Below are 53,941 nucleotides of genomic sequence, written 5' to 3' on the forward strand. Positions count from 1 at the left end.
CTTGTACGGTGGTGTGAGAGGACGGAGGCCGTGAGGCCTCCTCCTACTCGATTTATTTATATGCGCTGCGGACTACTTCGAGTGAAATTGCTCGCAAGCGATCATGGTGTTCTCGATTAGGCTCGCAACCGTCATTGGGCCAACACCACCCGGCACAGGTGTGATGAAGCTTGCGCTTTCTTTCGCTACGTCGTATTCAACGTCGCCCACTAGTTTGCCAGATTCTAAACGGTTGATACCAACATCGACCACAACAGCGCCTTTCTTAATCCAAGCGCCAGGAATGAAGTTAGGCTTACCAACGGCAACTACAACAACGTCTGCTTGACGCACGTGACCTTCAAGGTCTTTGGTGAAGCGGTGACATGTTGTCGTTGTACAACCTGCTAGAAGAAGTTCTAGCGTCATTGGGCGACCTACAATGTTTGATGCGCCAACCACAACCGCGTGTTTACCACGTAAGTCGATGTTGTAACGGTCAAGCAGCGTGATGATGCCTTTTGGCGTGCAAGAGCGAAGCTTAGGCATGCGCTGAGCCAAACGGCCGACATTGTAGGGGTGGAAGCCATCAACGTCTTTTTCTGGCGTGATACGCTCAAGAACGTGAGTGCTATCAATGCCTGCTGGTAGAGGCAGTTGAACAAGAATACCGTCGATCTCTGGATCGTCGTTCAGTTGGTCTACAAGTGTTAACAATTCGTCTTCTGTCGCAGTGGCTGGCAAGTCGTAAGATTTAGATACGAAGCCAACTTCTTCACACGCTTTACGCTTACTTCCAACGTAAACCTGAGAAGCAGGGTCTTCACCCACTAAAACAACCGCTAGGCCCGGAGCGCGTAATCCAGCTTCAGTACGAGCTTTTACACGTGCAGCAACTTCGGAGCGAACCGTTTGAGAAATTAGCTTTCCATCAATATTTTGAGCAGTCATGAATTTCCTTAGTATTGATATTCAAGTTAGTGGCTGATGTTTTTGGCGCATTATTCCAGAAAATCTTTTTGATTACCATCAAGCAAACGTTTGCTTTGCTCTATTTTCCAACACTTATATGTTTGTTGACCTTTTTTTACCCACTTAGATCAGAATGTTACATAAAGCCGTTGCTTTACTGATTCGAATTCGTATAATTCGTTCCTGTAGCGCGCCCTTAGCTCAGCTGGATAGAGCACCTCCCTTCTAAGGAGGTGGTCGAAGGTTCGAATCCTTCAGGGCGTGCCATTATTTAAAGAAACCCGATAACTCTCCGAGTTGTCGGGTTTTTTGCATTTTACATATCATAAAACACTTCTTTTCAAGCGCGACTCATTTTCTTCTGTTATTCGTTTCATTCGGCTTATGTAATAGAAAGTTAAAATTGTTCGTTTTTTGGGGTTTACATCATTTGGTAATAAAGCCACTATGAATTCACGAAGAATAGACAAGTAAAGCTATTAGCCAGTCGGTTTAGGAATCAAACCTTCTGCTCAATAGCTGATTTAGAGGAAGCAATGGCAGGAAACAGTATCGGACAACACTTTCGAGTGACCACATTCGGAGAGAGTCACGGTATCGCACTAGGATGTATCGTAGATGGGTGCCCACCAGGATTAGAAATTACCGAAGCAGACCTTCAAAGAGATTTGGATCGTCGTCGCCCTGGTACTTCTCGCTATACAACGGCTCGTCGTGAAGCGGATGAAGTGAAAATCTTATCAGGTGTATTTGAAGGCCAAACTACGGGTACTTCTATTGGTCTATTGATTGAAAATACAGACCAACGCTCTAAAGACTATTCCGAAATTAAAGACAAGTTCCGCCCTGGCCACGCTGACTATACGTACCATCAAAAGTACGGTGTGCGTGATTACCGAGGTGGTGGTCGTTCTTCAGCTCGTGAAACTGCAATGCGTGTTGCTGCAGGTGCAATTGCGAAGAAATACCTAAAACAAGAATTTGGTGTTGAAATCCAAGCTTACCTTTCTCAAATGGGTGATATCTCAATTGATAAAGTGGATTGGAACGAGATTGAAAACAACGCTTTCTTCTGTCCAGATGCCGACAAAGTACCAGAATTTGATCAACTGATTCGTGACTTGCTAAAAGAAGGCAACTCGATCGGTGCGAAGATTCAAGTGGTTGCGACTAAAGTGCCAGTAGGCCTTGGTGAGCCAATCTTTGATCGTCTAGATGCTGACATCGCGCACGCTCTAATGAGCATTAACGCTGTGAAAGGTGTTGAGATTGGTGATGGCTTCGATGTTGTTAATCAACGCGGTAGTGAACACCGTGACCCATTAACTCCAGAAGGTTTCAGCAGCAATCATGCTGGCGGTATCTTAGGTGGTATCTCTACTGGTCAAGATATTGTGGCAAGCATTGCGCTTAAACCAACATCAAGCATCACTGTACCTGGTGACACAATCACGAAAGATGGTGAAGCAACGCAGCTAATCACGAAAGGTCGTCACGATCCATGTGTTGGCATCCGTGCGGTACCTATTGCAGAAGCAATGCTGGCTATCGTGCTGCTTGACCACTTGCTACGTCATCGTGGTCAAAACTTTGGTGTGACAACTGAAACACCACAAATCTAATTCTGCTTCTTTTTATTTAGAATAGAATTGGTAGAAACAAAAAAGGGTTGCTTCGTAATGAAGTAACCCTTTTTCACATTAGCAGGATTATTCGTCCGGTTAGCGACTATCGTCATTAAAGACAGCTAGCAGCTTAAGGCTCTTAATCCATTAATGCACTGAACTTTCAGGATCAAGCTGGAACGAAGGTAAACGCCACTTGAATCGCACGGCCGCCATGCGCAGCAAGTAACCAACTACAAGCGTCACAATTGTCGCCGTTACGTCGTTGATGCCAAGCTCAAGCAAACCTAGGTATAAACCTGAAGCGACAAGTGCGACAGACGCGTATAGCTCTTCATGCAACACTAACGGTGTTTGACGACAGATAAGATCGCGCAGCAAACCACCAAACACGCCAGTTACCAAGGCAGACACCATGCAGATCATTGGGTGAAGACCCATAGTCATCGCTACCTTAGTGCCAATGATACTGAACACGATAAGCCCTAGAGCATCTAAACGAATGAACAAGCCCTTTAGCTTGATTACCCATTTAGCCAGTCCTGTTGTGATAACACCGGCGATACAGGTGATCGCTAGATACTGCGGGTTTTCAACCCAACCTAAAGGGTAATGACCGAGTAAGATATCGCGTACTGTACCGCCGCCAATTGCCGTTGCACTCGCAACCAACATTACACCAAACCAATCCATTTTTTGTTTGCCAGCACTGAGAGCGCCGGTCATGGCTTCTGCCGTGATGCCAATGATATACAAAACACTTAGTAGCATTGCTGTAGCTCTATAATATAGGTCTATAAATTGGAGTCTTATAGGCCATAGGGATATAAAAATGAAGCGCGAGTGTAGTAGTAAAAATGCTGATTGACGAATGAATATTTGTACCGTGAATGGCCTTTTCAGATTAGCTAAACTAATCATTCACCTCAAAGTAGTGTAATCTGGGATCAGCAATCGATTGTCACGGTAAAGTATTGGGGGCAACCCAATGCCATTGCTCGTGATAGGGCTTTACCGAGCGCTGAAAAAAACGCAAAATGTCCCCGTTCTTTTCACTTAAATTTGATTTTATGACGCACCAATACCCAGACATCATCGATATTTTCAATCAAACCTTTTTCGATAGCTACAATACCAAGCTCGAACTGGGTGCAGACGAGCCTATTTACCTGCCAGCCGATGAACAGATTTCTCATCACCGTATCGTATTTGCTCGTGGCTTTTACGCCTCTGCACTCCATGAGATCGCACACTGGTGCGTTGCTGGGCCTGAGCGTCGTTTACTGGAAGATTTTGGCTATTGGTATGAACCTGACGGTCGAACGGAATCGGTTCAAGCTGAGTTTGAAAAAGTAGAAATTCGCCCACAAGCGTATGAATGGATCATTGCGATGAGCGCAGGCTTTCCTTTTAATGTCAGCTGTGACAATCTACACGGCGATTTTGAGCCAGATCGTTTGGCCTTTATGAATAAAGTACATAGCGAAGTTATGGGTATCTTTGAAGTAGGGTTTCCGCCTCGCGTGAAAATGCTCTCTGAAGCATTACGCAGCTTCTACGATGTAGAACCTTTATGTGCTAGCCAATTTATTGTGAAATAAGAGAATATTATGATTATCGAATTTGAAGAAAAACTACTTGAAGTAATTGATGCTCGCATTGAAAACGCATCAGACGATGAACTGTTTGCTGGTGGTTACTTACGTGGTCATATTTCTCTTTCAGTGGCTTCATGTGAAGAAGAAGGCATTGAAGATGTGGCTGAAGTAAAAGCTCGTATTGAACAGAGCCTAGACGACGCTCGCTCTGAACTAACACCAGCAGACCGCACTATCGTTAATGACCTTTGGGTTGAGCTACAAAACCAAGCTTAATCTCGATGTATTAATACTATCCGCTCAGTCCCTTCCTTTCCCATTTTGCTGAGCGAACTGGTTTATTTGAGACTCGTTCGAAATTTTTGAATGAGTCCGTTCATTTCTTGTGATGGTTACATTTTCTTACTACGTTATTCTAATCCCACTTAACGGAATTACAGAAAGGTCACATCATGAAAGTTATCGCATTTGGCGCAAGCACAAGTTCTACCTCAATCAACAAAACACTAGCAACTTACGCAGCAAACTTGATTGAAGGTGCTGAAGTAAAAGTCCTAGACATCAACGATTACAATGTTCCTATGTTCAGTGAAGACACTGAAAAAGAGATTGGCCAAGCGGAAGGTGCTCAAGCATTCCTACGCGACCTAGCTGAAGCTGATGCGTTTGTTATCTCGTTCGCAGAACACAATGGTCACTACCCAGCAGCGTATAAAAACCTATTTGACTGGGCGACACGTATTGAGCGTTCAGTGTTTGGCGAGAAGCCGGCGGTTTACCTAGCGACTTCACCGGGCCCAGGCGGTGCACAAACGGTACTTGGCGCAGCAACAGGTTCAGCGCCATACTTTGGCGGAAACGTAAAAGCGTCAGTTTCAGTACCAAGCTTCTACGATAACTTTGATTTTGAGTCTGGTTCTATCAGCAACGAAGAGATTGCTCAGCAGATCAAAGATGCGGTTGCTAAGCTGTAAATACAGCTTCGTTTAGAACATCAGTTTAGAGCAACACGAATAACAAAAAGCCCGAGCGACACAATGAACTCGGGCTTTTTAGCTTTTAACTTATTAGTTTCAGATATTCAGAAATTTCAGATGTTCAAAATAGCTGAACTAGAAACTACGGCTTTGATTTAGAATGCTTGTCAGCAACCCATCCAGCCGTTAATGCCTTACCTTTACGCAGTCTGCGTACCCACATTCGACTTGGGTGAATCGCCTCAAGCACATCAACAGGCAAGGGCAGCGGATCGCCACAGATCTGTGATGCTAATACTTCAGCCAATAATGGTGCAGAGCTCAAACCACGTGAACCCAGTCCGATAAAGCAATAAAGGTTAGGGAAGCTTGTTACCGTTTCTACATCCTCAACCGAGTCACGCTGCGGGTTGAAGTTGTGGAGATCTTGGTACTGCTCCTTAATGGCTTCAAAGTCACCAACGTTTCCGACAAACGGAAGGTGGTCACGGCTTACGCTTCGGATACCTTGGCGCGCTAAGTTGTCACTGGTATCGACATCTTTTGTCCATGCTTGGTCTGGTAGTGACCCATGTAGGCGCTCGCCATTGTGCTGCTGAACCTCAATATCAAATTCTTGGTCGATATTGGTTTTGTCGTAGTTCGCACCAATACAGTGATGACCATTGTTGGGGTTCTGTGGCGTCAAATAGCCATCAAAGCACAACACGGTTTTTAGCTGGCTGAGATTTTCCGTGGTCGGAATATGGCTCACTTGGCCTTTAACCGGAGTCAGTGGTACTGGCTGAGTTTGTTCAAACTGAGTGAACTTGTGTCCGTTTGCGACAACTACTTGGTCGTGCTTGGTTTGAATCTCACCTTGAGGTGTATCCATCGTCAGTATCCATTGTTGTTCAGCTTCGAGCCACTCAAGTTGCGTTACTTGATGTTGATAGTGTGCGCTCACTTGGTTGCTCTCTTCTAGCTTGCCAATCAAGCCTTGAGTCAGTTGAAGAGGGCTTAACCAACCACCCAGCGGAAAGTAAACACTCTCTTTATCGACGGGTAAGCCAATCTTTTCGTTGGCTTGCTCTGGCGATAAACGCTGAATCAGGTCGGTGTGGAAGTTGCCTTCCAACATGCGGTTGAGCTTTTTAGTGGAGCCTTGATCCCACATCAAGATGTTCACGCCACACCAACTGTGATCAAATTGAATAGACTGAGCCGCTTGATTAATAAATTGACGAGCAAACAGTAATCCCGGGCCAAACACGCGAGACACGTTCGAGGTCGCTTCGCTTAATAGCGGGTAAATCGCACCTTGGTTGTTACCTGAGGCATTGCCCGCAGCTTGTGGATGTTCACAATAGAGGGTGATGTTTTTACCACGACGGCTTAGCGTTTTGGCTAATGCAGCACTGGCGACACCACCACCAATGATCGCAATGTCTTGGGATTCAGTGTGTTGAGCGAGGCCATACCAAGGTTTGATGTTGGTGTGAGCGTGCTTTTCGCCAAGTCGGCCGGCGATCATTTCTCGCTTAGTACCAAAGCCTTTGACCTTTTTCATTTCAAAGCCAGCTTCAATTAAGCCACGGCGAACAAAGCCAGCAGCGGTGAAGGTGGCGCAGCTACAATCTTGCTTAGCGAGCTTAGCCATGCCGTTGAATAGGTTTTGATTCCACATCTCTGGGTTCTTGCTCGGAGCAAAACCGTCTAAGAACCAAGCATCAACCAAACCTTCACGCGGGGTTGGTACGTTGGGCATGCAATCTTTAATATCGCCAAACCACAAATCAAGCGTGATTGCACCGTCGCCCAGCACAATGCGGTGACATTCAGGTAGAGCAATAGGGTAGTGTTCTTGGAGTTGCGTCGCATACTCGGCTAATTCTGGCCACGATTGGTGTGCTTTGATGAGATCCTCTTTATTTAAAGGATATTTTTCAAAACTGATGAAATGTAACTCTTTGGTCATCGCTTGTGGGTTATCTTTAAGAAAAGCATCGAACCATTGCCAAACTGCAAGAAAGTTCAAACCTGTGCCAAAGCCGGTTTCAGCAATCACAAAGCGGCGTTGTTCATGTTCAAGCCAACGCTCTGGAAGGTGGTTTTGCTTTAAAAAGACGTAGCGAGTTTCTTCTAAACCGTTAACATTGGAGAAGTAAACGTCGTCAAATTGGTCTGAAACTGGCGTGCCAGACTCATTCCATTCCAGTTCTGCATTAGTAATTGAAGTCATAAAATCTATCATTTTGTGATTTGAAGCGATATGTTGGTAGGGATTGTACGAATTTCTAGGAAAGCTGACCACTTTTGTTAGGCTTCTTAGTTATCATCTAGCTGAATTTAGAATTATAGGAATGTCACATGAAACGAGTCGTAATCACCGGTATGGGTATTGTTTCAAGTATCGGTAACAACGTCGAAGAAGTTTTAGCATCACTGAAAGAGGGTAAATCTGGTATTACCGCTTCAGAGCAGTTCAAGGAAAATGGCTTGCGCTCTCAAGTATGGGGTAACCTAAAAATGAACCCTGCTGACCATATCGATCGCAAAAAAATGCGCTTTATGGGTGATGCAGCGGCATTCGCTTATCTTTCAATGGAGCAAGCAATTGCTGATTCTGGCTTAACTGAAGATCAAGTATCTAATGACCGCACGGGTATCGTTGCGGGTTCAGGTGGTGCTTCATCTCTAAACCAAGTAAACGCGGTAGACATCATCCGTGAGAAAGGCGTGAAGCGCGTTGGTCCATACATGGTTCCACGTACAATGGCTTCTACGGTTTCTGCTTGTCTAGCAACTCCTTTCAAAATCCGTGGTGTGAACTACTCTATGAGCTCTGCATGTGCGACATCTGCACACTGTATTGGTCACGCAATGGAGCTTATCCAACTTGGTAAGCAAGACGTTGTATTCGCTGGTGGCGGTGAAGAACTGGATTGGTCTCTGACTATGATGTTCGACGCAATGGGCGCACTTTCTACTAAGTACAACGACACGCCAGAGCTGGCTTCTCGTACCTACGATGCAGACCGTGATGGTTTCGTTATCTCTGGTGGCGGCGGCATGTTAGTTATCGAAGAGCTTGAGCACGCTGTTGCTCGTGGCGCAAAAATCTACGGTGAAATCGTAGGCTACGGCGCAACTTCAGATGGCTACGACATGGTTGCTCCTTCTGGTGAAGGTGCGGTTCGTTGTATGAAGATGGCGATGCAAAACGTTGATGGCGTTGATTACGTGAACACTCACGGTACTTCAACTCCAGTTGGCGACGTTAAAGAGCTAGGCGCTATCCAAGAAGTTTTCTCTCAAGGCAATGGAGGTGGCAACAGCCCAGCAATTTCTGCAACTAAAGCGATGACAGGTCACGCTCTAGGTGCTGCTGGCGTACACGAAGCTATTTACTCAACGCTAATGCTAGATAACGGCTTTATCGCTCCAAGCATTAACGTTTCGAACCTAGACGAAGCTGCTGCTGGCCTAGACATCGTAACTGAAGCTCGTGATCAAGAGCTAACTACAGTTATGTCTAACAGTTTTGGTTTCGGCGGTACGAACGCAACGCTAGTAATCAAAAAGTACCAAGCTTAACTTAAGCTTGAGTTACAGAGACAAGGTTAATCGTTAAAGGGTTGCGCTAGTGCCGATTCAACACGCACAGGTCACCCAGTAATAATGACCATCAGAACAAAGTTTTTAGACGCAGGTTGGTAAACGTGTTTTTTTAACATAGTTTTTAAATCTGGGTTTAGAGATTGAAAGGTTTCCAGAGCTTGACCAGTACTGACTTTGGTTAGTACTGGTTGAACAGACGCAAGACTCTGTCTCCTGGAGAGCGAGATAGGATCCTTTTGTTCTGGATGTTTGCCCGATTGTTTATTCAATCGGGCATTTTTCGTTTTAGCCGTTTGATCTTGGGTGTTCACTCTGGTTTCGGTTCTTGTCTGCCAAGGTTAGGTGATTCAGCCCTTTATTTATAATGTATTCCAATTGCTACTCGACACCGTGTGTGGAATTTTGCACAATCATTTCAATTCACATTTAGGTCGATAGACCCCAACAAAAGTACTCGCCAAATGAAAATCTTAATCGACGAAAATATGCCTTACGCTGAAGCGCTTTTTAGCCAGCTAGGGGAAGTGACAATGAAGTCTGGTCGCACATTAACAGCTGACGACCTAGTTGACGTAGACGCATTGATGATTCGCTCTGTTACCAAGGTAAACGAGTCATTGATCAGCAAAGCCAATAAGCTGAAGTTTGTTGGTACTGCGACGGCTGGCATGGATCACGTTGACCAAGAGTTGATGAAAGAGCGTGGTATTTTCTTTACTGCGGCACCTGGTTGTAACAAGGTGGGTGTTGCTGAGTACGCGTTCAGTGCGATGATGGTGCTTGCGCAGCAACAAGGCTTTTCTGTTTTTGATAAAACGGTTGGTATTATCGGCTGTGGTCAAGTGGGCAGTTACTTAGCGAAGTGCCTTGAAGGTATTGGTATCAAAGTTCTGCTGAACGACCCTCTAAAACAGCAAGAGGGTGATACTCGCGAATTTACTGAGTTAGAGACTTTGCTTGAACAATCAGACGTTATTACATTACACACGCCAATCACTAAGACGGGTGAGTATCCAACGCATCACTTGATCAGTGAGCAAGTGCTGAACAACTTACGTGCTGATCAAATCCTGATTAATGCAGCTCGCGGTCCTGTGGTTGATAACCAAGCGCTAAAAGCTCGCCTGCAAAAAGCCGATGGTTTCACTGCAGTGCTTGATGTGTTTGAGTTTGAACCTGAAGTCGACTTTGAGCTTCTTCCGTTACTCGCTTTTGCAACGCCTCACGTAGCGGGCTACGGTTTAGAAGGTAAAGCGCGTGGTACCACGATGATCTTCAACAGTTATTGTGAATTTTTAGGTACTGAACAGCGTGCGTATGCAAGCGACTTATTGCCGACAGCGCCTGTACCTCAAATGAAATTAGATAGAGCTTGGGATGAAGCAATACTGCACAATTTGACTCAGTTGATCTATGATGTGCGCAAAGACGACGCCTTATTCCGTCGCAATATCGTTACGCCGGGTTCTTTTGACAAGATGCGTAAAGAATATTGGGACCGCAGAGAGTACAGTGCAGTCGAGTTAACGGGCGACGAATCTTGTAATTTAACGCCGTTATCTAAACTCGGTTTTATGGTAAAGCCAACTTTATAAAAGAGAGAAACAATGAGCCAAGAATTTAATATTGCTATTTTAGGTGCGACTGGTGCGGTTGGTGAAACCATTCTTGAAGTACTTAAAGAGCGTAAATTCCCTGTCGGTGAAATGCACTTACTAGCAAGTGAACGTAGTGAAGGCAAAACTTCCCGTTTTAACGGCAAAACAATACAAGTACAAAACGTAGAAGACTTCGATTGGTCTCAAGTACATATTGCGTTTTTCTCTGCAGGTAGCGAGCTTTCAGAGCGTTGGGCTCCAATTGCGGCTGATGAAGGTGTGATTGTCATCGATAACACATCACGCTTCCGTTACGAATACGATGTTCCTCTGGTTGTGCCTGAAGTGAACCCTGAAGCGATTGCTGAGTTCCGTAACCGTAACATCATCGCGAACCCTAACTGCTCGACTATCCAAATGGTAGTAGCGCTAAAACCAATTCACGATGAAGTGGGCCTTGAGCGTATTAACGTTTCAACTTACCAATCTGTGTCTGGTGCAGGTAAGCCAGGTATCGATGAGCTAGCGGGTCAAACGGCTAAGCTTCTTAACGGTATGCCAGCTGAAAACTCAGCGTTCTCACAACAAATCGCTTTCAACTGTATTCCTCAAATCGATGAATTTACAGAGAACGGCTACACGCGTGAAGAGATGAAGATGGTTTGGGAAACTCAAAAAATCTTTGCTGACTCTTCAATCACAGTGAACCCGACTTGTGTCCGCGTACCAGTATTTTACGGTCACGCAGAATCTCTACACATTGAAACTCGCGCACCAATCGGTGCAGAGCAAGTGGTTCAGCTTCTAGAGAACACAGAAGGTGTTGAAGTATTCCAAGCGCTAGACTTCCCAACTCAAGTTCGTGATGCAGGTGGTAAAGACCACGTAATGGTTGGTCGTATTCGTAACGACATCAGCCATCACAGTGGCGTAAACATGTGGGTTGTCGCTGATAACGTTCGTAAAGGCGCAGCAACAAACGCAGTTCAAATCGCTGAAGTTCTGATTCGCGATTACTTCTAAGCTTTATTGCTTTGATAAAAAAGCCTCACTCTTTAGTGGGGCTTTTTTAATCGATTAAAAATATTGTTAGTCAAATTGTGTGAAATTGCTGCGAATATTGTTGCTGCAACACATTTTTTGTTTTCATCTCTATAGTTTTACGTCATTTATCCGATATATTTAATAGATCATCACTTTTCCGAATTTAAGCACCTAGCTGAGCCTTTTATGTTTCAAATTTTCAAGCCGTGGTTAATGCCTTTTGCCTTTATCATTGCGACTCAGATTTCCGTTGTTCGTGCAGATTCCATTCGAGTTGTAGGGCCTAATGGCCAGATACAATCAGCGCCTACGTTTTCAGAACCACTTCAAAGAGCGCAATCAAATAGCGCTGAGCCTTCACGTTTCTATGGTCCAACTCGCGGCTCAGAAACATTGTGGTCTATTGCCTCAAAGTTACGCCCTGATAACTCCGTTTCAGTCCAACAAACTCTGTTGGCTATTTATCGCTTAAACCCACAAGCGTTTGAAAACCAGAATATCCATAGCCTGCTGCCTGCGAGCAATCTACGCGTGCCTTCTTTAGAGCAAGCACGTGCAAGCTCGACGCAGCAAGCTATCAACATCATGAACTCACATCTTGCTAAGCTTGATGCTCCTGCAAGTAAGCCTGTCGCTTCAAAACCCAAAGCGCCGAGTTCTGATGCAAAAAATGTTACTCCTGCTAAGCAAGTAAGCACTACTGAAACTGCTAAAAAGCCATTGTCTCCAACTCAATCATCTCTAGCTCAATCTGCACCAACCCAAGAGATGAACAAGTTAGAGAAGCAGCTAGAGCTTTCAGAAACTGAACTGCTGTCACTTGAAGAGAAAAATCACCAACTTCGTTTGATGTTATCGAATGTTCAATCGGAAGTGGATGAGCTAAAAACAGAGCTCAGTGATGAAGACCGCATTCGTAGCGAAGTGGAAAAGCTGCTTGATGAAGAGCGCAGAAAGAACGCCGAAATTGAAAAGATGGCACCAAGTGTCATGGACGAACTGTTATCGAATGGTTGGTTAGTGGCGGCTCTTGCGATTATTCCAGGTCTGCTCATTGGTTTGATCGTTGTGATGCTGTTAGGCCGTCGTTCTAAAAATGATGAGCAACAGCAGACGACTCAAGAACAACCGCTCCAGCCAGAACCAAGTACCGTTGCACCTATTACATTGGGCGACGAGATGGACGACCTTAACGAGCTGTCTTTAGATGATGACTTGTTTGGTACGGAAGATGACGCCAACAAGCTGTTTGACGATCAAGCGCTAGCCGAAGAGGATGATGTCTTTGCTGGTTTAGATGAATCTGATCTCGATTTCAATCTAGATGGTGAAGACGATGACCCATTTGCTAGCATTGGCGAAAACGGTGATTTAGACACCAACTTCGACGATCTAGATTTAGACAGCAGCAACGGCATTAGTGTTAATGGCGAAGAGAAAGCGCTTGGCCTTGAAGAGATGGAACGTGCGCTAGACAAAACAGCGGAAAGCGCCGTCGATACTGATGATGTCGACTTTGATCTTTCTGATGATAACGCAATGTCTGCTGATGACATTGAAGCTTTACTATCTCAAGAGTCTGAAACTGAAGATCTCGGTTCCAACGAGCTAGACCAATCTTTATTAGATGATCTGTTTGCTCTTGATGACGAAGATGACGACAGCTTCGATATTGATGCTCTGATTTCGGAAGAGCAAAGTGATTCGCCTTCTAGCACTGAAACACCAGCAAGCGATGATTTTGACATCGATGCGCTTATCTCTGAGCAACAAAGTGAGACTAAGCCTGTTGATTTGAGCAATGACGATTTTGATATTGATGCTCTAATCTCTGAACAACAGTCCCCTGAGCCAGCTTCACCGACAGCGAATGATGATATTGATGACATCTTTGCCCAAGTTGCTGCTCAGAACGATCAAGCGAATGACCCTTTCAACCTCGATAGCGACGATGAGATTGCCACTAACCTAAACAGTGGTTTGGCGTCTGATGATGATATCGAAAACATTCTGTCTCAGTTCGATAAGCCCATCGTAAATGAAGAACCTCAAGACAGCGTTGATCTGCTTGATGAGCAACTGGCAGGCGATGACGTAGACCTAAGTAACTCGACAGACCTTCTTGATGAGATGCTAGGGGACGATTCGGATGATGAGTCTGAAAGCGAACCTCTTGGCTTTGATTCTCTGTCTGAGCTTGAAGAGCTTTCTGGTTTATCGACCGATGATGACCTCAACATCGCAGAAGACAGCACGGAAACCTTGGATGAATTAATAGGTGACTCTGACGACGATGATTTCGAACTCGACGCCGAAAGTACCGACTTATTGGATGATTTCCTTGATAGTGAATTGTCAGATGATGAGCTTTTAGCGGATGCATCAAAATCAGAATCTCTAGACCCATTTGATGACTTACTGACAAGTGGCATTGAAGACGAGCTTGAATCTGAAGATAAGACGTTTGATAAAGAGTTAGACGCAGCCTTTGGTTTGGACAACGCCAATGAGGAGCCTGAAAAGGACTCAGACGTTGAGCTTACTCCGTTAACCTCTGAAGGTGAGCCTAAGCAAGATCCGGACATTAGTGAAACACCACAACCTGAAGTCGTTACTGATGAATCGTTAGATTCTGAAATGACTCAAGAAAGTTCTGACATTAAGCCAGAAAATGATGAAGCCTTTAATCGTGATGGTTTTATCGATGATTTGTTCGGTGTCGCACCGGCAACGGATGCTTTGCTTGATGACTCGCTAGAAACAACAGACGAAGCGTTGATTGATGAGTTAATGACTTCTGATGACAATGATTTGTTGCCAGCAATAGAAGAGCCTGTTGAACCATCAATTGACAATACGGTTGAACCAGAGCAAGCGTCTCTTTTAGACAGCGACGAAGTATCAGCGCAAGAAACCGCATCATCGGTTGAAGATGATGAACTGGATATCGACTCGCTGTTATCTGAGAATTCTGATTTTGACAAACCAGATTTTGAAGAGCGAGTTAAAGAAGAAACCGCACCACAAGAACCAGAGCCGAAAGAAGCCGACGTACAAGAGCAAGCTTCGCCATCGTCTTTGAACGATATCTCTGAAGATGAAGAAGAAACGGTTGAAGACTGGTTAGCTGAAGCCATCGACGATGTAGAGTCGCCAGCGAACATTGACTCTGATTTTGACTTTGAACCGAAAATCCAAGGTAGCGATCAGCTTGAAGATGTCGTTGAATCCTTGCCAGAGCCAGAGCCAGAGCCAGAGCCAGAGCCAGAGCCAGAGCCAGAGCCAGAGCCAGTTCGTGCTGCAAACATGCCAGAGATCATTCCAAATGAATTTGGTGTGCCAGAAGACGATGATTGGCTGATTGAAGATGAGGCGTCTGAACCAGAAGCATTAGCGGAAACTGACGTAACACCAGAGCTAGTGACACCTGTCGCTGAACCGAAAGTTGAAGCTACACCACAAGCGGAAGTAGCAGAACAAGCTGAAGTTCTAGGACAAGAAGGCGAAGAAGAATTCTCGTTTGATGACTTCGAATTGCCAGAGTTTAATGAAGAAGATGCACTAGCGGAAGCTGATGCTGAATCAACACCAGAACCAGTAACGCCAGCTATTGATGCTCAACCAAGTGTTGAGCCTCAAACTGAAGCCCAAGTTATAGCTCAGGCGCAAGACGACGAAGAGTTTTCGTTTGATGATTTCGACTTACCAGAGTTTAGTGAAGAAGACGCACTAGCGGAAGCTGATGCTGAATCAACAACAGAGCCAGCAACGCCTGCTATAGACTCTCAATCAAGTGTTGAATCGCAACCTACCGCTGAGCCTCAGTTAGATGCTGCACCACAAGTTGAAACTGCGAAACCAGAAAGCGAAGAAGAATTCTCGCTTGATGACTTCGAACTACCAGAGTTTGGTGAAGACGATGCGTTAGCGGAAGTGGTGAGTGAACCAGATGAAGCACAGTTAGAGCAAGACTTAGCGCCTGACACAGAGAAGTTCGAGTTCGATGACCTTGATCTTCCGGAGTACGATGAAGAAAGCGCAAAAGCAGACTCTGTTTTAGATGATATTGAGCAAAGCAATGCCGAGCCGGTGGCGGAAGCCCAAGGCGTAGAGTTCGATGAGTTTGATTTACCGGAATATGGTGAAGATGAAGCCATCTCTGATGCGTTTGCTGAGAAGCCAACACCACTGACTTCTTTCAGCCCACAAGGCGAAGAGCAAGATGCGTTGCATGATCTGTTCTCAAATCCGCAGAGCTATAGTCAGGCTGATGATTTCTCGAGTGCTGAAGACTCTGAACCGGCTGGTTTTGCACAGCCAGAACAATCACTGAGCGCGGCTTCAGAGCCAAACTCAACGCCTGCAGCGGTTCAAGACGAGCCACTAGAAGGCTTTGATGACTTTGATGAGACAGCATTAGCTGAGTTGCTTTCTGAAGATGTTCAAGACTCTGTCGACAACATGTTCGATAAGCCATTGGACGCAACTTCGATTGATAGCGCAGGGTTAGATATTGACGCCATGCTTGAAGTCGGCGGCGAAGACTGGAAAGGCTTTAACCTAGCGCCAGAACAACAATCGAGCATGCATAATGATGTGCCTGATGACCAACAAGAGATTTGGGCATCGGCTGAACAGCAAGCTGAACCGAAAATCAAAGAAGAGAATTGGGCTGAACAAGACAATCTAACCGAATCAGGCAACAGTCGTGATAAGCAGTACATGACGATTGATGAGCTAATGGCTCAAGTCGAGCAAGAAGGTGAAGAAGTCATTAATCCAGACGATGAAGAGCTTAAACTGGATGTGGGTCTTAACGAATTCCCTGATGTTATCGGTGATATTGGCAATTATGATGTCGACAGCAATGCAGAAGCTGCGGGTAAGCTTGATTTGGCCAAAATCTACATCGAGATGAGTGACTCGCAAGGGGCAATTAAGCTTCTAGAAGAGGCAATCGTTGACGGCAGCGATGATATTCGTCGAGAGGCAAAAAATCTTATCGATACGTTAAACGGTCGATAAATTTACAAATCAGAAAGGGTAGCGTTGGCTACCCTTTATTTTAAGGCGATACAGAGCGCTATCGTTTCATTTGGTTTTTCAACAGCATCGTCTCGGTCGATGCTGATTGTTTATTGAAGTTTTAGCCCCATCCTATTTGGGCTAGCACTGATTTCCGTATATACTTCTCGCCCATTTTCAAAGAGAACAAGAACATGAAAATTGCTTTAGGTATTGAATATAACGGTACCCACTACTTTGGTTGGCAGCGCCAACGAGACGTGAAAAGTGTCCAAGAAGAATTGGAAAAGGCTCTTTCAGTTGTCGCGAATCACCCTGTAGAAGTTATGTGCGCAGGTCGTACAGATGCCGGTGTTCACGGTACGGGACAAGTCGTTCACTTTGAAACTAATGTCGATCGTAAAATGGTGGCATGGACAATGGGCGCGAATGCCAACATGCCAAAAGATATTGCGGTTCGTTGGGCGACAGAAGTGAATGAGGATTTCCATGCTCGTTTCTCGGCTACTGCCCGCCGTTATCGCTACATTATCTTTAACCATGCACTACGCCCAGGCATTTTGAATTCAGGTGTGAGCCATTATCATGGTCATCTTGATGAGAAAAAAATGCATGAAGCGGGTCAGTACTTACTTGGTGAGAATGACTTCACTTCGTTCAGGGCAACACACTGTCAATCTCGTAGCCCATGGAGAAACATGATTCACTTGAACGTGACTCGTCATGGACACTACATTGTGATCGATATTAAAGCGAATGCGTTTGTTCACCACATGGTGAGGAATATTACGGGTAGCCTTATTGCCGTAGGTAAAGGTGAGCAGAAACCAGAGTGGATCCAGTGGCTTTTAGAAGCTAAAGATCGAAAAGTAGCCGGCGCAACTGCAAAAGCGGAAGGTTTGTATCTGGTGGATGTTGATTATCCTGAACATTTTGAGCTACCACGAGAGCCAATTGGTCCTCTATTTTTACCGGATAATTTGAACTAAATGTGAGACTTAGGTTCAAAAATTATTACGGTTTAGTGCGTAAGATAGTCCCAGGAAATAGGTACAACCAGTTTTTTATCTACAGTCGCTGTTTTATGTGCTTTAATTCCCACGCATAATTCCCAAATTTATTTCTTTCGCAATCAAGCGGAAGAATCGAAACAAAAAGGTCTTCCATGAGTTGGCTTGAAAAGATTTTAGAAAAAAGCAACATCGTAACATCTCGTAAAGCGTCTATCCCTGAGGGTGTTTGGACGAAATGTACTTCTTGTGAGCAGGTTCTGTACCATGCTGAACTAGAGCGTAACCTAGAAGTATGTCCAAAATGTGACCATCACATGCGCATGAAAGCACGTCGTCGTCTGGATACATTCCTAGACAAAGGTGAGCGTGTTGAACTAGGTGCTGATCTTGAGCCACAAGACAAGCTGAAGTTTAAAGACTCTAAGCGTTACAAAGAACGTATCTCTGCTGCTCAAAAGAACAGTGGTGAAACAGACGCATTAGTTGCAATGAAAGGCGAACTATTGGGTTTACCTATCGTAGCGTGTGCTTTTGAATTCTCATTCATGGGCGGCTCAATGGGTTCTGTTGTTGGTGCTCGTTTCGTGAAAGCGGTAGATGCTGCTATCGAGAACAACTGTGGTTTAGTGTGTTTCTCTGCAAGTGGTGGTGCTCGTATGCAAGAGGCATTGATGTCTCTAATGCAAATGGCGAAAACCAGTGCTGCGCTTGAGCGTTTATCTGCGAAAGGCCTACCGTTTGTTTCAGTTATGACTGATCCAACAATGGGTGGTGTTTCTGCAAGTTTGGCAATGCTTGGCGATATCAATATTGGTGAACCAAAAGCACTGATCGGTTTTGCTGGACGTCGTGTAATCGAACAAACGGTACGTGAAGACCTTCCTGAAGGTTTCCAACGCAGTGAGTTCCTACTAGACCACGGTGCTATCGACATGATTGTTGACCGTCGTGAGATGCGTCAGCGCGTTGCAAGCCTTGTTGCTAAAATGACCAACCAGCCTTCACCATTAGTAGTTTCTGTGAACGATTCACCGAATGAAGCTACTTATGAAGTACCAGAAGCGCCAGAAAAAGGGTAAAGTACCTTCTAACAAACCAACTTAATTATGGTTATGAGTTAGATGAGTCAACAACCTATTCCTCAAGCCACATCCTCTTTGGAGATGTGGCTTGATTATTTATCAAACATCCACACAAGCGCTATTGATCTTGGATTAGACCGAGTTCAGGCCGTCGCCTCTAAGGCAAACCTCACCAAACCTGCTCAACATGTTATTACTGTTGCCGGAACCAATGGCAAAGGCTCAACATGTGCACTGATGGAAGCGATTCTATTGGACGCTGGTTACTCAGTTGGTGTCTACAGCTCTCCTCACTTAATTCGCTATAACGAACGTGTTCGTATCAACGGCCAAGATCTATCTGATGAAAAGATGGTTCAGTCTTTCGATTTCATTGAGAAAGAGCGTGGCGAAATCAGCCTGAGTTTTTTCGAATATGGCACTTTAGCGGCGTTACGTGCATTTCAAACTGAAGCGGTTGATGTTGTGCTTTTAGAAGTGGGTTTAGGCGGGCGTTTAGACGCGACCAATATCGTTGAGCATGATGTTTCTGTGATTACTAGTTTGGCTGTCGACCATGTTGACTGGCTAGGTGATGACATCAATGTGATTGGTTTTGAGAAAGCGGGCATTTATCGTAGCGGTAAACCCGCTATCTGTGGTCAACCCAAGCCACCGGCAACGGTTGCAGCGCACGCTGATGACATTAAGGCTGAGTTCTACCAAGTCGGTATTCAATACACTTATGATGTTGACGGTGATACGTGGAACTGGCGCAGTGGTGCATTCCAACTAGAATCGCTACCTATTCCAAGCCTGCCGTTACCTAACGCTGCAACAGCGTTGATGGCATTGGGCACATCAGAGCTTAGTATTAGCGACGTGAACGTGGTTAACGGCATGAAGAATGCGCAGCTTCCAGGTCGTATGCAGCAAATTAGCGAACAACCCGTGATTGTGCTTGATGTGGCGCACAACCCGCATTCTGCTGAGTACTTTGCGCAGCAAGTCGCGAAGAAGTATGCAGGCAAAAATTTACACGTTGTAGTCGCCATGCTTCATGACAAAGATATCCCCGCGACATTGGAAGTATTAGCTCCAATAACAACACATTGGTACCCAGCTTCGCTGAACGGCCCACGAGCCGCAACAGCCGCTGAATTGTGTCAAAGCTTACCTGAAGGTGTAGAGCGGTATTCAAACCCTGTTGTAGCGTTTGAAGCGGCTTTAGCTTCTGTTAAAGGTGACGATGTTGTGTTGGTTGTCGGTTCTTTCCATACAGTGGGTGAAGTGTTGGAGCATTGGCAGAAAAAAGGAAACTAAATGGCAAGTAAATTCCAAAGCCGGTTAGTCGGCACCATCATTTTAGTGGCCATTGGCGTGATTGTATTGCCCGATGTGCTGGATGGTAAGAAGCTCCACTACAAAGAAGAGTTTGCAAGCATTCCAATTAAGCCTGAGCTTGATAGTAATGTTGAAGTGTTTGAAGTACTCGATCCCGTTGAAGATCAGATAGCGCTACCGGATTCTCCGGTTGAGCAAGTGGTTGAAAGTGGTCGTACTGATAATTCAAACACGCAAACCGCGTCTTCTTCTAATGATAAAGAAGCAGACAAAGTGGCAGTTGTGGTTAAGCCGATACCTGAAAAAAATGAATACCAAGACAGTGCTTGGATTATTCAATTGATGGCTTTGAAGAATGCTGACAACGCAAAAAACGTTGTTAAGGATCTGCAAAAGCGCGGTTATCAGGCTCACACCAAGCAAGAAAAAACTTTTACGCGAGTAATTATTGGCCCGGATGTCTCTAAATCCAAACTTGAGCGACAAATTAAGGAATTAGAAAAAATTACGGGTTCAAAAGGCCAGTTGCTCAAATTTAAACCGTTAAATCCATAAGAAAACGTTTGCGTCAGCATTTTTTCTGTTAAAATGCGCGCCAACTTAAGATGAAGAATTCATGAATTGGTTAGATTTTGTCATTTTAGGCGTGATCGGCTTCTCTGCCGTGATCAGTTTAGTTCGTGGTTTCGCTAAAGAAGCCTTGTCACTCGTTATTTGGTTTGGAGCATTTTTTATTGCTAGCCAGTACTACGCTAAATTAGCGATGTACTTCACCAATATCGAAGATGAGATGTTTCGAAACGGAACTGCGATAGCAGCATTGTTTGTTGCAACGTTAGTTGTGGGTGCCTTAGTTAACTATGTCATCGGTCAACTAGTTCAGAAAACAGGCCTGTCAGGTACAGACAGAATCCTCGGTGTCGTCTTTGGTGGCTTACGTGGTGTTTTGATTGTTTCTGCAGTGTTGTTTTTCATGGATGCGTTTACTGCATTCCCAAGTTCTGAGTGGTGGAAGAATTCGCAATTGGTTCCAGAATTTAGTCGAATCATTGCGCCGTTCTTCGAGCATTTACAAGCAACATCTAGTTTCTTATCTGGCGCGCTCTAGCGCCAGTTAATGTCGAAAAATCGAGGATTAGGACATGTGTGGTATTGTTGGAATCGTGGGTTCAACACCTGTAAACCAGTCTATTTATGACGCTTTAACGGTATTGCAGCATCGTGGCCAAGATGCCGCTGGTATTTGTACCATAGAAAGCAATCGTTTCCGTCTGCGTAAGGCGAACGGTTTAGTAAAAGATGTTTTTGAAGCAAAACACATGCAGCGCCTACAAGGTGAAGTTGGTATTGGCCATGTTCGTTATCCTACTGCGGGTAGTTCAAGTGCGTCTGAAGCTCAGCCTTTCTACGTAAACTCTCCTTTTGGCATTACGTTGGCGCACAACGGTAACCTGACGAACGCAAACGAAGTTCGTGAGAAGTTGTTCGAAAAAGACCGTCGTCATGTAAACACAACCTCTGACTCTGAAGTTCTACTGAACGTATTAGCTCATGAGATCGATACTGTTAAAGGTAACGTAACTTCAGATGACGTTTTCCGCGCTGTGGCAAATGTGCATCGTACAATTCGTGGTGCTTACGCCGTAACGGCGATGATCATCGGCCACGGCATGATCGCATTCCGTGACCCACATGGTATTCGTCCATTGTGTCTTGGTAAGCGTGAAGTTCAAGGTAAAACAGAGTACATGGTTGCGTCTGAATCGGTAGCACTCGATGCTGTTGGTTTCGACTTCATGCGCGACGTAGCACCAGGTGAAGCTATCTACGCAACGTTTGACGGTGAGCTTTTCACGAAGCAATGTGCAGACAACCCACAACTAAACCCATGTATCTTTGAGTTTGTATACTTTGCACGCCCAGATTCATTCATCGACAAAATCTCGGTTTACAGCGCACGCGTTGAGATGGGTGAGATGCTTGGTATGCGTATTAAAGAAGAGTACGCAGACTTAGACATTGATGTAGTTATTCCAATCCCTGAAACATCAAACGATATTGCGCTACGAATCGCTCAAGCGATCAATAAGCCATACCGTCAAGGTTTCGTGAAAAACCGCTATGTTGGCCGCACATTCATCATGCCAGGTCAGCAACAACGTAAGAAGTCGGTTCGCCGTAAGCTCAACGCAATTCGCTCTGAGTTTAAAGGTAAGAACGTTCTTCTGGTTGACGATTCTATCGTTCGCGGCACAACATCAGAGCAGATCATTGAGATGGCTCGTGATTCTGGCGCAAATAAGGTCTTCATGGTTTCAGCTGCTCCAGAGGTTCGCTTCCCTAACGTTTACGGCATTGATATGCCGAGCGCGACAGAGTTGATTGCTCATGGTCGTGATAACGAAACGATTTGTAAGCAGATTGGCGCAGACGCCTTGATTTTCCAAACGCTACCAGATCTGATTTCTGCAGTGGGCATGGGCAATCAAGACATCTCTCGTTTTGATACTTCTGTATTTAACGGCGAGTATGTAACGGGCGATATCGACCAAGTGTACCTAGATTTCCTAGACTCTTTGCGTAATGACGACTCAAAGGTTCAGCGTGAGATTCAACAAGATCTTGCTAACTTAGAGTTACACAACGAAGGCGCTTAGTTAGAGCGTTTCGTCAGTAATAAAGAGTTTTTGCCAGCAATGCTTCATAATTGCTAGCGATACAGAAAATAAAAAACCAGAGCATCGGCTCTGGTTTTTTGTTTATAGAGAAGGGGATTGACCTTAATGAATGTGGTATGCGATCACAAAATCAATAAACAATCTCACTTTCTCTGGTAGATGGTCTTTGTGGTTATAAAGCATGTAAATATCACGAGGGTTAGCGCTCCAGTCTTCTAAGACTTGCACTAAGCTGCCATCTTCAATGTATTCACGAATCATCACGTCAGGCATCAGGGTGATACCTAGGCCTTCTGAGCACGCTTGTCTTACGACATTAAGCGCATTGGCGTTGAAACGGCCTTTCTCGCTATTCACCACCGTCTCTTCATTCGAATTACTCAGCTGCCACTTAATCAGCGGGTAGCCTTTGAGTAGCGAATGGTTCGCTAGCTCTTCAGCATGGCTTGGAGCTGGGTTCTTCGCTAAGTACTCAGGGCTCGCGATAAGAATATCTTTGACTTCACTGATTTTTCGAGCGATTAGGCTTGAATCACGCTGAGGGCCGACTCGGAAAATTACGTCCCACTCCGTTGGATCCAGCTGATCCGCTTGGTTGTTCATCATCAGCTCAATATTGATATCAGGGTATTGAATCATGAATTCACTGAACATTGGCATCATCATGCGCTTGGTCAGGTTTGAGGGTGCCGTAATACGAATCTTACCGGAAGCGCCTTTGCACACGTCAGTTAACTCTTCTGCAGTAGAAGAGAGACGTTGCAACAGCGGAGAGCATTCATTGAAGAAACGTTCGCCTGCCTCTGTTAAAGAAAGTTTACGCGCGTGTCTATTGAGAAGCCTAAGGTTCAAAGAATCTTCTAAGGCTTGGATGCGTCGTGTGATGGTCGCAACCGGAATCATAGTCTTGCGCGATGTTGCGGTGTAGCTCCCATTTTCAACGACGAGTCGAAAGAGGTTTAAATCATCTAATTTCATAAATCCAGACACATTTGTTTACAATCTCATCTAATTTATACGTAACAGTGAGATCAATGTTTGCGTTACGTCAACTCGTTGCACTATTTACAAGTATTCCAACCCTCGTCACGAATTACCAGTAAAGAGTGCAAATTTGTGTATTTAGCATTTTATTACTAAGTTTTATATTAGTTCTTAGAACAGATAACAATAATAATTCGACTTAGTTTTGTGAGGTTATAGATTATGTACAAAACTCACAGTCAGCCAGTAATGACCTCGGCTCAGGAAGTAATTAACCAAAAATGCGTGATGTTGGTTGATGATGATCCTATTTTTCGCCGTATAACCAGCGCGTACCTAGACAAGGTCGGTTATAAAGTGGTTGAGGCTGAAAATGGACTGGACGCTTTGCAGAAACTTAGAGACTCAGCGCCAGATTTAATTGTGTTTGACTTATCAATGCCAATACTTGATGGCATAGAGCTTGTGGAAGAGCTCAGTTTAGAGTACCCGTCACTGCCTATGATCGTTGTGTCTGGCACTGATGACATGTCTGACGTGGCGAAAGCCTTGCGATTTGGTATTAAAGACTTCTTGGCGAAGCCATTAGAGGATCACCGTCACCTAGGAAGTGCGATTGCGAATACATTGACAGATTCGTTCGATAACATTTCAGACCAACGAGATTTTTCGAGCCAATGGTTCTGTGTGGATGATGGGGGAGAGATCCCTGAAGACCAAGAACTGCATTGGCACCTGAATTACCTTCAAGATAACCCAAGCGCAGCAAAAGACTTACTGCATGCGCTGCTTCCAGAGAAAGATACGCGACAAGGCTCATGGCGTTGCAGTTACCGGTTACTGCAATCAACAGAGATGATGCCACTTGTGTTTGACTATGCGTGGATGATGAACGGGCAGTTTGCTTTTTACCTCGTCGATTCATCGTCGTCTGATAATGGCGGCTCCGCGACAACATTGTTAGTGAGAGCGCTGTTCCACGATTACATAAGAAACAGAAAAGATTTTAATGTTGATCTCAAAGATATTGCTGAAATCTTAGAGAAGGGGATTCGTTGCTCTAAATGCTCCACCCCAGTGAATGCCTTGTTTGGTGTTGCTGACCTTGCCGAGGGAACCATCTCCATTTTGCCTGCGGGTCTAGACGGGCAATGGTCGAATGGTGAATTGAATCAATATATTGCAGCAGGTGAGCGCTTGGGTAAGAACTGCAAGAAGAACTTTATTACGCGGGACCTTCCGATCGAACAGGGCTGCCAACTGTCGTTGAGCCTAATTGGAGCGGCAAGTTTTAGTTTAGACATACACCAAGGGTCTACTGATTAACCCTATATTTCCTCGGTTTTTGTGAATAATTGATTAAGGTATAGTTGCGCAAATGGTGTGGCTATGCCTTTTTTGTTAAATGTCGATTTAGCAAAGCGGGTTTGGTTCGCCGGATACTTACCTTCACTAACAAAAACAAGAAACAATCATGGCAGATAACAAAGACTTTCAAGACCCGTTTAATGTATTCTACTTTTTAGGATTTTTAGCCGCATTTTTAATGATTCCATTGCTACCAGCAACACTTACGTTGATCCGTGTATTCAATGGTTACGCAACATTCTAGTTAAGCTGTCGTCGCCGATTGGTGATAGCTAACTCAAGGAGGCCACAATTAGCGTTCGAGTTTTAAGCCTCAATATTGCTGGTGGACTTTGTATATTTCTCGCAGTTCTAGGGATAGTTTTGCCCGTTCTGCCAACCACTCCTTTTCTCCTTCTTGCCAGCGCATGCTTCATGCGAAGCAATCCGAAAGTTCATAAATGGATGCATGAGCACAAAACGCTGGGTCCTTTGCTGAACAATTGGTATCAACACGGTGCCGTCACCAAACAAGTTAAAACGCGTGGCGTATTCTTTATCTTGTTGAGTTTTGCGTTATCCATCTACTTTGCCCCTATCATTTGGGTCAAGGCTTTCCTAATTTGTGTACTTGTTATTCTTCTCACATGGTTTATGCGACTTCCAACCCATGAGTTGGTTGCTGACAGCAAAGAAAATCACTACCATTAAGCCAGTGTGCCTGCTTGTATAGCGGGCGTTTATTATTTCAGCAATCAGAGTTATGACTCTCGTTGCAATGAATACCAATCGTACCTTTCCTTAATTCCGAGCGTTGATGTTTGATTCGTTAACGAGAGTTTGGAAAGCGGCCTAATGAAGTGCATAAGATTATGAACACAGAAAAAATCTCTCTGATCAAAGCAAGCATCAAAAGCATTCCTGATTACCCTAAAGCGGGTATTTTGTTCCGTGACGTAACAAGCTTGATGGAAGATCCAGTAGCTTACAAAGCGACTATCGACCTGCTAGCGGAAACATACAAGGACATGGGCTTTACTAAGATCGTTGGTACTGAAGCTCGTGGTTTCCTATTTGGTGCGCCTTTGGCACTTGAGCTAGGTGTTGGCTTCATTCCTGTTCGTAAGCCGGGCAAGCTGCCTCGTCAAACTGTGGCACAATCTTATGAGCTTGAGTACGGCACCGACACTCTAGAAATCCATACTGATGCTATCGTTGAAGGCGATAAAGTGTTGATGGTTGATGATTTGCTAGCAACGGGCGGTACGATTGAAGCAACAACAAAGTTGATTCGTCAGCTTGGTGGTGTGGTAGAACACGCTGCATTTGTTATTAACCTTCCAGAAATCGGTGGTGACAAGCGCTTACAAGGCTTAGGTCTAGAAGTGTTTAGCATCTGCGAATTCGACGGTCACTAATCCTTTTCGGAATTATTCATGAGCTATCTTGCGTTAGCGCGAAAATGGCGACCAACCAAATTCAAAGAAGTGGTTGGTCAAGCCCATGTTTTAACAGCATTAGAGAATGCCCTTAGCCAGAACAGGTTGCACCATGCATACCTGTTCAGCGGTACACGAGGTGTCGGTAAAACGACCATCGGCCGTTTGTTTGCTAAAGGGCTCAACTGTGAAACAGGCATTACCTCAACACCTTGTGGTGAATGTGCAACCTGTAAAGAAATCGATGAAGGTCGCTTTGTTGACCTACTTGAGATTGATGCGGCATCACGTACTAAGGTAGAAGATACCCGCGAGCTTCTGGACAATGTTCAGTACAAGCCTGCACGTGGTCGCTTCAAGGTTTACCTAATCGATGAAGTCCACATGCTTTCTAGGCACAGCTTCAATGCGCTTCTAAAGACCTTAGAAGAGCCGCCTGAGTATGTGAAATTCTTGCTCGCAACAACGGATCCACAGAAGCTTCCAGTGACTATCTTGTCGCGTTGTTTGCAGTTCCACCTTAAGCCGATCAGCGTTGATAATATTCACGAGCAGCTCGATCATATTCTTGAACAAGAAGATGTGACGTCTGAGTCTCGTGCGCTTGGAATGATTGCTCATGCTGCTGATGGCAGTATGCGTGATGCACTAAGCCTTACAGACCAAGCTATCGCATTAGGTAACGGCAATGTCGTAACAGATACTGTTGCTCATATGCTTGGGACACTGGATACCGACCAAGCTATCCACTTGCTTGAAGCGATTAGCAGTAAGCAGCCGCAACAAGCGATGGCGTGTATCCAAAGCCTTGCTGAGAACGGTGTTGAGTGGGACGGTTTGCTGAATCAGCTTGCGACTCAACTGCATCGTCTTGCGATGTTCCAAGCTTTGCCATCTACACTAGATAAGGCACAGCCTGACGCTGAGAAGCTTGAACTGTTGAGTAAGGCACTAAGCCCTCAAGACATTCAGCTTTACTACCAGATCGTATTGAAAGGTCGTGAAGACTTACCGTTATCGCCAACTGCTCGTGTTGGTATTGAGATGGTAGTTTTACGCATGTTGGCCTTTAGACCTGCTGAACAAGCGGTTGCTACTGCAATCTCGACTCAGTCGGCAAGCCCAGCGCCAGTTCCAGCAGCTCAAGCTCAGAACGTTGCTCAGTCAGTGAGTCAACCTGCGCCAATGGCAGCTCCGAGACAGCCTCAGATGCAACAACAGGCGCCTCAACAGCAAGCTATGCAGCAGCAACCGGTGCAACAGGCTCCGCAGCAGAATCCAGCACAGTATTCAGATTCGCAAGGTTACGCTGATCATTCAGGTAACCAAGGTTATCCAGAACAGGATTACCCGCATAGCCAGTATGACGCGCCTCCTGCTTATGATGAGCGTCCAAGCTACGGTGCAGATCAGCCTCAGCAGCAACAAACGAATTATCAAAACCAGAGCCCGGTTCAACAGCCAAGCGTTGCACCTTCTGCTCCGCAAGAGCAGCCGGCGCGTGCAACTTCGCCTGTGAGTGGTTTACGCCACCAATTACGTTCTCAACGTAGAGGCAGCGCGGCAACAGAAAACAAAGGCTCGGCGCCAAAAAAGGCTAAAGCGACACCAGCTAAAACTTCAGTTCTTGATCGAGTTGCTCAGCAACACGGTGGTTCTGAGCGGGTGTCGCCAGCTTCTTTATCAGCCTCTTCGACAGAAAATGTGACCAACGATAATGAACCTTATCGCTGGAAACCGTCTAAACCTGTAGTGAAAGAGGTGAGCAAAGAGCTTACACCTACTCAGATCAAGCGTGCGTTAGAGCATATTAAGACACCAGAAATGGTCGACAAATTGCTTCAAGAGTCGATTGCTCAAGATGAATGGTCCGCCACGATTCAAAAGCTAGAGACAGCCAAGCTTGTTGAACAGTTAGCATTGAACTCAGTGTTTGCTAAAAACGACACATCAATCACTTTAACGTTAAGAGCGAGCCAAGCTCACTTGAATACGGACCGTGCACAGAGTGAATTATTGCAGTCTCTCAATACTGTGCTTGGAGAAGAGTGTCATTTGAGTGTTGAAATCGGTGATGGTGGAGAAACGCCGCTAGAATTACGAGAAAGGTTGTACCAAGGTAAGTTGAAAGACGCGTTTACCGCTTTAGAAAACGATGCCAACGTACAGTTCATTGAAAGACGTTTTGCCGCTGAACTCGACAGAGACAGCGTTCGTCCTATCTAGAACGTTTTCTTGTTTAGTGACCGGCATATCATCCCAGATAAGCAAACCTGAGAACTGAACATCGAGGGGTTGAATCACACTGTTTTAACCCCCATTTAAGCTCGTATAGCTTAATTAATTTTAATAAACCAATTAGACCAGAGAGTATTAACATGTTTGGTAAAGGCGGTATGGGCAACATGATGAAGCAAGCCCAGCAAATGCAAGAGCGCATGCAAAAGCTTCAAGAAGAAATCGCAAATATGGAAGTTACAGGTGAGTCAGGTGCTGGCCTTGTAAAAGTAACGATCACTGGTAGCCACAGCGTTCGCCGTGTTGATATCGATGAAAGCCTAATGGAAGACGATAAAGAGATGCTTGAAGATCTTATCGCTGCTGCTTTCAACGATGCGGCTCGTCGCGTTGAAGAAACTCAAAAAGAGAAAATGGCTAGCGTAACTGGCGGAATGCAACTTCCACCAGGTATGAAGATGCCTTTCTAAGTAACTTATTCTTAAAGGTTAATTCAGGTGGTGGTTTGTGTTGAACAGGCTATTACTTGAACATTAGAACGGTTAAATATGCGTACCAGTCATATGCTGGAGCATTTGATGGAGGCCTTACGTTGTCTACCTGGGGTTGGCCCCAAGTCGGCGCAGCGTATGGCCTTTCATTTGTTACAGCGCGATAGAAAAGGCGGCCTACAATTGGCTGAAGCTCTTAGCCAAGCAATGACCGAAATTGGTCACTGTAATGAGTGCCGTACTTTTACTGAAGAAGATACTTGCCACATTTGTACCAATCCTAAACGTCAGGAAAATGGTCAAATCTGTGTAGTAGAAAGCCCTGCAGACATTGCAGCAATAGAAGCGACTGGCCAATATTCAGGCCGTTACTTTGTATTGATGGGCCACCTTTCACCACTTGATGGTATTGGTCCAAGTGACATCGGTCTCGATGTTTTGGACTACCGCCTGCGTCGTGGTGATATCTCTGAAGTAATCCTAGCGACTAACCCAACAGTTGAAGGGGAAGCGACAGCGCACTACATTGCTGAGCTATGTAATGCCCATGAAGTGAACGCTAGCCGTATCGCTCATGGTGTTCCCGTTGGTGGTGAGCTAGAGCTGGTGGATGGCACCACGCTTTCGCACTCCTTACTCGGTCGTCATAAGATCTAAAAAAGCCGCTTGGTGAAGCATCACTAAGCGGCTTTTTCTTTTATTGCTTTAGACGTTTTTCAGCGCTTAATCTGAACCTCTCACCGCTTTGTATATCATCGCGCCAATCACGGCACCAATAATCGGTGCAACCCAGAATAGCCACAATTGCGAAACGGCCCAATCACCGACAAATACAGCCACGCCGGTACTTCGAGCAGGGTTCACAGAGGTGTTGGTTACAGGAATACTGATAAGGTGAATCAAGGTCAAACAGAGACCAATCGCAATGGGTGCAAACCCAGCAGGCGCTTTTGAATCAGTTGCGCCCATGATCACGAATAGGAATACCATGGTCATGACCACTTCACAGACCAGTGCAGCGGTAAGTGAATAGCCGCCCGGTGAGTGTTCACCGTAACCATTTGAAGCAAAGCCAGATACCGCAGCGTCAAAGCCTGCTTGGCCTGAAGCAATCACGAATAACACCCCCCCCGCGATAATACCGCCAATGACCTGGGCAATAATATAAGGTGCGACGTCTTTGGCATCAAAGCGACCACCGCTCCAAAGACCTATTGTAACAGCAGGGTTGAGATGACAGCCGGATATATGGCCAATAGCAAAAGCCATGGTGAGTACGGTTAAACCAAACGCGAGGGAAACCCCGAGTAAGCCGATACCTACATCGGGAAAAGCAGCGGCTAAGACGGCACTACCACAACCACCCAACACCAACCAAAATGTACCGAACATTTCTGCGATATACTTATTCATAACTATCCTTATTAATCTTTACCAGTATCAATAAGATAGTTTAGTTCTATCAAAGTTGTGAAATCTTGGGCATATATAAGAAGAAAAGTATTGTTAAGTTATTGCTTCGAGCTCAATAAGGTTATCAAGCGCTTCTTGGTCGGTTTTACCACAAATGACAGGGCAAGCTTTGAATTGGTGACATACCTTCGGGCGTGAAGGTTGACCAAATAATTTGCAGAGATCTTGCTCATTTAATTGGATGCAGCGTACCCCAGCAGGCTTACCATTAGGCATTCCAGGAATAGCAGATGTAATACTTGGAGCGATACAGCATGCTCCACAACCTAGGCGACATTCCATCAAATTAAACTCACTAAATAACAGGGTGCGCGATAGTAGCAAAAAATGATGAGAGTGACAGCTGTTGATTGAATCAAAGAATGAACAATTATTATCCTTGAACTTTTTATGGGCTAGCGGTATAACACGCACCCCAGTAAAAGAGTAAGAAGTAATCCTATGACGAATCCATTTTGGCAAGAAAAGACACTAGAACAGATGACCGAGAATGAGTGGGAATCACTTTGCGACGGTTGTGGTAAGTGCTGCCTACATAAACTAATGGATGAAGATAGCGATGAAGTTTACTACACCAATGTGGCGTGTAGCTGGTTAAACGACAAAACATGTTCGTGTAAAGATTACCCGAACCGCTTCACTTCAGGTGAAGAGTGTTTGAAGCTGACTCGTGACAAGATCGATGAGTTTCACTGGCTACCAGACACTTGTGCTTACCGCCTTTTATCAGAATCTAAGCCGATTCCTGAATGGCACCCGTTGATCACCGGATCAAAAACAGAGATGCATGCAGCAGGTGAAAGCGTTCGTAACAAAGTGGTATACGAAATCGATGTTGTCGATTGGGAAGATCACATCTTGAACCACCCGAACCGCTAGTTAACGAAGACTAGTCAATCACCCGAATAAAAAAAGGCTCACATTTCTGTGAGCCTTTGTCGTATTTAGGAGGGTCCAAATCAATGGACTGTGTCATGGCTAATGTCAAGCAAGCGGTAAGTCTGCAACCACCTGATTGAACGTGATACGAGCATTCTGAGCTTGCTCAGATAACTCGATCTTTTTCGCTTGTGCGGCACTAAGATTACTCTCGGCCTGCTCAAGTGCTTGTTGTAGGTTCTCTGGTAACTCGTGAGTTTCCATTTGTGAACCTTGTTCTAACACATAAGCGCGAATTTCTTTCTTCACTGCGGCAAGTTCTGTGTAAGCAACACGCTCAAGTTCTGCGGCTTCTTGTGCTGCATCTCTTTCTTTCTCAAACTGAGCCAACGCCATACCTTCAGCAGACCAAGGGTCCATGTCTGGCAGTTCTTCGATGTTGATCGTTGGCTCGATATACGCATCTTGATGGCGTAGGTCGAGGTTAGTCGCACGAACCGCTGAAATCATCAGCATCACAGAGATAGCAAGCAGTGGTAAGCCACCAACAATCGCCGCCGTTTGTAGCGTACTTAGACCGCCTAAGAACATTAGAATCGTTGGTAAGAACGACAGAGTAAATGCCCAGAACATACGGTTCCAGCGCATTGGCTCTTCGGTCACGTTATTTTGTACAACAGACGCTAGGATGTATGAGATAGAGTCAAATGTTGTTGCCGTGAAAATGATACACAGCATTGTAAATACAGCGATAACCAGCGTGCTCATTGGTAATTGTGCAAGCATCGAGAAGATAGCTTTGGTTGCGCCTTCCGCATTCAAAATGGCAACGACATCTAGCTCACCAGAAAGCTGCAGTGATAGGCCGTAGTTACCTAAGATCATGAAGAACAGGAAACAACCTAGAGAACCAAAGAAGATCGACCCTGACACCATTTGTTTGATGGTTCTGCCGCGAGAGATACGCGCAACAAACAGACCCATACTCGGTGCAAATACTAGCCACCATGCCCAGTAGAAAATCGTCCAGTCTTGTGGGAAGTGAGTGTTTTCGAATGTACCGTAACCACCAAATGGTTCAGCCCACGTTGCCATCACGAAGAAGTTAGACAGTAGACGACCAATTGAGTCTAAGCCTGTTTCTAACATGAAGATTGTTGGACCCGCGATCAGAACGAAAGCCAGTAGACCCATCGCACCCCAGAAGTTGATGTTACTTAGGATCTTGATGCCTTTTTCCAATCCAGCATAAGATGAGTAAGCAAAAATCGCAGTACACACTAAAAGCACCATCACTTGCGTTAGGTTATTTTTAGGTAGACCAAATAGGTGATTTAGACCTTCAGTGATCAGAGGAGCGGCTAAACCTAATGTTGTTGCAGCGCCGCCTAATAGACCGAAAATGAATAGGATATCAACGATCTTTCCTGGTACGCCTTTACTACGGTGTTCACCAAGAACAGGCATTAATGCGCTTGAAATCTTTAGAACAGGTTGTTTACGTACGTAGAAGAAGTAAGCGATAGGAATTGCCGGGATTAGGTAGATAGACCATGCGATTGGTCCCCAGTGGAATAGGCCGTAGGTCGCAGCCCAGCGTACTGCTTCTTCACTGCCAGGTTCTAGTTGGAAAGGCGGTGATTGGTAGTAGTAAGCCCACTCAATACAGCCCCAATACAAGATACTTGCACCGATACCGCCACAAAATAGCATGGCAGCCCATGATGCAGTTTTAAACTCAGGCTCTTCATCAGCTTCGCCTAGTTTAATTTGTCCCATATCACTGAATACTACGTACACCATAAATGCACAGGCTGCGAGACCTAGAGCAAGATACAGGAATCCGAGTTGATCAGTCATGAATGTTTTCGCAACCGCAATCCAGTCTGCGCCCTGTGCAGGGAACAAAATGAGCGGGAAAACTATCGTGAGTAGGAGTGCTATAGCACCAAAAAAGGTTGGCTTATCGATAAGCTCAAAAGTGTTTTTCACGAGTATTATTCCATTAAAATGAGAGCGGAATTATGGAATGAACTCGTTTTTTAGACCTAATCGGGTCTATTGTCGTAACGATAAATCGCTTTTATTCTAGAGAATGCGATAGGTTGGCAAGGCTAAATGAGTGCGAGAAGAATACCGCCTACGGTTGCCGCTGCGGACAGGTATTGCCCCGCTGAATAAGAACCATCATCTTCTTCTTCAATCTTATCTGGGTGATCCATACCCAAGGCACCATGAGCGAATGACTCAACTTTATCGGTAACTGTCGCGTTTTCTGCTTCGACTTTCTTCGCTTCTTTATCAATTTCTTTTAGGGCAGATAAGAGTGCTTTGCCTTCATCAGAAAGCCTAACCGTATTTTGCTCAACCTTAAGCGGTGTAGGCTTTTCAGCTTCGTTAGCTGAACTCTTAGCGTTCATCTGCGAAGGCGAATACAGCTGAGTATTACTCGTTCCTACTGGCGTCATATAGCTCTCCTTACCTATCCTTAAATATAGTATCGGCAGAGGTGTGAAAAACTTGTGCAATTAATCATCGATAGTGATGTTTTTTTATTCGCACATTACATTTTCGTCTGCTTGGTTAAATCGTCTATTTACTAAGCAAGTCTTGTGCCGATAAGAATGTTTGATTTTAGATAGAGTTAGGATGAATGACGGGAACGTGATCAAGTTGTGACGATGGGCTAATTATCTAGGATTAGCCCATCGACTCTTTAGCTTAGAAGAGTGGTCAACAGATCCTACTCACACTCTAGGCTAGCGCTACGTTTTGACAGATGCTTGTATGCCTTCATTCGGTTCTCTTTCTTTACAAAGCGAGCCGGCGGCGAAAGCACTTCAAGCTGATAATCACCGCTATCCGATGAGATCGCTTCAACCGGGCTGATGATGGCGATTTTTAAATCAGGGTTACGACGTAGAATTGATGCCGCCGTCCCTAAACCACCCTCGGTGTGGAACTTGCCAGCCACGTGAATCACTTGTTTATCAGGGTTTGATGCTAGGTAATCCACAATCGACTCAGCCATGGTTTCGTCCCAGGTAACCTGAGCGGCAAACTGCTTTTCTGTTTGCTCTGGCGTACCGTGATGCATAGAAGCCATGAACTTTTCTTTGTAAGGGCTATCGCCAGTATCCACTTCGGCAGCAATCCATTGGCGTTGCTCGGTCGATAATTGGTCTAGGTAAGGCAATCCTTTACGGCCAATACACTGCACGAATGGCTTTGGTGCATTTGCCGCAATAACATCGACGTCGTTGGCTTTTGCGAACTCAACTAACGCGCGGTAATCACTTTCGTAATTTGGCCAAGCTGCCGCTTGAGACATGAGAATTTGTTCGCCAATTTCGCCGTTTAAGTATTGGTCAAGTGTGGCTTGGTGCTCTCGAGTGAACTGTTCCATTGAAAGCGCAATGTTTGATGTTGCGTTGCGGCGCGCTTTTAAGAAGTCGGTTTGGAAGCGGTGAATGGCAGAATGCGTGTGCCATTCGCCAATTAGAACCACATCAGCGTCAATCAGCTGCTCGGGTAATGCATCGAGAGAAAGTGTTTCGCCTTGTGGAGAAGCGAACTGGTAGTCATAGAATGTGGAAACGGATTCCGTTTGAGCCACTTTTTGAGAAGTGTCTTTTGCAGGTTGACTAGCACAAGCCGTGAGAAGAGTAGCTAATCCGATAAGAATAATACGTTGCATGAAATGCCTCCTTGAAGAACACGCATACTAAAGGAGGCAAGATAAGATTTCAATGCAAACGATAATCAATATCAATTAAATTTGTTTGCGGTACACTCGCAGCATAAAGTCAGCTTCACAGTTGAATTGCTCTGCCTCGGTGAGTTGTAGTTTAAACTCTTCACTCGCCTTCCAAGCAAACGGCGTCATCTGTAGCAGGTCGAATGCATCTGACCCCGATAGTTCCATCATATAGTTTAGTTGCTCTTGATGCTCAAGCGTAAAACCTTCGATCACTTCTGGATCTTCGTCGTGCAAGCGAACGCCATCATAAATTGCATCACGCAGTTGATACAGGTGTCGGCTAGCTGGTGTCACGGTGATCACCACACCATTATCTTTGATGGTGCGTTGTAACTCTTCAGCCTTGCAAGGCGCGTAAATGCGTAGAATTCCGTCTAAGCTGTTTTCAGCAAAGGGTAGGCGATGGCTTGATGCAACTGAGAAGTCGACAGCAGGGTAGCGTTTAGCGGCGTATTTGATAGCAATCTTAGAAATGTCTAGGCCAAAAGTAGCCCCTTTCTTTTCTTGAAGATTCACAGCAATTTCGTTGGTGTAATAACCTTCGCCACAACCAATATCCAATAGGCTAGGCGTCTCTTCTGGTAGATAGCGAGAACACAACGTCACCACCGCTTGGCGCATTGGGTCATAGTGGTTACCTTCAAGGAAGCGACGACGTGCCTGCATCATCTCTTTGTTGTCACCTGGATCTTTTGAGCGTTTGTGGTGCGCAGGCATCAAATTGACGTAGCCTTCTTTCGCTAGGTCGAACTGATGGTTCTTTTCACACTTAAACGTACGATCGTTTTGAGATAAAGGTTGGTGACACAAAGGGCATTGGTAAGTCATGGAGACCTCTAAAGGAGAATAGACAGCGCAAGTGTAACGAGCTAAAACCAAAAAGTAAAAGAGCGACATAAAGCCGCTCAAAAATCGTTTTTTATAACTGTATTTATACGGTTATTGGGCACTAATCACAGTGATCAGTTGGTGGTTTTCACCAGGCTGTAATGTTTTTCCTGCTTCTAGGCTTGGTGCGTGCAGTGTTGATTCAACACATAGCATGGTTAGGTAACCGTCGTCTTGCATGTCGCCCATACCCGCAGCGCCTTCTGCCCACGGGTTCCACAGTACTGCAGAGTTATGACCGTGGTTTTCAACTGTTAGCGTGCGATCCAGCTTCTTGTCAGCAACAAAGATTTGCGCTTCTGGTTGCGTGTAAACGCGGTCAATCGTGTCGGTCAGTACCAGTTCAGATCCACCTTGGCAGTTCTTGCCACCTTGCAGGCTATCAATGTACTCAGCACCCATACCAGTGGTGGTTGTGTTGTGGATATCGCCAACGTTTAGGTAAGTGTGTAGTGCACCAGAGAAAGTCCATGGCTGAGAATCAGTGTTCTTCACGTCCAGCGTTACTTTTAGTTGTTCGCCGATCTCAACATTCAAGCGAGCATCAAACTGATGAGGCCATACTGCTAGCGTCTCTTCGCTTGGCTTCAGACCTAAGCTAACAATCACGCCAGCTTCGCTTTCACGGTGTTCAACCAATTGCCATTCACTTGAACGGGCAAAACCATGTGCTGGTGCTGCAATGCGACCAAACCAAGGCCAACATACTGGAATACCACCACGCAGAGCCGTTTTACCATCGAACTTAGCTTGTTGGCTCATCCAAATTAGGTCTTCTTGACCTTGCGGTTGGAATGACACCACATGGCCGCCAAACAGTGAAATCGCTGCGTTTGCTTTATCGTGGATAACGCGAACCAGTTTTACACCTTCGTGTTCAACGATAGTGACGTTGTCAGAAAGTACCGCCAGTGCAGGTAGAGTAGATAAATCCATTACATGATCCTTCTAAGGAAATTGAATTCAAATGCTGACTAGAGTGATGCTTGTGTTTTCATGAGTAACAAGCAGAGTCAGTATTAGAATTGAATTTTGCGTTTGGGCTATCTTGATGAGCTTAGACAGACGCGGTTTAAAAGATAGCAGGCATTAAAAAGGCGACACTAAGGTCGCCTTTTTCAAAGTCTGCTCAAAACAGCCTTCGCTAATGCTTATCTAAAGCGATTTCTAAAAAGAAATTACTTAGAGATGTGAGCGATTAGGTCTAGAACTTTGTTTGAGTAACCGATTTCGTTGTCGTACCAAGATACAACTTTAACGAATTTGTCAGTTAGAGCAACACCAGCTTTAGCATCGAATACTGAAGTTTGAACTTCACCGATGAAATCTTGTGATACTACTTGGTCTTCAGTGTAACCAAGAACGCCAGCCATTTCGCCTTCAGAAGCTTCTTTCATTGCAGCACAAATTTCTTCGTAAGATGCAGCTTCTTTTAGGTTAACTGTTAGGTCAACTACAGATACGTTAGCAGTTGGTACACGGAAAGCCATACCAGTTAGAAGGCCGTTTAGTTCTGGAAGAACAACGCCTACAGCTTTAGCAGCACCAGTTGAAGATGGGATGATGTTTTGAGAAGCACCACGGCCACCGCGCCAGTCTTTAGCAGAAGGGCCATCTACAGTTTTTTGAGTTGCTGTAGTAGCGTGAACTGTAGTCATAAGACCAGACTCAATGCCCCACTTATCGTTAAGTACTTTAGCGATAGGTGCAAGACAGTTAGTAGTACAAGAAGCGTTAGAAACGATGTCTTGACCAGCGTAAGATGCTTGGTTAACGCCCATTACGAACATTGGAGTTGCATCTTTAGAAGGACCAGTAAGAACTACTTTCTTAGCGCCAGCAGTGATGTGCTTACGTGCAGTCTCGTCAGTTAGGAAAAGACCAGTTGCTTCAGCAACTACGTCTACGTCGATAGCATCCCACTTAAGGTCTTCTGGGTTACGCTCAGCTGTAACACGTACAGTTTTACCGTTAACGATTAGGTTACCGCCTTCAACTTCAACAGTACCGTTGAAACGGCCGTGAGTTGAGTCGTACTTAAGCATGTATGCCATGTACTCTACGTCGATTAGATCGTTAATACCTACTACTTCGATGTCTGCACGCTCTTGAGCTGCGCGGAATACGAAACGGCCGATACGGCCAAAACCGTTAATACCTACTTTGATAGTCATTGTAGTTGCTCCACAACTTAATTTCTGATTAAAGATAACTGGTAGTAAAATTACAGAATCCAGTATACATCTGCAATAGATAATCCGACTTAACTTGTTTAATGTCAAAAAAAAGCGACGCTTTTCTTAACAATTGGGTGTAAGTGATTGAAAATTGACCATTGCAAGTGGCTCTGTACCCTTCCAGTTGGGTAAAATACCCCTAAATGATGATTCACTTATGAGTGTATATGTACAATGTTTCCTGGTGAGAAAGTATGTGCTACAAAACGACTCATATGCAAGCCTTTATAGAAAAAAGTAAATATAATAACTGAGAATGTGGAGAGATATTAACGTGATTCAAAAGGGAGGAAATATGATAAAGCCTGATGAATACTGGCGTGAGCGCCTAACGGACGACGAATTTTCAGTGTGTCGTGAGCGTGGTACTGAAGCCCCATATAGCGGCAAGTTACTGCACAACCATAAGACTGGCGTCTATAGCTGCACATGCTGTGAAAGCCCTTTGTTTCTGTCGGATAACAAATATGACTCTGGGTGTGGTTGGCCAAGCTTTGATGCCCCAGTGAATGATGAAGCAGTACGCTATATAGAAGATCTAAGTCACGGAATGAAGCGTGTAGAGATCCGTTGTACCGCCTGTGATAGCCATTTAGGTCACGTTTTTCCAGATGGCCCGAAGACCACAGGTGAACGGTTCTGTGTTAATTCAGTGTCGTTAATTTTCAACAAAAATGACGAAAGTACGAAATAACTTGTAACTATTGTCTAATCCTTACAGGTCGCATTTGTCGATTTAGGAATGCTGAAACGCCCAAGATTTCAGATTTAACTCTAGTACAAATAAAAACAGCTACCAAAAAGGTAGCTGTTTTTATTTGAAAGCAGGTGAATAAGAAGCTTAAGTAAGAACACTATAAATGAAGCGATCAGTAACTCGGGACGATTGAAGGGCTGTAAATTCCATCCTCAATCGCTTCGACGATGTTATCTGCGTCTTTATTTAGCTTCTTATAGGTTGCCTTGTCGAAATGGTACAACACCGTGAGCTCGGCTTCAGAAGCAATCGGCACGTCAAAGTCTTTGGCAACCATTGCCCAAACGTACGCTTTTTCCATATGTCCCAGGCTGTGGTTGATACTGGCCATCGACTTGAAGATTTCAGTGTTGGCTACCGAGCCATTAGAAAGCGTTAGCGCATTATTGAGTAGCTTAAGTGTCTTTATATGATTGCGGGTGGTATAGAAGGTTGCCAAGGCATATTGCATCTCAGCTGTGTTTAACGCTTCAGAGCCTTCTAGTTGTAGGAAACTGCGTCTGGCATTGGTGTCCCCAGTTTGCGACCACAAGAAGTAAAGCGTTTCCGGTGTATCAGATTTCGATAGCTCATCAACAATGCGCTCAGACTCTTCGATACTGTGCATTAAAGAGGTAAAGCGACGCTCTTGCAGCTTAGATTGATCGATCGTTTCGATCTGTGCCGCGAGCTCTAGGCACTTTTTGTAGGCAGTGACTAATTCGAATTCTTTAATTTTGTTGATTTCGGTGGGTTGCTTCTGAACTTCAAATCGATGCCAGATGAGGTCGGTACGTGCGACACGACATTGCCCATCGTTCATGTTCAATTGTTCACACTGAAGACCCGGATTGCTTTGGCACAGTTGATCGGTATTTTTGTTCCCTTCAAGACACCCAACCAGAGTGAAAGGCAATAGGCTAATCGCCAACCATTTCATAATTTTCATATTCCTTCACTTGTGATCAGATGCACTTATTATTGGTCAGGTTCTTGACTCAATTCTGTTACGGGTTATTTTCTGGTGAAAATTGTTAAAACTAAGGCTTTACCATGGATGCAGAACAACTTCTTAGCGCAATGACACCCGAGGTCTACGAACGTTTAACCTACGCAGTTGAAACGGGTAAATGGCCAGAAGGTACGGCGCTCTCAAAAGAACAGCGCGACTCGTGTATGCAAGCGGTTATGTTATACCAATCTAAACATAACTCTGAAGCTCAACATATGACAATTGCAGCTGGTGGTGAGATTAGCTTTAAATCTAAGTCTGAACTAAAGAAACAGTTTAAGTCAGATCAAGAAGACATTGTTAGGGTTAACCCGAATCATTAAGCTTAAATTACAACAAAGGGGTGGCAATGTGCCACCCCTTTTAGTTTAACTCGTTTATTTATAAGCAATAAAACGATTTAGTTCACGTTAAGCCGCCGTTACTTTCATAGAATAACTGGCTTTAACGTGAATCCTTGAACAGGTTATAAGCTCATCTCACCGCGCAATACTTGTTGCATCTGAGCCTTCACTTCTTCGTAGCCTAGGTTTTGGCTTAATAGATAATGCAACTTCGCCAGTGCCGCTTCTGGTGTCATATCGTAACCACTCACCACGCCCGCTTCTGCTAGTGCACAACCTGTCGCGTAACCACCCATGTTGACTTTACCAGCCAAACATTGAGTTAGGTTCACCACAATAACACCGCGCTCTGAGGCATCTTTCAGGTGCTGAAGCAGTTCTGGGTTTTGTGGTGCGTTACCCACACCGAAAGTAAGCAGAATCATCGCGTTAACAGGTTGTAATAGCGTGTTACGGATAACTTCGTGTGAGATGCCTGGGTACATTGTGATTACGCCGATAGGTTGCGGAGTAATGTTATGAACCTTGAAAGCACCTTTAGGTTGTTCGTTTACCTTTACGTTATTGCTAAGTTGGATATTGATACCCGCTTCTAGCAATGGATTCAGGTTTGGAGACGTAAACGCATTGAAGCCATCTGCGTGTGATTTTGTGCTGCGGTTACCACGCATCAACTTGTTGTTGAAGAACAGTGTCACTTCGTTGATAGGGTAGTTTGCGGCAATGTGTAGCGCATTCAGCAGGTTTGCTTGTCCGTCTGAACGAAGCTCTGCTAGTGGGATCTGAGAGCCCGTAACAATCACAGGTTTGCCGAGGTTTTCAAGCATGAAAGACAGTGCAGAGGCAGTGTAAGCCATAGTGTCTGTGCCATGCAGGATAACGAAACCATCGTACTTATCGTAGTTCGCGCGAATGTCATCAGCGATAGTCTGCCAATCAAGTGGCGTCATATCTGAAGAGTCCATTAATGGAGAGTATTCGTGAATGGTGTACTTAGGCATCTCTGGGCGATGGAATTCAGGCATGCCAGCTAGCTGCTTATCCATGAAACCTGCGACTGGAACATAGCCGTGGTCAATAGACTTCTGCATGCCAATTGTGCCGCCGGTGTACGCGATATAGATGTGTTTTCTTTCCATGGCGATTAATACTTAGTGTGATGTAGGGAACAGGGGGGCGATTATAGCGAATTATCATGCAATAAAAAGAGGCACCTCACACAGAGGTACCCCTTAGTCATTGAGTTATTGGCTCAACTTATTGAACTTGGCAATTTAAGCAGAAAGCGTATCGGCCTTGTGGGTCGTTAAAGCTGCCTAACAGCTGGCTATCTTGAGCTAACTGCTGAGTAACAGGCTGTAAACTGCTTGGTATCATCGATTGAATATCTAGGCCTATCGACATCTGAACTTGGTTCATAAATTCTTGAATAAATTGTTCAGTGGCCGAAAGTGGCTCTTCTACCCAGTAGATGTTGTAGCTTTCAAGCTCTGCAAGTGAAGCCGCAGCTGCAACCGCATCATCGAAATCACCAATCTCATCGACTAAGCCTTTCTGAATCGCATCTTGACCTGTCCAAACTCGACCTTGAGCAATCTTGTCGACAGCATCGACTTCCAGACCGCGATTTTCTCCAACTAGGCTGATGAATCGGCGGTATCCGTTTTCAATGCCCATTTGGAACGCGTCTTTCGCGCCATCGCTAAGTCCAGTTGTAATACCAAGACCTGAGAAAGGTGAGGTGCCAACGCCATCAGTGTAAACACCAATATCGTTCAACCCTTTTTCGAAGGTGGTGATAACACTGAAGATACCAATTGAACCCGTTAGTGTGGTTGGCTGAGCTAGGATCTTATCCGCACCCATCGAGATCCAGTAACCACCCGAAGCAGCAAGGCTCGACATCGACACAACAACCGGTTTACCCGCTTGCTTGATCGCTTCTATTTCATTACGGATAACTTCAGAAGCAAAGGCACTGCCACCTGGGCTATCGACACGAAGTACAACCGCTTTCACTTTATCGTCGTTACGTGCTTGGCGCAGTAGGGCTGCTGTGGTATCGCCGCCAACGGTGCCACGTGGTTGCTTGCCATCCATAATTGCGCCGCTCGCTACAATCACGGCAACGTCGTGTGATTCACTAGTCATGTTTGGAAGCATGGTTGTACGGTATTCGTAGTAACCAAACGCGTTGTAGCTGTCTTGGCCGTCACTGCCGAAAACATCGGCAAGCTCTAGTCGAACTTGCTGGCGTGTCGCTAGCTCATCCACTAAGCCAAGTTTCTCGGCCAGTTTTGCAATGTCACCGTCCACAGACTCAAGTTCTTTCAAGAAGGTGTCCATGCTTGGGTTCAGTGTCTTAGCGTCTATTTGACGGTTGTTGCTGACGTCATCAACGTACGCACCCCATAGTTGGCTTAACCAACGAGAAGCGGACTCTTTCGCTGCGTCTGACATGTCATCACGAATGAAAGGCTCAATAGCTGACTTATAAGTGCCCACACGGAACACGTGCGTGTTTACGTCTAGTTTCTCTAACAACGTTTTGTAGTAAAGCGAGTAAGCGCTATAGCCTTTAAGAAGAACCCCACCATCTGGTGATAGGAAGACCTTAGTTGCGTAGCTGGCTAGGTAGTATTGGCTTTGGTTGTAAAAGTCACCCACCGCATAAATCGGTTTGCCTGTTGCTTTGAACTCATTCAATGCTTTAGCAATGTAGCGTAGCTTGGTCAGGTTGGTTTCTGGCAGCTCTTTGAGAGCTAAAACGATACCAGTAACCTTGTCATCGTCTTTTGCGTAGCGAATCGTTTCAACGATATCAAACAGGATGTTCTCTTTTGGAAGGTCTTTGCCAAGTAGTGAACCTGTGACCGAATCCATCGGATTGATATAGCGGCTTTGTTCCACAATAGGGCCAGACAGATTAAGCACTAAAGCCGAATCCTGAGGAACCGTCGGTTGAGCCGTATCTGAATGGAAGTACACAAAGTAGATGATGGCGATACTGAGTAAAAAGACTAGGTTAACCAGCGCAAGACGTACAAACGTAATGAGCTTCCAAATCCCTTTAAAGAACATGCCTATAAATTTGAATATTTTTTTCATTCTGTCTCCGCAGTGAGATCACGTCGCTTTAACAAGCCGTAGTACCATTAATCTCAATAATATGAACTGCTTAGTATCCTACGATAATTCCCAAGCTCAAACTACACCAAGAATTGTTAATCGATATATATTCTCATTAAGTGTAGTCAAATTAAGGGCTTCTGAACGATTAATACGTGCAGCATTATGATCGGTGTTACAAAAATGTAAACGGTTGTTTGAACTTTTGGTAATTGAACTATACTGTGGTCAGACCACAAGGATAAAATAATAGAAGTGATGTCTGCCATGTACCCACATTTACTTGAACCACTCGATCTTGGATTTACCCAGTTACGTAACCGTGTATTGATGGGATCAATGCATACAGGTTTAGAAGAAAATAAAGAAGGTCTCCACAAACTCGCTGCATTTTATGAAGAGCGAGCAAAAGGAGGCGTTGGTCTTATTGTTACTGGTGGTTTCTCTCCTAATTTACGTGGCAGATTAACCCCATTCAGTGCTGAATTCAGTAAAGTAAAGCACGCTAAAGCGCACCAAGTTGTTACCGAAGCCGTCCACAAGCACGGCGGTAAAATTGCGCTTCAATTGTTGCATGCAGGTCGTTATGCGATGCACCCATTTGCGCAAAGTGCGTCTGGCATTAAAGCGCCTATCGCTAAGTTCGCTCCAAGTGAGATGAGCCCTCGTCAGATTAAAAAGACCATTGGTGCCTTTGCCAACAGTGCCGAACTCGCCCAAGTCGCGGGTTACGACGGCATTGAGATTATGGGATCTGAAGGTTACTTGATTAACCAATTCATCTGTAAACGTACCAATATGCGTTACGACGAATGGGGCGGTTCTTATGAGAAGCGCATGCGTTTCCCGCTGGAGATTGTTAAATCGATTCGCGAAGCAGTGGGTGACGACTTCATTATTATTTTCCGACTGTCGATGCTGGATTTGGTTGAGCAAGGCAGCACGTTTGAAGATGTTGTTCTTTTGGCTCAGAAGCTAGAAGAAGCGGGCGTGACTATCATCAATACCGGCATTGGTTGGCATGAAGCTCGTGTTCCGACTATCGCGACGCAAGTGCCACGAGGCGCATTCTCATGGGTAACTGAAAAAGTGAAACCATACGTGTCGATCCCAGTGGTGACATGTAACCGAATCAACACGCCAGAAGAGGCCGAACGTATCCTCAGTTCAGGACAGGCCGACATGGTATCAATGGCTCGTCCATTCTTGGCAGACCCAGACTTTGTTAATAAAGCCGCTCAAGACCAAGCACAGTTCATCAATACCTGTATCGGCTGTAACCAAGCCTGTCTTGATAACGTGTTTAAGGGTAAGCGAGCGAGCTGTTTGGTTAACCCACGCGCTTGTTACGAGACTGAAATTGTTGTTCAACCAGCTCAAGCGACTAAGACCATTGCCGTAGTCGGCGCAGGCCCTGCAGGTTTAGCTTGTGCGACGACGTTGGCGCAACGTGGACACAAGGTTGACTTGATTGAGAAAAATGACCGTATCGGCGGCCAGTTTAGGTTGGCAATGCAGATCCCGGGTAAAGAAGAATTCAGAGAAACGATTCGTTACTTTGCTAACCAAATCGACGCATCAGGCGTGAACCTGAAACTGGATACTGAAGCAACGTTTGAGATGTTGTTGAAGTACGATGAAGTGGTGATGGCTGCGGGTGTTGAACCAAGAAAGCTCGATATTGAGGGCATCGACCAAGAAAACGTGGTCGACTACCAAACCTTGATTCGCGAAAAGACACCAGTAGGCGAAAAGGTCGCAATTGTTGGTGCTGGTGGTATTGGTGTCGATGTGGCAACCATGCTAACCGAGCCTACTTCTCACAGTTTAGATGACTGGCTGCATGAGTGGGGCATCGATAAGAATATGGAACACCCAGGCGGACTTTACCCTTACCCTGATTCATTCAGTGACAAAACGGTTTGGGTGATGCAACGTAAAGCGGGTCGTGTTGGTAAAGGTCCGGGCAAGACTACTGGTTGGATTCATAAGCGCACGCTAGAAAAACGCGGTGTAAACCTTTTAGGCGGCGTAAGCTACAACAAGATTGATGATAAAGGTCTGCATATCAGCGTCGGTAAGAAAGAGCAGGTGCTCGATGCTGACTCGGTTATCGTATGTGCAGGTCAGGTGTCAGTTCGTCCATTTGAAGATATGTGGCAAGAGTTTGGTGGCAAACTGCACGTGATAGGCGGCGCCGATTACGCCGGTGAATTGGATGCAGTACGCGCAATTCGTCAAGGTGTTGAGCTAGCGATTAAGTTATAGAATCAGCTATCAAACTGTAATCTTATCGGTAGATGTTGTTAATTAATTTGCTGAGTTAGATTTTGAACAAGGCTCCTAAGTCATAGATTTAGGAGCCTTTATTGTTTCGAATCTAGCCTAAATGGACAGCCGTTGAGATTTATTATCGTTTGTATTCTGTGCTAAAGTTCAAGTATACAAATAATAAAGAAATAGTAAGGACTTCAAATGGATGCTTTGGATCTATTGCTCAACAGACGCTCAATCGCAAAACTCTCTGATCCGGCACCTGAAGGTGTGGCGTTAGAAAACATCATCAAAGCAGGGCTGCGTGCTCCAGACCACGGAGCACTAACACCTTGGCGCTTTGTTATCGCACAAGGTTCAGGCCTACAAAAACTTTCAGACATCTTGGTGCGCGCCGCTGAAGCGGATGACAGCGAAGAAGCGGTTATCGAGAAAGTAAAAAAAGCGCCGTTTCGAGCTCCAATGGTGATCACCGTGATTGCCAAAGTAACTGAGCACGAGAAAGTGCCTGCTATCGAACAACACCTCTCTGCAGGTTGCGCGGCACAGGCGATGCAAATGGCTGCAGTTGCACAAGGTTTCCAAGGCTTTTGGCGTTCAGGTAAATGGATGTTCCACCCAGAAGTACACCAAGCATTTGGCCTAGAAGGCGACGATGAAATTGTTGGCTTCCTATACCTAGGCACTCCGGGCTGTACGCCAATGAAGGTACCAGAACGCGACTTCTCTAAGTTTGTTGAGTTCTTATAAAGAAAGCAGAAGCTTGAATAGTGGAATGCTAACTGTATAAACAACCAGTTTTTCTTGATTTATTAGAGCCACATTAGATAATGTGGCTCTAATTGTTTGTAGCATCTGGAAAAACATGTCTCGCCTTATTATTGCTGAAAAACCAAGCCTCGGCCGCGCGATTGCCGCCGCACTACCTAATCCACAGAAGAAAGACCAAGGGTTTATCAAATGTGGTAATGGGGATGTGGTGACTTGGTGTATTGGACATTTATTGGAGCAGGTTGAGCCAGATGCTTATGATGATCGTTATAAGAAGTGGAATTTAGCCGATCTTCCTATTCTGCCAGAGCAATGGCAACTAAGACCTCGTAAGACGTCAAGCAAACAGCTCTCGGTGATCCGAAAGCTATTGAAGGACGCTACCCAAATTGTCCATGCGGGTGACCCGGATAGAGAAGGGCAGCTGCTGGTGGATGAAGTGATCGATTACTGCAAAGTCTCTAAGGCTAAGAAAGAGTCGATGGACAGGCTACTGATCAGCGACTTGAACTTACCTGCCGTAAAACGTGCACTTTCTCAAATGCGCAGCAACCGTGACTTTATTCCGCTTTCTATTTCCGCATTAGCGCGCTCTAGAGCCGATTGGCTGTATGGCATGAACATGACTCGTGCTTATACCTTACTCGGTCAAAAGGCTGGCTACCAAGGTGTGTTGTCGGTCGGGCGAGTACAAACGCCTGTACTTGGTTTGGTGGTAAGGCGCGATGAAGAGATCGAAAACTTTATTCCGAAAGATTACTTCACTTTGCACGCTTTGATCCCTTATCAAAATCACGGCCAGAGCTTTGATATTCGTGCGCGTTGGAAGCCAAGCGAAGCATGTAAACCATGGCAAGATGAAGAAGGGCGCGTGCTCAATCGAAAGCTGGTTGAGAATGTGGCTAACCGAATTGCGAATCAACCCGCGACGGTGACGGAATCAGAGCAAAAGCAAAGTAAACAAGCTGCGCCACTGCCTTACTCGCTGTCAGCCTTGCAGATTGATGCGTCTAAGCGTTTTGGTATGAGTGCTCAACAGGTGTTAGATACGTGTCAGTCATTGTACGAGAAACACAAACTCATCACTTACCCACGTTCTGATAGCCGCTATCTACCTAAAGAGCACTACTCACAAAGAGAGTCGGTCGTGGATGCTATCGCTAACAATGCCAAAGAGCTGCAAAGTGGTGCTCAAGGCGCGGATCTTTCACTTAAATCAAAAGCATGGAACGACAGCAAGGTTGATGCTCACCACGCGATTATTCCTACTCCGAAGAAATCATCGGTGAATGGTTTGTCTGCTAATGAGATGAAGATCTATCAGCAAATCGCTCGCCAGTATCTAATGCAGTTCTACCCACCTGCGGTTTTTGCTGATGCTAAGCTGGTCTTTGATATTGCTGGTGGTGTGTTCATCGCAAAAGGGCGTCAGCTTATCAACCCGGGTTGGAAGGTGTTGATGGGCAAAACAGATACCGAAGAGAAAGGTGATGGCACGGATACGGTTCCTCCATTGGATAAAGGTACCGTGTTGACGTGTCGTGAAGGCGTGATTGGCGATAAGAAAACCGAACCACCAAAGCACTTCACGGAAGCTACATTGCTTCAAGCGATGACAGGTATCGCGCGTTTTGTTGCGAACAAAGACCTTAAAGCCATTTTGAAAGAGACCGATGGCCTTGGCACAGAAGCAACCCGTGCAGGCATTTTAGATACTCTATTCAAAAGGCACCTGCTAACGCGCCAAGGTAAGAGCATTCACAGTAGCCCTGCGGGCAGAGGCTTGATTTATGCCTTACCTGAGGATTCTACCTTTCCAGACATGACGGCACATTGGGAACACCAGCTGCAAGGTATGGCAGAACGAAATCAAGCTTATCAGCCTTTCATGCAAGCGTTAGAAAGCAAGATTGATGGTTTGATGGGCAAGGTAAAAACCGGCGAAGTTCCTGAATCTCTGCGTCATCTTCCTAAAGTCGAAAGACCGGCTTTTAAACGTCGTAAAGGCGGTGGTGCGAAGAAGTCTTATGCCAAGACAGGTACCTATGCTAAAAAAGGTACTTCCGCTAAAAAGAGCACCAAAAGCTAAGACTTATTGAGTTAAGGATTAACGTCCGACTTTACGGCCACAACGTTTAAACAGTTGCTGCCAATAGTCAACATGGCGACGAGTAGATGATCGAAAGGCTTGATGTGCATCTTGGATGGGAAAGTAATAACTGTGCAGTTCAGGTTGCGCGTCAAACATTCCTAGTTGCGGGGCTATGTGCTGATAGTAGCCATCCAGTTGCGCCATGTAAGGCTGAACCTTACCTATGTATTGTTGCTCGAACACATTGTTGAGATAGCGGAACTTAGTGGTGTCTCGTTGTTTACCACAGATGATCTTGTCATCAAAAGTTGTCAGCTGTTTGGTGATGGTATCAAGCTCAACTGACGCCCGAGCGAGCGAGTAGTATAAATCCCCAAGGGTCGAACTCTTCTCTAATACTTCTTGAACCTCAGTGGTTTTGCCGGAAACGAGCGATGTGTTTAACGCTTGATTGATGTGTTCTAACGCATCACTGGTTTGTCGTACCTGATCGCCTATATCAGCGCGTAACCACTGACTACCCCGCATTTGTGACTGCATAGCATCGCTGGCATAGATGAGATTCCATTGATGCAGTGGAAACTGTGCGAGTTTCTGTTGCTCAATTTCTCTTAGTAATTCTACGATCTCTGGGTCTAATTCATTACTGGATAAACACTTGCCCACGCCTTCAAGTAGCGCGACTTGATAATCGTAATTACGAAACTCATCCGCGACCTTGCCCAGAACCGAATTTCTTTCTGCAATCAGATTGAACAATCCACACTGACGAAGCTGGTAGCTGTCGATGAGGCCGATAGAGAGTGAGGGCACGTCAAGCAGCAGTTCTCGTTTTCTCGGTAGGCTTTCAAATTCCCATTCCTCTATTATCTCGTCAGCATCTTGTACTCTGGCTATCTTTGTTTGATAGTCGTCGAACAAGTCGCCGGGGCCATCACTGAAACAGCCAGCTAGCATCACTGTTAGACAAAACAGCGTTGAGTGCTTAACTAGGTTTGAGAGATGCCCTGCATTCATCTGTGGATTACCAGTCAATTTCGCTGCCATCGAAATTGAAGAAGTGACCACTCACTTCGGTATTCGCTGACTCGATGACTTCAATCAGGCCGGAAGCTGAAGTGTCGGTGTCGATCAGAGCATTAGGGCCACCCATTTCAGTCTGCACCCAACCTGGATGCAGTGCTAACACCGTAAAGCCATCATCGGTTAAGTCGTTGCTTAGGCTCTTCACCACGGAGTTTAGAGCGGCTTTAGAGGAGCGATAGATGTAACCGCCGCCTGAGGTGTTCTCTGACATACTGCCGACTCTAGAGGATAAACAAGCGACCTTTTTGATATCGCTGTCTTTGAGTAAAGGCAATAGCGTTTCGACAAGCTTTAGTGGAGCGATGGTGTTGACTTCGAATACACGACGCCACTCTTCAACATCGGTATTACCCAGCCCGTAGCCTTTAGGGCCATAGTAGCCAGCGTTGTTGATCAAGATATCAATCGACTCTATTTGCGAAGGGAGTTGGCTTACTGCTTGGTAATCGGTTATCTCTAATTGAATACAGGTAAGGTTGGTGTTGTGGTCTGCGAGTGAGAGCAGTTCTTTTGCTGAATTGTCATCACGATAAGTCGCGTACACCTTGTGATTACTTTCCAAGTATTGTCGAGTCAGGCTTAAGCCAATGCCGCGGTTCGCTCCAGTAATAAAAATAACGCTCATGGTGATTCCTTTTCAGTTCAATTAGTTAAGTTTGATGGCTTAACACGAGAAAATCAACGCTCCACCAACTGGCCATTAGCATTCCTACAAAAATCATTACTGCTGCCGCTGAGCCGCAGATCACCCCAAAGATGAGTATTACGTTTTTCATTATGGTCTCTACTTTAGAATTAATAATAATGATAACCATTATCATTAATTAAGGTTGTCGCCAAGTTTGAGGCTGTTATGATTTTGAGAAAGATACGCAATTAGCCTGATTATGATTCCTTTAATTTACCACCCAATCTATTCACAGTTACCTTTACCAGAAGGTCATCGCTACCCAATCAACAAATATCAGTTGTTGCATAGTGCTGTTGAGGCGCTGATGAATAGCGAACCTCGATGGAAGTGCAAGTTTGAAGTGTGCCAACCAACGCCGGTTTCGGTTGAGCAAGTAAAACAGGTACATGATAGCGAATATGTTGATTTGCTCGTGTCTGGTAAGTTACCTGCAGCAAAGATGAGACGTATCGGTTTCCCGTGGAGCGAGCAACTTATCGAAAGAACACTCTACTCAAGTGGTGGAACCTGCTTGGCCGCTGAAATGGCAATAGAGACTGGTTTAGCGATTCATTTGAGTGGTGGTTATCATCATGCGCATCATGATTTTGGCAGTGGCTTTTGTTTGTTGAACGATTTGGTTTTAGCGGCAAAACACGCGCTGACCTTTGAACATATCGATAAAGTGCTGATCGTTGATAGCGACGTTCATCATGGTGATGGCACAGCAACTCTTTGTCAAGACAACGACGACATCATTACTCTGTCGTTCCACTGCGATAAAAACTTCCCTGCACGAAAGCCGCTATCCGATTTAGATGTGCCATTAAGTCGTGAAACAGAAGATGAAGAGTTCCTACGTTGTTTTGAACAAGTCACTAAGTTAGCGATTGCTCACCATCAACCTGATCTGATTATTTATGATGCGGGGATAGATATTCATCAAGACGATGAACTGGGTTATTTGAATGTCTCGACACAAGGGATATTTGAGCGCGACTGTTTCATGATTGAATTAGCGAAATCAGAGTCTATTCCGATGGCTTGCGTAGTCGGTGGCGGGTACCGCACTAAACACCAAGATCTGGTGCCGATTCACATGCAGCTGTTAAAAGCGGCCTATCATGTTCACGGTTAACCTCTCAAATTAGCGCCTGATAGCTCATTGAAATGATGGTGTGAAATAAGCGTATCTTGCACCATAAAAGACACGCTTGCACCATTGTGATTCATATAAAGTGCTTTTTTATTAATTAGTTACGTATTTGTGTGATTAATTGTGGTCTGTAAATTGCTTTACCCATGTGTCTATAAAAACACAAGGGATAAAAATGAACCTGACGGACAAGGAACGTAGTTGGCTTAATTGGTTTGGCGCAACAGGAAAACTGGCTATGCGCAGAGCTTGTTTCCTCAATCGAAGTAGGACGGAGGAGCTTGAACAAGCTTTTGAAAGTATTGCTCACACGCGAGTTCAACTTCTGCATAACTGGGTCAAGAATCAATGGGACTTTTTAGAAGACTCTGCTGTTTATTTGGCAAGTCGAACGGAAGAGCAAGCACAGGGGACGTTATCTAGCCTTCTTAAACGCAGTACGGATTTTTCTGAGTTGGCGATCGTCGATGCTAAGGGGATAGCACAAGCATCGAGTTATCATGAGCATGTAGGGGTTAACCTTGGAGACAAGAAGGCTTTAGTTGAAGGGGCTTCAAAGCGTTATCTGCATGGGCCGTATATGGATCAGCGCACGTTGAACGTAGGGGCTTCGAGTTCATCGTTTCATGACCAAGTAACGCTGATGTTTTATGTCCCCTTTTCTCGGGATGAAGGGGCGCCGCAATTCCTATGTGGTCGTGTTCCAAATGATGTTATTGGTGACATTATTCAAAGAGAAGCGGGGCATATTTATAGCGAGTCGGGTGATAACTATATCTTTATGGTCGACTCCATTCATGATCCTCATACTCAGCCGGGTGTTGCGCTCTCTCGTTCTCGCTTTGAAGATAATACCTTTTCACACGGCGAGAACTTAAAGCAAGGGGTTCATACTGATTGGGGAACGGTTAAGATCCAGCACCACACCGAATTTGAGATTCGCTTTACAGACCCAGCCACTAATCAGCTTCACCCAGGCGTAAGAGAAACCATTAAAAATGGCAATAACTTGTTTATTGGTTATCCGGGGTATTCTGACTATCGCCACATACCCGTTATTGGCAAAGGTATCACTTTTCAATTGGATGGTTCACCAGATACCTTTGGCATGATGTGTGAGTCCGATTTAGAAGAGGTCTACAGAGACCGAAGTCTAAGTTATACCTTATCTAAGCACTTTATCAGCTGCATGCTACTGCCTCTATTTGTTCCATTACTGTTTGCCAACCTTTATACACTCACACCTTTTATGCAGAGTGGCATTATGTTCGCTTGCGCGTTGCTTTCATTGGGCTTATTCCGTTTAGTTAGCGCCAAACCACTAGCGAAGAAGATTCATGAAATGACCGGGGTAATGCAGACCTTAGCTGAAGGTGATGGCAACTTAAGTCGGAGACTTGATCCCACCACATTCAGTCATAATGAACTTGGCAACTTAGGGCGCTGGACTAACAGTTTTATCGACAATTTAGATAACACGGTGAGTGAGTTGATCCATGCGAGTCACGAAGTTAGAGAGGTTTCGGAATCGATGTTTCGTCGCAGTGTCGTGATGAAGCAAACCAGTGATGATGCATCACAAGCGTTAAGCAATATGCTTCAGTTGAGTCAGTATCAACAGAGCGAAATTACTCATGCGAGTGTCTCAGCAACGCAAATGGACACGGTGATGAAACAAGCCGTCCTGAGCGCAGAGAAGGAGTACAATCAGTCCGTCGAAGGCATGGAGATTGTTCGCAATATCGTAGAAAGCTCGGCGCATAGCGTGAATGAGGTGAATAATGAAATGACTAAGGTGTCTGACATTATAGATATCATTACTGACATTACCGCGCAGACTAACCTTTTGGCCTTGAATGCGGCCATTGAGTCGGCAAGAGCAGGTGAACACGGGAGAGGGTTCTCTGTCGTCGCTTCTGAAGTAAGAACTCTGGCTGACCGAACTTCACAAGCTGCTAACCATATTAGTGACCTAATGAAAGAGCTGCATAGTAAGTCTCGCAGTGCTGTTGAGTCCATGGAGCGAGGTGTCGAGAATGTGAGTAAAGGAAACTTAACAGTCGACTCAAATGCTCGCAGTGAGCAAATTCAATCAGCGGTGAGTGACCTCTTTACCACGATGTCTAACTTAGATGAAAACAGTCAGAAAAATGGACAAACGGCAGATAAAGCCCAACGTTCAATATCTGACTTACAACTGTCTACTAAGCAACTCGCACGTCGAGTGTCCTTGATGGGCAATGCATTGAGCCGTTTAGACCAATTGATTGGGCGTTTTGAAGTGAGCCGAAAGGTGGCGTAGTGGAAAATACGTAAGTTCTTTACGCAAACGCCAGATACAAAAAAGCCGCTGATTTCTCAGCGGCTTTCTTTAAAGTGGTGGAGGGATAGGGATTTGAACCCTAGAACCGCTATTAACGG

46 protein-coding genes and 1 tRNA gene are annotated in these 53,941 nt (G+C 45.2%); 30 read left to right on the top strand and 17 right to left on the bottom strand.

The features are described from left to right. Positions 1-72: 72 nt before the first annotated feature. A complete protein-coding gene (gene folD / locus AB6D58_RS17455; RefSeq protein ID WP_017062367.1) occupies positions 73-930 on the bottom strand; it encodes a bifunctional methylenetetrahydrofolate dehydrogenase/methenyltetrahydrofolate cyclohydrolase FolD in 858 nt (285 codons plus the stop codon). A gap of 211 nt (positions 931-1,141) precedes the next feature. Here folD and AB6D58_RS17460 point away from each other — a divergent pair. Continuing rightward, a tRNA-Arg gene (locus AB6D58_RS17460) sits at positions 1,142-1,218 on the top strand. Positions 1,219-1,487: 269 nt separating this feature from the next. After that, positions 1,488-2,573 (top strand): chorismate synthase, encoded by a 1,086-nt coding sequence (aroC, locus tag AB6D58_RS17465; protein WP_017062360.1) that lies wholly within the window; start codon positions 1,488-1,490, stop codon positions 2,571-2,573. A 150-nt stretch (positions 2,574-2,723) separates the two neighbouring features. Here aroC and AB6D58_RS17470 read toward each other — a convergent pair whose 3' ends face one another. After that, complete coding sequence (locus tag AB6D58_RS17470; protein ID WP_004734183.1) at positions 2,724-3,347, bottom strand: trimeric intracellular cation channel family protein; 624 nt, start codon at positions 3,345-3,347, stop codon at positions 2,724-2,726. Positions 3,348-3,646: 299 nt separating this feature from the next. Here AB6D58_RS17470 and AB6D58_RS17475 point away from each other — a divergent pair, with 299 nt between their 5' ends. The 3 genes from AB6D58_RS17475 (at position 3,647) to AB6D58_RS17485 (ending at position 5,148) form a co-directional block, all read left to right on the top strand. After that, positions 3,647-4,177, top strand: a complete 531-nt coding sequence (locus tag AB6D58_RS17475) for an elongation factor P hydroxylase (RefSeq protein WP_017070305.1) — start codon at positions 3,647-3,649, stop codon at positions 4,175-4,177. Positions 4,178-4,186: 9 nt separating this feature from the next. Beyond that, entirely contained in the window at positions 4,187-4,450 is a 264-nt protein-coding gene (locus tag AB6D58_RS17480) for a YfcL family protein (RefSeq protein ID WP_017063425.1), read from the top strand. A 176-nt stretch (positions 4,451-4,626) separates the two neighbouring features. Beyond that, on the top strand, positions 4,627-5,148 hold the full coding sequence (locus AB6D58_RS17485) for an NADPH-dependent FMN reductase (RefSeq protein ID WP_372157893.1): 522 nt from the start codon (positions 4,627-4,629) through the stop codon (positions 5,146-5,148). Between the two features lie 145 nt (positions 5,149-5,293). Here AB6D58_RS17485 and mnmC read toward each other — a convergent pair whose 3' ends face one another. Continuing rightward, positions 5,294-7,372 carry a bifunctional tRNA (5-methylaminomethyl-2-thiouridine)(34)-methyltransferase MnmD/FAD-dependent 5-carboxymethylaminomethyl-2-thiouridine(34) oxidoreductase MnmC gene (gene mnmC, locus AB6D58_RS17490; protein WP_372157896.1) on the bottom strand — a complete coding sequence of 693 codons (2,079 nt, stop codon included), beginning with the start codon at positions 7,370-7,372 and terminating at the stop codon, positions 5,294-5,296. Between the two features lie 128 nt (positions 7,373-7,500). Here mnmC and fabB point away from each other — a divergent pair, with 128 nt between their 5' ends. From fabB to purF, 10 genes are all read left to right on the top strand, one after another. Continuing rightward, on the top strand, positions 7,501-8,727 hold the full coding sequence (gene fabB / locus AB6D58_RS17495; RefSeq protein WP_017070308.1) for a beta-ketoacyl-ACP synthase I: 1,227 nt from the start codon (positions 7,501-7,503) through the stop codon (positions 8,725-8,727). A 485-nt stretch (positions 8,728-9,212) separates the two neighbouring features. After that, the gene (locus AB6D58_RS17500; RefSeq protein ID WP_372157899.1) at positions 9,213-10,346 is read left to right on the top strand and encodes a 4-phosphoerythronate dehydrogenase; all 1,134 of its coding nucleotides are present in this window, start codon (positions 9,213-9,215) and stop codon (positions 10,344-10,346) included. 12 nt (positions 10,347-10,358) lie between these two features. After that, on the top strand, positions 10,359-11,372 hold the full coding sequence (locus AB6D58_RS17505) for an aspartate-semialdehyde dehydrogenase (protein WP_372109805.1): 1,014 nt from the start codon (positions 10,359-10,361) through the stop codon (positions 11,370-11,372). 207 nt (positions 11,373-11,579) lie between these two features. Then, positions 11,580-16,418: a FimV/HubP family polar landmark protein gene (locus AB6D58_RS17510; protein ID WP_372157901.1), complete on the top strand. Its 4,839-nt coding sequence runs from the start codon at positions 11,580-11,582 to the stop codon at positions 16,416-16,418. 194 nt (positions 16,419-16,612) lie between these two features. Further along, positions 16,613-17,407, top strand: coding sequence for a tRNA pseudouridine(38-40) synthase TruA (truA, locus tag AB6D58_RS17515; RefSeq protein WP_004734161.1), 795 nt, complete (start codon positions 16,613-16,615; stop codon positions 17,405-17,407). 176 nt (positions 17,408-17,583) lie between these two features. After that, positions 17,584-18,510, top strand: coding sequence for an acetyl-CoA carboxylase, carboxyltransferase subunit beta (accD, locus tag AB6D58_RS17520; RefSeq protein WP_017062348.1), 927 nt, complete (start codon positions 17,584-17,586; stop codon positions 18,508-18,510). A gap of 42 nt (positions 18,511-18,552) precedes the next feature. Next, positions 18,553-19,815: a bifunctional tetrahydrofolate synthase/dihydrofolate synthase gene (folC, locus tag AB6D58_RS17525; protein WP_017062347.1), complete on the top strand. Its 1,263-nt coding sequence runs from the start codon at positions 18,553-18,555 to the stop codon at positions 19,813-19,815. Beyond that, a complete protein-coding gene (locus AB6D58_RS17530; protein ID WP_017070741.1) occupies positions 19,816-20,391 on the top strand; it encodes an SPOR domain-containing protein in 576 nt (191 codons plus the stop codon). A gap of 61 nt (positions 20,392-20,452) precedes the next feature. Then, positions 20,453-20,944, top strand: coding sequence for a CvpA family protein (locus AB6D58_RS17535; protein ID WP_009848678.1), 492 nt, complete (start codon positions 20,453-20,455; stop codon positions 20,942-20,944). 34 nt (positions 20,945-20,978) lie between these two features. After that, complete coding sequence (gene purF / locus AB6D58_RS17540; RefSeq protein ID WP_017062345.1) at positions 20,979-22,493, top strand: amidophosphoribosyltransferase; 1,515 nt, start codon at positions 20,979-20,981, stop codon at positions 22,491-22,493. Positions 22,494-22,616: 123 nt separating this feature from the next. Here the strand turns inward: purF and AB6D58_RS17545 are convergent, their stop codons facing one another. Beyond that, on the bottom strand, positions 22,617-23,492 hold the full coding sequence (locus AB6D58_RS17545) for a LysR family transcriptional regulator (protein ID WP_017062344.1): 876 nt from the start codon (positions 23,490-23,492) through the stop codon (positions 22,617-22,619). Positions 23,493-23,720: 228 nt separating this feature from the next. On the opposite strand from AB6D58_RS17545, the gene AB6D58_RS17550 reads away from it, so the two are divergent. From AB6D58_RS17550 to recR, 7 genes are all read left to right on the top strand, one after another. Next, positions 23,721-24,824, top strand: a complete 1,104-nt coding sequence (locus tag AB6D58_RS17550) for a response regulator (RefSeq protein ID WP_372157904.1) — start codon at positions 23,721-23,723, stop codon at positions 24,822-24,824. Positions 24,825-24,972: 148 nt separating this feature from the next. Further along, on the top strand, positions 24,973-25,110 hold the full coding sequence (locus AB6D58_RS17555; RefSeq protein WP_017067606.1) for a hypothetical protein: 138 nt from the start codon (positions 24,973-24,975) through the stop codon (positions 25,108-25,110). A 74-nt stretch (positions 25,111-25,184) separates the two neighbouring features. Then, complete coding sequence (locus tag AB6D58_RS17560) at positions 25,185-25,556, top strand: YbaN family protein (protein WP_029225617.1); 372 nt, start codon at positions 25,185-25,187, stop codon at positions 25,554-25,556. Positions 25,557-25,717: 161 nt separating this feature from the next. Next, positions 25,718-26,263 (top strand): adenine phosphoribosyltransferase, encoded by a 546-nt coding sequence (gene apt, locus AB6D58_RS17565; protein WP_017062340.1) that lies wholly within the window; start codon positions 25,718-25,720, stop codon positions 26,261-26,263. Positions 26,264-26,281: 18 nt separating this feature from the next. Then, on the top strand, positions 26,282-28,510 hold the full coding sequence (gene dnaX, locus AB6D58_RS17570; protein ID WP_102320048.1) for a DNA polymerase III subunit gamma/tau: 2,229 nt from the start codon (positions 26,282-26,284) through the stop codon (positions 28,508-28,510). A gap of 152 nt (positions 28,511-28,662) precedes the next feature. Next, positions 28,663-28,992 carry a YbaB/EbfC family nucleoid-associated protein gene (locus AB6D58_RS17575; RefSeq protein ID WP_017062338.1) on the top strand — a complete coding sequence of 110 codons (330 nt, stop codon included), beginning with the start codon at positions 28,663-28,665 and terminating at the stop codon, positions 28,990-28,992. A gap of 78 nt (positions 28,993-29,070) precedes the next feature. Continuing rightward, complete coding sequence (gene recR / locus AB6D58_RS17580; RefSeq protein ID WP_019823189.1) at positions 29,071-29,670, top strand: recombination mediator RecR; 600 nt, start codon at positions 29,071-29,073, stop codon at positions 29,668-29,670. Positions 29,671-29,736: 66 nt separating this feature from the next. Here the strand turns inward: recR and aqpZ are convergent, their stop codons facing one another. Next, the gene (gene aqpZ / locus AB6D58_RS17585; RefSeq protein ID WP_372157907.1) at positions 29,737-30,426 is read right to left on the bottom strand and encodes an aquaporin Z; all 690 of its coding nucleotides are present in this window, start codon (positions 30,424-30,426) and stop codon (positions 29,737-29,739) included. Between the two features lie 93 nt (positions 30,427-30,519). Beyond that, a complete protein-coding gene (locus AB6D58_RS17590; RefSeq protein WP_017059389.1) occupies positions 30,520-30,768 on the bottom strand; it encodes a YkgJ family cysteine cluster protein in 249 nt (82 codons plus the stop codon). Positions 30,769-30,927: 159 nt separating this feature from the next. On the opposite strand from AB6D58_RS17590, the gene AB6D58_RS17595 reads away from it, so the two are divergent. Continuing rightward, positions 30,928-31,365, top strand: coding sequence for a YcgN family cysteine cluster protein (locus tag AB6D58_RS17595; RefSeq protein ID WP_017059388.1), 438 nt, complete (start codon positions 30,928-30,930; stop codon positions 31,363-31,365). Between the two features lie 105 nt (positions 31,366-31,470). Here the strand turns inward: AB6D58_RS17595 and AB6D58_RS17600 are convergent, their stop codons facing one another. From AB6D58_RS17600 to gap, 6 genes are all read right to left on the bottom strand, one after another. Beyond that, positions 31,471-33,357, bottom strand: coding sequence for a BCCT family transporter (locus AB6D58_RS17600; RefSeq protein WP_017063436.1), 1,887 nt, complete (start codon positions 33,355-33,357; stop codon positions 31,471-31,473). A gap of 122 nt (positions 33,358-33,479) precedes the next feature. Then, positions 33,480-33,833, bottom strand: a complete 354-nt coding sequence (locus AB6D58_RS17605) for a hypothetical protein (protein ID WP_017059386.1) — start codon at positions 33,831-33,833, stop codon at positions 33,480-33,482. A gap of 275 nt (positions 33,834-34,108) precedes the next feature. Further along, the gene (locus AB6D58_RS17610) at positions 34,109-35,062 is read right to left on the bottom strand and encodes a ChaN family lipoprotein (RefSeq protein ID WP_017059385.1); all 954 of its coding nucleotides are present in this window, start codon (positions 35,060-35,062) and stop codon (positions 34,109-34,111) included. Positions 35,063-35,137: 75 nt separating this feature from the next. Then, the gene (gene rlmA, locus AB6D58_RS17615) at positions 35,138-35,953 is read right to left on the bottom strand and encodes a 23S rRNA (guanine(745)-N(1))-methyltransferase (RefSeq protein WP_017059384.1); all 816 of its coding nucleotides are present in this window, start codon (positions 35,951-35,953) and stop codon (positions 35,138-35,140) included. Positions 35,954-36,064: 111 nt separating this feature from the next. Then, complete coding sequence (locus AB6D58_RS17620) at positions 36,065-36,949, bottom strand: D-hexose-6-phosphate mutarotase (protein ID WP_372157909.1); 885 nt, start codon at positions 36,947-36,949, stop codon at positions 36,065-36,067. A 242-nt stretch (positions 36,950-37,191) separates the two neighbouring features. After that, positions 37,192-38,187, bottom strand: a complete 996-nt coding sequence (gap, locus tag AB6D58_RS17625) for a type I glyceraldehyde-3-phosphate dehydrogenase (RefSeq protein WP_017059382.1) — start codon at positions 38,185-38,187, stop codon at positions 37,192-37,194. A gap of 319 nt (positions 38,188-38,506) precedes the next feature. On the opposite strand from gap, the gene msrB reads away from it, so the two are divergent. Then, a complete protein-coding gene (gene msrB, locus AB6D58_RS17630) occupies positions 38,507-38,944 on the top strand; it encodes a peptide-methionine (R)-S-oxide reductase MsrB (protein WP_080582205.1) in 438 nt (145 codons plus the stop codon). 175 nt (positions 38,945-39,119) lie between these two features. Here the strand turns inward: msrB and AB6D58_RS17635 are convergent, their stop codons facing one another. Then, positions 39,120-39,926, bottom strand: a complete 807-nt coding sequence (locus tag AB6D58_RS17635; RefSeq protein ID WP_017059380.1) for a DUF2989 domain-containing protein — start codon at positions 39,924-39,926, stop codon at positions 39,120-39,122. A 113-nt stretch (positions 39,927-40,039) separates the two neighbouring features. On the opposite strand from AB6D58_RS17635, the gene AB6D58_RS17640 reads away from it, so the two are divergent. Beyond that, positions 40,040-40,321 (top strand): YeaC family protein, encoded by a 282-nt coding sequence (locus AB6D58_RS17640; protein WP_010437067.1) that lies wholly within the window; start codon positions 40,040-40,042, stop codon positions 40,319-40,321. A gap of 143 nt (positions 40,322-40,464) precedes the next feature. Here the strand turns inward: AB6D58_RS17640 and ansA are convergent, their stop codons facing one another. Further along, positions 40,465-41,481 (bottom strand): asparaginase, encoded by a 1,017-nt coding sequence (gene ansA / locus AB6D58_RS17645; protein WP_017063439.1) that lies wholly within the window; start codon positions 41,479-41,481, stop codon positions 40,465-40,467. Between the two features lie 118 nt (positions 41,482-41,599). Further along, positions 41,600-43,450: a signal peptide peptidase SppA gene (gene sppA / locus AB6D58_RS17650; RefSeq protein ID WP_029235699.1), complete on the bottom strand. Its 1,851-nt coding sequence runs from the start codon at positions 43,448-43,450 to the stop codon at positions 41,600-41,602. A 279-nt stretch (positions 43,451-43,729) separates the two neighbouring features. Between sppA and AB6D58_RS17655 the strand changes: the two genes are divergently transcribed. The 3 genes from AB6D58_RS17655 to AB6D58_RS17665 all read left to right on the top strand — a co-directional run bounded on the left by AB6D58_RS17655 (position 43,730) and on the right by AB6D58_RS17665 (position 48,605). Continuing rightward, positions 43,730-45,739 carry an FAD-dependent oxidoreductase gene (locus tag AB6D58_RS17655; protein WP_372157912.1) on the top strand — a complete coding sequence of 670 codons (2,010 nt, stop codon included), beginning with the start codon at positions 43,730-43,732 and terminating at the stop codon, positions 45,737-45,739. Between the two features lie 207 nt (positions 45,740-45,946). Further along, entirely contained in the window at positions 45,947-46,495 is a 549-nt protein-coding gene (locus AB6D58_RS17660; RefSeq protein ID WP_017059376.1) for an NAD(P)H nitroreductase, read from the top strand. A 115-nt stretch (positions 46,496-46,610) separates the two neighbouring features. Next, the gene (locus AB6D58_RS17665; RefSeq protein WP_372157914.1) at positions 46,611-48,605 is read left to right on the top strand and encodes a DNA topoisomerase III; all 1,995 of its coding nucleotides are present in this window, start codon (positions 46,611-46,613) and stop codon (positions 48,603-48,605) included. Positions 48,606-48,623: 18 nt separating this feature from the next. On the opposite strand, the gene AB6D58_RS17670 is transcribed toward AB6D58_RS17665, so the two are convergent. Next, positions 48,624-49,655 carry a DUF3080 domain-containing protein gene (locus AB6D58_RS17670; RefSeq protein WP_017063445.1) on the bottom strand — a complete coding sequence of 344 codons (1,032 nt, stop codon included), beginning with the start codon at positions 49,653-49,655 and terminating at the stop codon, positions 48,624-48,626. Continuing rightward, entirely contained in the window at positions 49,633-50,319 is a 687-nt protein-coding gene (locus tag AB6D58_RS17675) for an SDR family oxidoreductase (RefSeq protein WP_017059372.1), read from the bottom strand. Before AB6D58_RS17675 ends, AB6D58_RS17670 begins: the two co-directional genes overlap by 23 nt. A gap of 262 nt (positions 50,320-50,581) precedes the next feature. On the opposite strand from AB6D58_RS17675, the gene AB6D58_RS17680 reads away from it, so the two are divergent. Both AB6D58_RS17680 and AB6D58_RS17685 read left to right on the top strand, forming a co-directional pair. Then, positions 50,582-51,502 carry a histone deacetylase gene (locus AB6D58_RS17680; RefSeq protein WP_136973525.1) on the top strand — a complete coding sequence of 307 codons (921 nt, stop codon included), beginning with the start codon at positions 50,582-50,584 and terminating at the stop codon, positions 51,500-51,502. A gap of 193 nt (positions 51,503-51,695) precedes the next feature. Then, entirely contained in the window at positions 51,696-53,822 is a 2,127-nt protein-coding gene (locus AB6D58_RS17685) for a methyl-accepting chemotaxis protein (RefSeq protein WP_372157916.1), read from the top strand. Positions 53,823-53,941: the final 119 nt, after the last annotated feature.

The organism is Vibrio sp. 10N.239.312.D08 (assembly GCF_041466145.1).
GTDB lineage: Bacteria > Pseudomonadota > Gammaproteobacteria > Enterobacterales > Vibrionaceae > Vibrio > Vibrio crassostreae_C.

What these genes read in the sequence shown, in the direction of transcription:
- folD (WP_017062367.1), bottom strand. Translation starts at nt 930, where the DNA reads ATGACTGCTCAAAATATTGATGGAAAGCTAATTTCTCAAACGGTTCGC.
- aroC (WP_017062360.1), top strand. Translation starts at nt 1,488, where the DNA reads ATGGCAGGAAACAGTATCGGACAACACTTTCGAGTGACCACATTCGGA.
- AB6D58_RS17470 (WP_004734183.1), bottom strand. Translation starts at nt 3,347, where the DNA reads ATGCTACTAAGTGTTTTGTATATCATTGGCATCACGGCAGAAGCCATG.
- AB6D58_RS17475 (WP_017070305.1), top strand. Translation starts at nt 3,647, where the DNA reads ATGACGCACCAATACCCAGACATCATCGATATTTTCAATCAAACCTTT.
- AB6D58_RS17480 (WP_017063425.1), top strand. Translation starts at nt 4,187, where the DNA reads ATGATTATCGAATTTGAAGAAAAACTACTTGAAGTAATTGATGCTCGC.
- AB6D58_RS17485 (WP_372157893.1), top strand. Translation starts at nt 4,627, where the DNA reads ATGAAAGTTATCGCATTTGGCGCAAGCACAAGTTCTACCTCAATCAAC.
- mnmC (WP_372157896.1), bottom strand. Translation starts at nt 7,372, where the DNA reads ATGACTTCAATTACTAATGCAGAACTGGAATGGAATGAGTCTGGCACG.
- fabB (WP_017070308.1), top strand. Translation starts at nt 7,501, where the DNA reads ATGAAACGAGTCGTAATCACCGGTATGGGTATTGTTTCAAGTATCGGT.
- AB6D58_RS17500 (WP_372157899.1), top strand. Translation starts at nt 9,213, where the DNA reads ATGAAAATCTTAATCGACGAAAATATGCCTTACGCTGAAGCGCTTTTT.
- AB6D58_RS17505 (WP_372109805.1), top strand. Translation starts at nt 10,359, where the DNA reads ATGAGCCAAGAATTTAATATTGCTATTTTAGGTGCGACTGGTGCGGTT.
- AB6D58_RS17510 (WP_372157901.1), top strand. Translation starts at nt 11,580, where the DNA reads ATGTTTCAAATTTTCAAGCCGTGGTTAATGCCTTTTGCCTTTATCATT.
- truA (WP_004734161.1), top strand. Translation starts at nt 16,613, where the DNA reads ATGAAAATTGCTTTAGGTATTGAATATAACGGTACCCACTACTTTGGT.
- accD (WP_017062348.1), top strand. Translation starts at nt 17,584, where the DNA reads ATGAGTTGGCTTGAAAAGATTTTAGAAAAAAGCAACATCGTAACATCT.
- folC (WP_017062347.1), top strand. Translation starts at nt 18,553, where the DNA reads ATGAGTCAACAACCTATTCCTCAAGCCACATCCTCTTTGGAGATGTGG.
- AB6D58_RS17530 (WP_017070741.1), top strand. Translation starts at nt 19,816, where the DNA reads ATGGCAAGTAAATTCCAAAGCCGGTTAGTCGGCACCATCATTTTAGTG.
- AB6D58_RS17535 (WP_009848678.1), top strand. Translation starts at nt 20,453, where the DNA reads ATGAATTGGTTAGATTTTGTCATTTTAGGCGTGATCGGCTTCTCTGCC.
- purF (WP_017062345.1), top strand. Translation starts at nt 20,979, where the DNA reads ATGTGTGGTATTGTTGGAATCGTGGGTTCAACACCTGTAAACCAGTCT.
- AB6D58_RS17545 (WP_017062344.1), bottom strand. Translation starts at nt 23,492, where the DNA reads ATGAAATTAGATGATTTAAACCTCTTTCGACTCGTCGTTGAAAATGGG.
- AB6D58_RS17550 (WP_372157904.1), top strand. Translation starts at nt 23,721, where the DNA reads ATGTACAAAACTCACAGTCAGCCAGTAATGACCTCGGCTCAGGAAGTA.
- AB6D58_RS17555 (WP_017067606.1), top strand. Translation starts at nt 24,973, where the DNA reads ATGGCAGATAACAAAGACTTTCAAGACCCGTTTAATGTATTCTACTTT.
- apt (WP_017062340.1), top strand. Translation starts at nt 25,718, where the DNA reads ATGAACACAGAAAAAATCTCTCTGATCAAAGCAAGCATCAAAAGCATT.
- dnaX (WP_102320048.1), top strand. Translation starts at nt 26,282, where the DNA reads ATGAGCTATCTTGCGTTAGCGCGAAAATGGCGACCAACCAAATTCAAA.
- AB6D58_RS17575 (WP_017062338.1), top strand. Translation starts at nt 28,663, where the DNA reads ATGTTTGGTAAAGGCGGTATGGGCAACATGATGAAGCAAGCCCAGCAA.
- recR (WP_019823189.1), top strand. Translation starts at nt 29,071, where the DNA reads ATGCGTACCAGTCATATGCTGGAGCATTTGATGGAGGCCTTACGTTGT.
- aqpZ (WP_372157907.1), bottom strand. Translation starts at nt 30,426, where the DNA reads ATGAATAAGTATATCGCAGAAATGTTCGGTACATTTTGGTTGGTGTTG.
- AB6D58_RS17590 (WP_017059389.1), bottom strand. Translation starts at nt 30,768, where the DNA reads ATGGAATGTCGCCTAGGTTGTGGAGCATGCTGTATCGCTCCAAGTATT.
- AB6D58_RS17595 (WP_017059388.1), top strand. Translation starts at nt 30,928, where the DNA reads ATGACGAATCCATTTTGGCAAGAAAAGACACTAGAACAGATGACCGAG.
- AB6D58_RS17605 (WP_017059386.1), bottom strand. Translation starts at nt 33,833, where the DNA reads ATGACGCCAGTAGGAACGAGTAATACTCAGCTGTATTCGCCTTCGCAG.
- AB6D58_RS17610 (WP_017059385.1), bottom strand. Translation starts at nt 35,062, where the DNA reads ATGCAACGTATTATTCTTATCGGATTAGCTACTCTTCTCACGGCTTGT.
- rlmA (WP_017059384.1), bottom strand. Translation starts at nt 35,953, where the DNA reads ATGACTTACCAATGCCCTTTGTGTCACCAACCTTTATCTCAAAACGAT.
- AB6D58_RS17620 (WP_372157909.1), bottom strand. Translation starts at nt 36,949, where the DNA reads ATGGATTTATCTACTCTACCTGCACTGGCGGTACTTTCTGACAACGTC.
- gap (WP_017059382.1), bottom strand. Translation starts at nt 38,187, where the DNA reads ATGACTATCAAAGTAGGTATTAACGGTTTTGGCCGTATCGGCCGTTTC.
- msrB (WP_080582205.1), top strand. Translation starts at nt 38,507, where the DNA reads ATGTGGAGAGATATTAACGTGATTCAAAAGGGAGGAAATATGATAAAG.
- AB6D58_RS17635 (WP_017059380.1), bottom strand. Translation starts at nt 39,926, where the DNA reads ATGAAATGGTTGGCGATTAGCCTATTGCCTTTCACTCTGGTTGGGTGT.
- AB6D58_RS17640 (WP_010437067.1), top strand. Translation starts at nt 40,040, where the DNA reads ATGGATGCAGAACAACTTCTTAGCGCAATGACACCCGAGGTCTACGAA.
- ansA (WP_017063439.1), bottom strand. Translation starts at nt 41,481, where the DNA reads ATGGAAAGAAAACACATCTATATCGCGTACACCGGCGGCACAATTGGC.
- sppA (WP_029235699.1), bottom strand. Translation starts at nt 43,450, where the DNA reads ATGAAAAAAATATTCAAATTTATAGGCATGTTCTTTAAAGGGATTTGG.
- AB6D58_RS17655 (WP_372157912.1), top strand. Translation starts at nt 43,730, where the DNA reads ATGTCTGCCATGTACCCACATTTACTTGAACCACTCGATCTTGGATTT.
- AB6D58_RS17660 (WP_017059376.1), top strand. Translation starts at nt 45,947, where the DNA reads ATGGATGCTTTGGATCTATTGCTCAACAGACGCTCAATCGCAAAACTC.
- AB6D58_RS17665 (WP_372157914.1), top strand. Translation starts at nt 46,611, where the DNA reads ATGTCTCGCCTTATTATTGCTGAAAAACCAAGCCTCGGCCGCGCGATT.
- AB6D58_RS17670 (WP_017063445.1), bottom strand. Translation starts at nt 49,655, where the DNA reads ATGGCAGCGAAATTGACTGGTAATCCACAGATGAATGCAGGGCATCTC.
- AB6D58_RS17675 (WP_017059372.1), bottom strand. Translation starts at nt 50,319, where the DNA reads ATGAGCGTTATTTTTATTACTGGAGCGAACCGCGGCATTGGCTTAAGC.
- AB6D58_RS17680 (WP_136973525.1), top strand. Translation starts at nt 50,582, where the DNA reads ATGATTCCTTTAATTTACCACCCAATCTATTCACAGTTACCTTTACCA.
- AB6D58_RS17685 (WP_372157916.1), top strand. Translation starts at nt 51,696, where the DNA reads ATGAACCTGACGGACAAGGAACGTAGTTGGCTTAATTGGTTTGGCGCA.